Source organism: Alcanivorax sp. (genome assembly GCF_051117345.1).
Lineage (GTDB): Bacteria > Pseudomonadota > Gammaproteobacteria > Pseudomonadales > Alcanivoracaceae > Alcanivorax.
The window spans coordinates 1-57,671 of record NZ_JBNPEC010000007.1; the positions used below are offsets into that span (position 1 = coordinate 1).

Annotated in this window: 50 protein-coding genes and 1 pseudogene (1 of these 51 running past the window's edge); 27 read left to right on the forward strand and 24 right to left on the reverse strand. The window is 59.4% G+C overall.

Annotated features, from left to right (window positions below):
* Nucleotides 1-404, forward strand: a pseudogene (locus ACFE0K_RS00420) (saccharopine dehydrogenase); the annotation flags it as partial.
* Between the two features lie 116 nt (nt 405-520).
* Nucleotides 521-2,647: an IgaA/UmoB family intracellular growth attenuator gene (locus tag ACFE0K_RS00425; protein ID WP_434534175.1), complete on the forward strand. Its 2,127-nt coding sequence runs from the start codon at nt 521-523 to the stop codon at nt 2,645-2,647.
* A gap of 53 nt (nt 2,648-2,700) precedes the next feature.
* On the opposite strand, the gene ACFE0K_RS00430 is transcribed toward ACFE0K_RS00425, so the two are convergent.
* The 4 genes from ACFE0K_RS00430 to ACFE0K_RS00445 all read right to left on the reverse strand — a co-directional run bounded on the left by ACFE0K_RS00430 (nt 2,701) and on the right by ACFE0K_RS00445 (nt 9,195).
* Nucleotides 2,701-3,060 (reverse strand): DUF4189 domain-containing protein, encoded by a 360-nt coding sequence (locus ACFE0K_RS00430; protein WP_434534176.1) that lies wholly within the window; start codon nt 3,058-3,060, stop codon nt 2,701-2,703.
* Nucleotides 3,061-3,325: 265 nt separating this feature from the next.
* The gene (locus ACFE0K_RS00435) at nt 3,326-4,735 is read right to left on the reverse strand and encodes an efflux transporter outer membrane subunit (RefSeq protein WP_434534177.1); all 1,410 of its coding nucleotides are present in this window, start codon (nt 4,733-4,735) and stop codon (nt 3,326-3,328) included.
* Nucleotides 4,728-7,922: an efflux RND transporter permease subunit gene (locus ACFE0K_RS00440; RefSeq protein WP_434534178.1), complete on the reverse strand. Its 3,195-nt coding sequence runs from the start codon at nt 7,920-7,922 to the stop codon at nt 4,728-4,730. The genes ACFE0K_RS00435 and ACFE0K_RS00440 overlap by 8 nt, the downstream gene beginning before the upstream one ends.
* Nucleotides 7,923-8,010: 88 nt before the next feature.
* The gene (locus ACFE0K_RS00445; protein WP_434534179.1) at nt 8,011-9,195 is read right to left on the reverse strand and encodes an efflux RND transporter periplasmic adaptor subunit; all 1,185 of its coding nucleotides are present in this window, start codon (nt 9,193-9,195) and stop codon (nt 8,011-8,013) included.
* Between the two features lie 688 nt (nt 9,196-9,883).
* Between ACFE0K_RS00445 and ACFE0K_RS00450 the strand changes: the two genes are divergently transcribed.
* Nucleotides 9,884-10,834 (forward strand): AraC family transcriptional regulator, encoded by a 951-nt coding sequence (locus ACFE0K_RS00450; RefSeq protein ID WP_434534180.1) that lies wholly within the window; start codon nt 9,884-9,886, stop codon nt 10,832-10,834.
* Between the two features lie 138 nt (nt 10,835-10,972).
* Here the strand turns inward: ACFE0K_RS00450 and ACFE0K_RS00455 are convergent, their stop codons facing one another.
* Nucleotides 10,973-11,785, reverse strand: coding sequence for a helix-turn-helix domain-containing protein (locus ACFE0K_RS00455; protein WP_434534181.1), 813 nt, complete (start codon nt 11,783-11,785; stop codon nt 10,973-10,975).
* 107 nt (nt 11,786-11,892) lie between these two features.
* On the opposite strand from ACFE0K_RS00455, the gene ACFE0K_RS00460 reads away from it, so the two are divergent.
* The 3 genes from ACFE0K_RS00460 to ACFE0K_RS00470 are packed head-to-tail and all read left to right on the forward strand — an operon-like array spanning nt 11,893 to nt 14,050.
* Complete coding sequence (locus ACFE0K_RS00460) at nt 11,893-12,744, forward strand: CPBP family intramembrane glutamic endopeptidase (RefSeq protein WP_434534182.1); 852 nt, start codon at nt 11,893-11,895, stop codon at nt 12,742-12,744.
* Nucleotides 12,744-13,685, forward strand: a complete 942-nt coding sequence (locus ACFE0K_RS00465) for an alpha/beta fold hydrolase (RefSeq protein WP_434534221.1) — start codon at nt 12,744-12,746, stop codon at nt 13,683-13,685. The genes ACFE0K_RS00460 and ACFE0K_RS00465 overlap by 1 nt, the downstream gene beginning before the upstream one ends.
* A gap of 5 nt (nt 13,686-13,690) precedes the next feature.
* On the forward strand, nt 13,691-14,050 hold the full coding sequence (locus ACFE0K_RS00470; RefSeq protein WP_434534183.1) for a hypothetical protein: 360 nt from the start codon (nt 13,691-13,693) through the stop codon (nt 14,048-14,050).
* A 106-nt stretch (nt 14,051-14,156) separates the two neighbouring features.
* On the opposite strand, the gene ACFE0K_RS00475 is transcribed toward ACFE0K_RS00470, so the two are convergent.
* On the reverse strand, nt 14,157-14,918 hold the full coding sequence (locus ACFE0K_RS00475) for an ABC transporter permease (protein WP_434534222.1): 762 nt from the start codon (nt 14,916-14,918) through the stop codon (nt 14,157-14,159).
* 5 nt (nt 14,919-14,923) lie between these two features.
* Entirely contained in the window at nt 14,924-15,886 is a 963-nt protein-coding gene (locus tag ACFE0K_RS00480; RefSeq protein WP_434534184.1) for an ABC transporter ATP-binding protein, read from the reverse strand.
* Nucleotides 15,887-16,087: 201 nt separating this feature from the next.
* On the opposite strand from ACFE0K_RS00480, the gene soxR reads away from it, so the two are divergent.
* Both soxR and ACFE0K_RS00490 read left to right on the forward strand, forming a co-directional pair.
* Entirely contained in the window at nt 16,088-16,537 is a 450-nt protein-coding gene (gene soxR, locus ACFE0K_RS00485) for a redox-sensitive transcriptional activator SoxR (RefSeq protein ID WP_434534185.1), read from the forward strand.
* 122 nt (nt 16,538-16,659) lie between these two features.
* On the forward strand, nt 16,660-17,679 hold the full coding sequence (locus ACFE0K_RS00490; RefSeq protein WP_434534186.1) for an isocitrate dehydrogenase: 1,020 nt from the start codon (nt 16,660-16,662) through the stop codon (nt 17,677-17,679).
* 113 nt (nt 17,680-17,792) lie between these two features.
* Here ACFE0K_RS00490 and hemH read toward each other — a convergent pair whose 3' ends face one another.
* The 3 genes from hemH to ACFE0K_RS00505 all read right to left on the reverse strand — a co-directional run bounded on the left by hemH (nt 17,793) and on the right by ACFE0K_RS00505 (nt 20,271).
* Nucleotides 17,793-18,884: a ferrochelatase gene (gene hemH / locus ACFE0K_RS00495; protein WP_434534187.1), complete on the reverse strand. Its 1,092-nt coding sequence runs from the start codon at nt 18,882-18,884 to the stop codon at nt 17,793-17,795.
* 112 nt (nt 18,885-18,996) lie between these two features.
* Nucleotides 18,997-19,404 (reverse strand): acyl-CoA thioesterase, encoded by a 408-nt coding sequence (locus ACFE0K_RS00500; protein ID WP_434534188.1) that lies wholly within the window; start codon nt 19,402-19,404, stop codon nt 18,997-18,999.
* A 96-nt stretch (nt 19,405-19,500) separates the two neighbouring features.
* Complete coding sequence (locus ACFE0K_RS00505; RefSeq protein WP_434534189.1) at nt 19,501-20,271, reverse strand: hypothetical protein; 771 nt, start codon at nt 20,269-20,271, stop codon at nt 19,501-19,503.
* 130 nt (nt 20,272-20,401) lie between these two features.
* Between ACFE0K_RS00505 and ACFE0K_RS00510 the strand changes: the two genes are divergently transcribed.
* Entirely contained in the window at nt 20,402-20,704 is a 303-nt protein-coding gene (locus ACFE0K_RS00510) for a DUF1244 domain-containing protein (RefSeq protein ID WP_434534190.1), read from the forward strand.
* 185 nt (nt 20,705-20,889) lie between these two features.
* Here ACFE0K_RS00510 and ACFE0K_RS00515 read toward each other — a convergent pair whose 3' ends face one another.
* From ACFE0K_RS00515 to ACFE0K_RS00525, 3 genes are all read right to left on the reverse strand, one after another.
* Entirely contained in the window at nt 20,890-22,818 is a 1,929-nt protein-coding gene (locus tag ACFE0K_RS00515) for a choice-of-anchor I family protein (protein WP_434534191.1), read from the reverse strand.
* A 188-nt stretch (nt 22,819-23,006) separates the two neighbouring features.
* Complete coding sequence (locus tag ACFE0K_RS00520) at nt 23,007-24,560, reverse strand: NAD(P)-binding domain-containing protein (protein ID WP_434534192.1); 1,554 nt, start codon at nt 24,558-24,560, stop codon at nt 23,007-23,009.
* Between the two features lie 72 nt (nt 24,561-24,632).
* A complete protein-coding gene (locus ACFE0K_RS00525; RefSeq protein WP_434534193.1) occupies nt 24,633-25,559 on the reverse strand; it encodes a ferritin-like domain-containing protein in 927 nt (308 codons plus the stop codon).
* A 148-nt stretch (nt 25,560-25,707) separates the two neighbouring features.
* On the opposite strand from ACFE0K_RS00525, the gene ACFE0K_RS00530 reads away from it, so the two are divergent.
* Nucleotides 25,708-26,319 (forward strand): TetR/AcrR family transcriptional regulator, encoded by a 612-nt coding sequence (locus ACFE0K_RS00530; RefSeq protein WP_434534194.1) that lies wholly within the window; start codon nt 25,708-25,710, stop codon nt 26,317-26,319.
* Between the two features lie 244 nt (nt 26,320-26,563).
* Here the strand turns inward: ACFE0K_RS00530 and ACFE0K_RS00535 are convergent, their stop codons facing one another.
* From ACFE0K_RS00535 to ACFE0K_RS00545, 3 genes are read right to left on the reverse strand one after another with little or no spacing between them, the layout of a single operon-like run.
* Nucleotides 26,564-28,075 carry a flavin-containing monooxygenase gene (locus ACFE0K_RS00535; RefSeq protein WP_434534195.1) on the reverse strand — a complete coding sequence of 504 codons (1,512 nt, stop codon included), beginning with the start codon at nt 28,073-28,075 and terminating at the stop codon, nt 26,564-26,566.
* Nucleotides 28,076-28,090: 15 nt separating this feature from the next.
* Complete coding sequence (locus ACFE0K_RS00540; RefSeq protein WP_272962610.1) at nt 28,091-28,930, reverse strand: SDR family NAD(P)-dependent oxidoreductase; 840 nt, start codon at nt 28,928-28,930, stop codon at nt 28,091-28,093.
* Between the two features lie 38 nt (nt 28,931-28,968).
* On the reverse strand, nt 28,969-29,898 hold the full coding sequence (locus ACFE0K_RS00545; RefSeq protein ID WP_434534196.1) for a metal-dependent hydrolase: 930 nt from the start codon (nt 29,896-29,898) through the stop codon (nt 28,969-28,971).
* Between the two features lie 495 nt (nt 29,899-30,393).
* Here ACFE0K_RS00545 and ACFE0K_RS00550 point away from each other — a divergent pair, with 495 nt between their 5' ends.
* The 3 genes from ACFE0K_RS00550 to ACFE0K_RS00560 all read left to right on the forward strand — a co-directional run bounded on the left by ACFE0K_RS00550 (nt 30,394) and on the right by ACFE0K_RS00560 (nt 33,394).
* Nucleotides 30,394-30,885 (forward strand): DUF4282 domain-containing protein, encoded by a 492-nt coding sequence (locus ACFE0K_RS00550; protein ID WP_434534197.1) that lies wholly within the window; start codon nt 30,394-30,396, stop codon nt 30,883-30,885.
* Nucleotides 30,886-30,999: 114 nt separating this feature from the next.
* Nucleotides 31,000-31,965 (forward strand): NAD(P)H-dependent flavin oxidoreductase, encoded by a 966-nt coding sequence (locus ACFE0K_RS00555; RefSeq protein ID WP_434534198.1) that lies wholly within the window; start codon nt 31,000-31,002, stop codon nt 31,963-31,965.
* 220 nt (nt 31,966-32,185) lie between these two features.
* On the forward strand, nt 32,186-33,394 hold the full coding sequence (locus tag ACFE0K_RS00560) for a hypothetical protein (protein ID WP_434534199.1): 1,209 nt from the start codon (nt 32,186-32,188) through the stop codon (nt 33,392-33,394).
* 155 nt (nt 33,395-33,549) lie between these two features.
* Here the strand turns inward: ACFE0K_RS00560 and ACFE0K_RS00565 are convergent, their stop codons facing one another.
* The gene (locus ACFE0K_RS00565; protein ID WP_434534200.1) at nt 33,550-35,058 is read right to left on the reverse strand and encodes a flavin-containing monooxygenase; all 1,509 of its coding nucleotides are present in this window, start codon (nt 35,056-35,058) and stop codon (nt 33,550-33,552) included.
* A gap of 437 nt (nt 35,059-35,495) precedes the next feature.
* On the opposite strand from ACFE0K_RS00565, the gene ACFE0K_RS00570 reads away from it, so the two are divergent.
* Nucleotides 35,496-35,738, forward strand: a complete 243-nt coding sequence (locus ACFE0K_RS00570) for a hypothetical protein (RefSeq protein ID WP_434534201.1) — start codon at nt 35,496-35,498, stop codon at nt 35,736-35,738.
* A 159-nt stretch (nt 35,739-35,897) separates the two neighbouring features.
* Here ACFE0K_RS00570 and ACFE0K_RS00575 read toward each other — a convergent pair whose 3' ends face one another.
* From ACFE0K_RS00575 to nudE, 3 genes are all read right to left on the reverse strand, one after another.
* On the reverse strand, nt 35,898-36,782 hold the full coding sequence (locus ACFE0K_RS00575; RefSeq protein WP_434534202.1) for an alpha/beta hydrolase: 885 nt from the start codon (nt 36,780-36,782) through the stop codon (nt 35,898-35,900).
* A 110-nt stretch (nt 36,783-36,892) separates the two neighbouring features.
* On the reverse strand, nt 36,893-37,708 hold the full coding sequence (gene cysQ / locus ACFE0K_RS00580) for a 3'(2'),5'-bisphosphate nucleotidase CysQ (RefSeq protein WP_434534203.1): 816 nt from the start codon (nt 37,706-37,708) through the stop codon (nt 36,893-36,895).
* Nucleotides 37,709-37,880: 172 nt separating this feature from the next.
* On the reverse strand, nt 37,881-38,429 hold the full coding sequence (gene nudE / locus ACFE0K_RS00585) for an ADP compounds hydrolase NudE (protein ID WP_290525812.1): 549 nt from the start codon (nt 38,427-38,429) through the stop codon (nt 37,881-37,883).
* 65 nt (nt 38,430-38,494) lie between these two features.
* Between nudE and yrfG the strand changes: the two genes are divergently transcribed.
* The 10 genes from yrfG to ACFE0K_RS00635 all read left to right on the forward strand — a co-directional run bounded on the left by yrfG (nt 38,495) and on the right by ACFE0K_RS00635 (nt 50,076).
* Nucleotides 38,495-39,148 carry a GMP/IMP nucleotidase gene (yrfG, locus tag ACFE0K_RS00590; RefSeq protein WP_434534204.1) on the forward strand — a complete coding sequence of 218 codons (654 nt, stop codon included), beginning with the start codon at nt 38,495-38,497 and terminating at the stop codon, nt 39,146-39,148.
* A 10-nt stretch (nt 39,149-39,158) separates the two neighbouring features.
* Nucleotides 39,159-39,548: an RNA-binding S4 domain-containing protein gene (locus ACFE0K_RS00595; protein WP_434534205.1), complete on the forward strand. Its 390-nt coding sequence runs from the start codon at nt 39,159-39,161 to the stop codon at nt 39,546-39,548.
* A gap of 59 nt (nt 39,549-39,607) precedes the next feature.
* Entirely contained in the window at nt 39,608-40,465 is an 858-nt protein-coding gene (gene hslO, locus ACFE0K_RS00600) for an Hsp33 family molecular chaperone HslO (RefSeq protein WP_434534206.1), read from the forward strand.
* Between the two features lie 387 nt (nt 40,466-40,852).
* The gene (locus ACFE0K_RS00605) at nt 40,853-42,397 is read left to right on the forward strand and encodes a phosphoenolpyruvate carboxykinase (RefSeq protein ID WP_434534207.1); all 1,545 of its coding nucleotides are present in this window, start codon (nt 40,853-40,855) and stop codon (nt 42,395-42,397) included.
* A gap of 264 nt (nt 42,398-42,661) precedes the next feature.
* Entirely contained in the window at nt 42,662-43,954 is a 1,293-nt protein-coding gene (locus ACFE0K_RS00610; protein WP_434534208.1) for an NAD(P)/FAD-dependent oxidoreductase, read from the forward strand.
* Nucleotides 43,955-44,085: 131 nt separating this feature from the next.
* Nucleotides 44,086-44,994: a YihY/virulence factor BrkB family protein gene (locus ACFE0K_RS00615; protein WP_434534209.1), complete on the forward strand. Its 909-nt coding sequence runs from the start codon at nt 44,086-44,088 to the stop codon at nt 44,992-44,994.
* Nucleotides 44,995-45,059: 65 nt separating this feature from the next.
* Nucleotides 45,060-45,464 carry a 3D domain-containing protein gene (locus tag ACFE0K_RS00620; protein ID WP_434534210.1) on the forward strand — a complete coding sequence of 135 codons (405 nt, stop codon included), beginning with the start codon at nt 45,060-45,062 and terminating at the stop codon, nt 45,462-45,464.
* Nucleotides 45,465-45,560: 96 nt separating this feature from the next.
* Nucleotides 45,561-46,772: a lytic murein transglycosylase gene (locus tag ACFE0K_RS00625; protein WP_434534211.1), complete on the forward strand. Its 1,212-nt coding sequence runs from the start codon at nt 45,561-45,563 to the stop codon at nt 46,770-46,772.
* A gap of 63 nt (nt 46,773-46,835) precedes the next feature.
* A complete protein-coding gene (locus ACFE0K_RS00630) occupies nt 46,836-47,957 on the forward strand; it encodes a PQQ-dependent sugar dehydrogenase (RefSeq protein ID WP_434534212.1) in 1,122 nt (373 codons plus the stop codon).
* Between the two features lie 151 nt (nt 47,958-48,108).
* Nucleotides 48,109-50,076 carry a CocE/NonD family hydrolase gene (locus ACFE0K_RS00635; protein WP_434534213.1) on the forward strand — a complete coding sequence of 656 codons (1,968 nt, stop codon included), beginning with the start codon at nt 48,109-48,111 and terminating at the stop codon, nt 50,074-50,076.
* Between the two features lie 50 nt (nt 50,077-50,126).
* Here the strand turns inward: ACFE0K_RS00635 and ACFE0K_RS00640 are convergent, their stop codons facing one another.
* A complete protein-coding gene (locus ACFE0K_RS00640) occupies nt 50,127-50,477 on the reverse strand; it encodes a VOC family protein (protein ID WP_434534214.1) in 351 nt (116 codons plus the stop codon).
* Between the two features lie 159 nt (nt 50,478-50,636).
* On the opposite strand from ACFE0K_RS00640, the gene ACFE0K_RS00645 reads away from it, so the two are divergent.
* Complete coding sequence (locus tag ACFE0K_RS00645; protein WP_434534215.1) at nt 50,637-51,833, forward strand: MFS transporter; 1,197 nt, start codon at nt 50,637-50,639, stop codon at nt 51,831-51,833.
* On the opposite strand, the gene ACFE0K_RS00650 is transcribed toward ACFE0K_RS00645, so the two are convergent.
* The 3 genes from ACFE0K_RS00650 to ompR all read right to left on the reverse strand — a co-directional run bounded on the left by ACFE0K_RS00650 (nt 51,830) and on the right by ompR (nt 54,992).
* Complete coding sequence (locus ACFE0K_RS00650) at nt 51,830-52,384, reverse strand: outer membrane beta-barrel protein (protein WP_434534216.1); 555 nt, start codon at nt 52,382-52,384, stop codon at nt 51,830-51,832. The genes ACFE0K_RS00645 and ACFE0K_RS00650 overlap by 4 nt on opposite strands.
* 484 nt (nt 52,385-52,868) lie before the next feature.
* Nucleotides 52,869-54,185: an ATP-binding protein gene (locus ACFE0K_RS00655; protein ID WP_434534217.1), complete on the reverse strand. Its 1,317-nt coding sequence runs from the start codon at nt 54,183-54,185 to the stop codon at nt 52,869-52,871.
* A 96-nt stretch (nt 54,186-54,281) separates the two neighbouring features.
* A complete protein-coding gene (gene ompR / locus ACFE0K_RS00660; RefSeq protein ID WP_272962591.1) occupies nt 54,282-54,992 on the reverse strand; it encodes an osmolarity response regulator transcription factor OmpR in 711 nt (236 codons plus the stop codon).
* Between the two features lie 189 nt (nt 54,993-55,181).
* On the opposite strand from ompR, the gene ACFE0K_RS00665 reads away from it, so the two are divergent.
* Together ACFE0K_RS00665 and ACFE0K_RS00670 are read left to right on the forward strand one after the other, a co-directional pair.
* Complete coding sequence (locus tag ACFE0K_RS00665; protein ID WP_434534218.1) at nt 55,182-56,486, forward strand: efflux RND transporter periplasmic adaptor subunit; 1,305 nt, start codon at nt 55,182-55,184, stop codon at nt 56,484-56,486.
* On the forward strand, nt 56,479-57,671 hold the 5' portion of the coding sequence (locus ACFE0K_RS00670; protein ID WP_434534219.1) for an efflux RND transporter permease subunit. Its footprint extends 2,419 nt past the window's final position; 1,193 of the gene's 3,612 nt are visible here — the first part of the coding sequence; its start codon is at nt 56,479-56,481; its stop codon lies off the right edge, out of view. Before ACFE0K_RS00665 ends, ACFE0K_RS00670 begins: the two co-directional genes overlap by 8 nt.

A 57,671-nucleotide genomic window follows, 5' to 3' on the forward strand; every position in this document is an offset into this window, starting at 1 on the left:
GGCAGGGCATGGGCGGGATTAAGAAAGCCCGGGGGATAGGAACCGGCAGCGGCCGGTTCTTTACGGACGGCGCCATCAAGCACACCCGCTGGTTGCTGAACAAGTTCGTGGGGCCGAAGCCCGGCGAGGGCCCCAGCCCGGAAGGCCAGAAAGGCGGCGTCGACGACATCAGCTTTGTAGGGGTTACCGACAGCGACGACAGCATCCGGGTGAAAGTGACCGGCGATGCGGACCCGGGCTACGGCTCCACCGCCAAGCTGCTCGGCCAGGCTGCAGCCTGCCTGGCGCAGGATGTGCCGGCGGATGCCGCTGGCGGTTTCTGGACCACCGCGTCCCTGCTCGGCGATTCGCTGCTCAAGCGTCTGCAGGAAAAAGCCGGCATGACCTTCACCGTGATCGACTGACATCACAAAACGGGCTGTGACGTCAGTCACAGCCCACAGCAATTTCCGCCATTGGCGGATGCCACAGTTATGGCCAATCCGTATCCTTCCCGGTTTTCACACAGGAAGGGACTGCCATGGAAGCGCTGGCCATACTGAAAATCCTCCTCATACTCGTTCTTCTCGGCTCTACGATTTACAGCGTCATCGTCTATCAGAGTCGCAAGAAAGCCTCATTGAAAACCCTCGCCACCTTTCGCCAGGAAACAACACCGCAACGGAATCTGGATGCCGCCGAGCATCGCCTGCTCGGCAAGATCATTGCCCAGGCGGAAAGCAAAACCCTGGGCGAACTCACCAGCAACGAGGTCTACCCGCTCAGTGGCCCCTACCTGCGCCATGGCCTGGAAACCAATGGCAATACGGTCTGGCATGACACCATCGGTGGCGTGGAAGTATTGCTGCCCTACGATGCGGACTATTTTCTCCGCGAACACAATGACGCCCTGGTAGTACTGGCCGAGAAGCAGGCCATCGTGATTGCGCTCAACGATGACTTCTCCCTTGCCGAAGGAGAAGAGCGAGAACAGCGCCGTGAACAGAAACAAAACCAGTGGGAAAGCGGCGAATACGGTGAGCTGTCACGGGTGTTTAATGCCGATGACAACGAGACAGAAGACGACCGGAGCGATTCACTGACCATCCGCGAGCAGCGACAGGAAAGCGACGCGGAAATGGAAGCCCGACATGGTCGCGGCGCGGCCTTGCTACCCGCTTTTCTCTGGACGATTGTGTTCGTCTGCCTCGCTATTTCCCTGGCCGCCGATACCACCCTGGTGCTGACGATCTGCCTGTCGGTCAGCCTGCTGGCCGCCCTGTTCGCCCTCTATCAATTCTTTCGTCATCCCTCCCCCGGCGAACCGTTGAAGGTCAACCAGGTCTACGGGCAGATTCGTCTGACTCCGGTGGGCGTGGACGAACACAACAACGTGCAGATATCCGTCACGCTCAACGAAAGTATCGGCTTCAACCTGCCGGACCACTGGCGCCCCTTTATTACCTACGAAGACGGCCAGAACCAGGAGATGGCCATCCGGGTCGACGATTACAGCGTCGTCAGTTACGGCAACCGGATGTCGCTGGATCAGGAAGTACGCCGCTTTCCTCCGGTCTACTGGGGACGTCATCTGACCCTCGCCATCGTCGGCGCCATTGCCCTGCTGTTTCCGCTCAGCGATGCCAGCCAGACCGTCGATGATGTGCTGTTTACCGGCCACTGGCTTGGCGGCACCGGGATGGTCACGTTTCAGGACCCCGGGGCGCTACTGAAGCAACCGCCCTCCCCCGGCACCCTGATCAGCCTCAACGGTAACGGCCATTGTGCCGTGGACACAGACAGTCACTATCCCGCATTCAACTGCCGGCATCTCTACTGGGGCGCCGACGCTCCGCAAGCCAACCCTCAGGCACCACCGCCAGTGATCAAGCAGCTACAGGACCGGGACTTGTTGCTGACCGAGAAAGACCGCTACCTGTCATTGATCGCCACCATGCAGGGCTGGAACACCTATCGTGATGGCAGCCCGGTCATGTTCAGCAATCTGCCCGCCATTATCGACGCACTGGATGCGGCCTGCGGGCCGGACGATGTCAGCCCGGACATCAGCCACCAATGCCAGCGCACCCAGCGTTTCATACTGGAGCGTTTGGCATTCACCCTGGATAGCAACCCGGAGCAGTGGCCTGCTCTCAGGGAACAGGTTATGGCACGCCAGGATAGCGACGAACCCGTCACCGCCGTCACCAGTGAAACCCTGGCCCGCTCACTGAGAAAACGCATTCACCAGCTGGTCGACACTCTCAACGCCGAGCGCAGTATCCCGATCGCGCAAGAGATTGCCGGCAGCCAGCAAGGGGGAGTGCTGATCCAGGTAGAGCAAGGTAGGCTGCCTCCCGCCCTGGAAACGCTGAGTGGCTATGACAGGTACGCCATGCTCGGCGGCCTGCTCACCATGATCGACAACCCGGAGGGAGAACCCTTTCAGCTGGAGGGGATGGTAACGGCATACCAGAATGACGACGGCTCCAGCCCGGTACTCAGCCTGGATCTGACCCGCAACAGAGACACGGCAAAGGAATCGCTGATCAATGTGTTGTGGCTATTGCTGGCCAGCGGTCTTCTGCTCGGCCATGGCTTGCTGGCCGTGATCCGCTTCCTGCAGAGCCGCAAAAGAGACGAGGCCATTAGTGCCTTCTACGCGTGATGAGTAGAAGGCGCTAAAAACAAGTGTGGCGGGCCCTGATGGCCCGCCAGCGGTTAGTTCGAGTTACATCCCCAGGCGCGCACCATGCACTGTTGGCCACCCTGGCTGCGACAGTACTGCAATGCAGTATTTTGTGCCTGGCCACCATTGTAGGCGGTGCCCCACCCATAGGCCGTGCTGCCCCGCGCCTGGTCTGCGGCATAGGCCGCGCAACCAGACGAAAAAGTCTGCACCACCCGGCAGCCATAGCCACATTCGCTCAAGGCACGACTCTGCGCTTCGGACATGCTGCCGTAATCATAACTGAAGCCGTATTGATCCCCCTGATTACTGTCGATGGCCAGGGCACCGTTCGCTCCGGCAACCGATGCCATCGCCATGGATAACAGCAAAACCAGACTCTGAATTTTCATGATGACCCTCTCATTGTATGAAATCCGTTTGCCCACGCTCGACACGATAAACGTGATCATGGGTCAGGCCAGCAGATATCCCGATACCAGCGCCCCCATGTAAGACCAGAGTAAGCGCCGACAGCAACGGCCACATCCCCTAAATGAGGTATAAGCGATCGACCGAAGGAAACAGAGAGGTAGGGTGGATTAGCCCGCAGGGCGTAATCCACCACTTGTGGCAGGCTGGTGGATTACGCCTTTCAGGCTAATCCACCCTACGGTTCTACTGCTCGGCTTTGGGGGTCGGGGCGCCGGCCAAGGCCCGATACACGTCCACCATGGCCAGCACCACATCGGTCTGACTGCGTACCCGGGCATCGCGGGTGGCGGTCAGTTCCTGCTCGGCGGCGAGCACCTCGAAGTAACCGATAAAACCACGTTCATAGCGGGTGCGGGCCAGCTCGGCGGCCTGCTCGGCATCCTCTGCCGCCTGCTCCAGATGCGCGGCCCGCTCACGGGCTCGCTGGTAACGGACCAGACGGGTCTCGGTGTCTTCCAGGGCAGACAACACCGCCTGTTGGTAGTCCGCCAGGGCGGCGCGGCTATCCGCGTCGGCGGCATCAATGCGCGCCTTGACCTTGCCGTGATCCAGGAAGGTCCAGTCGATGCCCAGCGCTACCCGCCGGGTGTCGGCGGGGCCGGTGAACAGGTCACTGCTGTCCGCTGCCACCGACCCCAGCAACCCACTGAGGGTAAAGCGCGGGAACAGGTCTGCCGTGGCCACGCCGATGCGCGCGGTGGCCGCTGCCAGTCGCCGTTCCGCCGCGGCAATATCCGGGCGACGGCGCAGCACATCACCGGGACTGTCCACCGGAATCACCGGCAACGTCTCCGGCAAACCGCTATCGGGCGCCAGCGTGGCAATCAGTGCTGCTGGCGTCTGGCCGGTGAGCACAGCGATGCGATGCATGGCGCCACGGATACCGGCGCGCAGGGTAGGCAGCTCTGCCCGCGTGCGTTGCAGCTGGGAACGGGCACGAACCCGGTCGAACTCGGTACCGCGCCCGGCATCCACCCGCGCCGACACAATGGCCAGCGTTTCTTCCTGCAAGGCCACGTTCTGCTCGGCCACCTGTAACTGCTGCTGGAGGCCACGCAACTCAAAGTAGCTACTGGCGAGTTGCCCCACCAACGCCACTTGCAGCGCCCCCAGATCCGCACCGGCGGCTTGCAGCTGGGCCCGTTGCGACTGGGTGGCCCGACGCAGGCGACCGAACAGATCCAGCTCCCAGTTGGCGGCGATGCCGGCCTGGTAAAGCTCCACCCGTTCCGGGCCGGCACCGGGCGGGGTTCGCTCCACATCCGCCAGGTGCTGCTCGGCACCGCTGGCGCTGGCGGTAATGCTGGGCCACTGCTCCCGCTTGGCGCCGTACAGCAACGCCGCGGCCCGGTCGTAGCGCGCCAGACCGGCCTGCAGGCTGTGGTTGGCAGCCAGGGTCTGCTCAATCAGCTGCCCCAGCAGCGGATCCTCAAAACCAGCCCAGAACTGCTGCTCGGCCTGCTCACGGGAAGCTGTGGTTTCGCCAGCGGCATGGAACACTGCCGGCTCCGGGGTGGGCGGCGTTTCATAATCCGGCCCCACCGCGCAGGCACTCAGCAACAGGGTGGCGGTGGCAATCGACAACTTACGCATGGTTTTCTCCTTCTCTCTGACCATGGGGGTCGCCGTCCATGGTGGATTCGTGCTGGCTCACCGGTCGCTTGCCGCCGGCCAGTTTGCGCAACGCCACATAGAACACCGGGGTCAGGAACAACCCGAACATCGTCACCCCGAGCATGCCGAAGAACAGCGCTACACCCAGCGCCTGACGCACTTCCGCCCCGGCACCGCTACCCAGCACCAGTGGCACCACGGCGGCGGTAAAGGTGATGGAGGTCATGATGATGGGGCGCAGCCGCAAACGGCAGGCTTCCAGCGCTGCATCCACCACGCCCATGCCCTGCAGTTCCAGCTCGCGGGCAAACTCCACGATCAGAATGGCGTTCTTGCAGGCCAGCGCGATCAGCACCACCAGACCCACCTGCACGAAGATGTTGTTGTCACCCTCGAAGTACCACACGCCGAGCAGTGCCGAGAGCATGCACATGGGCACGATCAGAATCACTGCCAGCGGCAGGGTCCAGCTTTCGTACAGGGCGGCCAACACCAGGAACACCAACAGGATTGATAACGGGAACACCAGCAGCGCCGCATTGCCCTGGGTGGCCTGCTGGTAACTCAGGTCGGTCCATTCGAACGTCATGCCAGCGGGCAGCACCTCCTCGGCGATGTTGCTTAGCACCTCCATGGCCTGGGCCGAGGACAGCATGCCGGGGTCCGCCTCGCCGGCCAGGTCCGCCGCCGGATAGCCGTTGTAACGCAGCACCGGGTCCGGGCCGAAATCCTCGCTGATGGTCACCATGGAACCGATGGGCACCATCTCGCCATGGATGTTGCGGGTCTTCAGGTTGGCGATGTCGGTGACGCTGTCACGGAACGGCGCATCCGCCTGGGCGATCACCTGCCAGGTGCGACCGAAACGGTTGAAGTCGTTCACGTAGGTGGAGCCAAGATAGGTCTGCAGGGTATCGAACAGCCCGGTGAGCGGGACGCCCTGGGCCTTGGCTCGTTCGCGATCCACTTCCGCATTGAGCTGCGGCACATTGGCCTGGTAGCTGGTGATGGGAAAGCCCATGCCCGGCGTCTGTGCTATCGCATTCTGGAACGCATTCACCGCGTTCTGCAGTTCTCCGTAGCCCAGGTTGCCACGATCTTCGATGAACATCTGGTAGCCATTGCCATTGCCCAGACCGAGAATCGGTGGCGGCATAAAGGAGAAGGCAAAACCTTCCTTGAGACCGGCGATGCGGCCGTTGATCTCTTCATTGATCTCGGCAGCGCTGCGACTGCGTTGATCAAACGGCGCCAGCGGGAAGAATACCAGGCCGGTATTGGAGGTGTTGGTGAACTGCAGGGCATTGAGCCCCGGGAAGGCCACCGCATGGGATACACCCTCGGTCTCCATACCGATATCCACCACCCGCTGCAGCAACTGATCCGTCCGTTCCAGGGAGGCTCCCTCCGGCAGTTTTACGCCGGCGATCAAGTACATCTTGTCCTGAGTGGGAATAAAGCCCGGCGGCACCACCTTGAACATCAACCCGGTGCCTGCCAGCAACAGCGCATAGATCACGAACACCATACCGCGGTGGCGCAGGGAGCGGCCGACGCCACCCTGATAACGCTCGGAGCTGGCATTGAAGAAGCGGTTGAACGGCCGGAACAACCAGCCGAACAGGGCATCGATGATTTTGGTAAGGCGATCCTTCGGTGCGCTATGAGGCTTGAGCAACATGGCCGCCAACGCCGGCGACAGGGTCAGCGAGTTGATGGTGGAGATCACCGTGGAAATGGCGATGGTCACCGCGAATTGCCGATAGAACTGTCCGGTAACACCATCCAGAAATGCCATGGGCACAAACACCGCACACAGAACCAGGCCGATGGCCACGATGGGCCCGGACACTTCCTTCATGGCCTGGTGGGCGGCGGCCAGGGGCGTCAGCCCTTCCTCGATATTCCGCTCCACGTTTTCCACCACCACGATGGCGTCGTCCACCACAATGCCGATGGCCAGTACCAGGCCGAACAACGTCAAAGTATTGATGGAATAGCCGAGCAGATAGAGCGCGCCGAACGTCCCTACGATGGAAATCGGCACCGCCAGCAGGGGAATAATGGACGCCCGCCAGGTCTGCAAAAACAGGGTCACTACCAGCACCACCAGCAGCACCGCTTCCAGCAGGGTCTTGATCACCGACTTGATGGAATCGCTGACAAAGATGGTGGTGTCATAGACGGTTTCGTATTCCACCCCGGCCGGGAACCGGGTGGCAATTTCGTCCATGGTGCTGACCACCTGATCACGGATTTCCAGGGCGTTGGCACCGGGGGCCTGGAAGATACCGATGGCCACCGCATCCTTGCTATCCAGTTGCGCACGCAGGGTGTAATCCCCAGCGCCCAGCTCCAGGCGGGCCACATCCGAGAGCCGCACGATCTCGCCGTCAGCACCGCTCTTGATGACGATGTCACCGAACTCTTCCACCGTGCGCAGCCGCCCCTGGGCATTGATCAGGGTCAGAAAATCACTGCTCGGCATGGGCTCGGCGCCCAGCTGGCCGGCGGAGACCTGCACGTTCTGCTCGCGCATGGCACCCACCACATCCCCGGCGGTCAGGCTGCGGGCGGCAATCTTGTCCGGGTCCAGCCAGGCACGCATGGCGTAGTCACCACCACCAAAGACCTGGGCATCGCCCACACCACGAATCCGCGCCAGCGCATCACGCACATGCAGGCGGGCATAGTTGCGCAGGTAAAGCGTATCGTAGAGGCCGTCCGGGGAGGTCAGGTGCACCACCATCAGGAAGGTGGGCGACTGCTTCTGGGTAGTTACCCCTTGCCGCCGCACATCCTCGGGCAGGCGCGCCAGCGCCTGGCTGACCCGATTTTGCACCCGCACGGTAGCATCGTCCGCATCGATATCCGGGCGGAAGGTCACCGTCATCTGCAGTACGCCATCGGAACCGGCCACGGACTTGAGGTACATCATGCCCTCGACGCCGTTGATGGATTCTTCCAGCGGCGTGGCCACGGTTTCGGCAATCACCTTGGGGTTGGCACCGGGATATACCGTGCGCACCACCACCGACGGCGGCACCACTTCCGGGTATTCACTCACCGGCAGGCTGGGCAGCGAGATCAGGCCCACCGCAAAAATGATGATCGACAACACCGCGGCAAAAATCGGTCTGTCGACGAAGAAACGCGAGAAATTCATGGCAAAAGACTCCTGTCAGCAGTGGCATGGCACTGCTGCGCGTTGTCGTTCCCTTGGTAACGCCGGGCGACTGCCCGGCGTTGATTAATTACGGCTGGGCCACCGCGATGGCGGACTGCTCGTCGTTGCTGGCGCGCATGGCCACCTGATTCGGCTGCACCGGCATGCCATCGCCAAACACTTTCTGGATACCGTTGACGATCACCCTGTCGCCGTTCTCCAGCCCCTTATGGATCACCAGCAGATCGTCCACCGACCGGCCCGGTGTCACCTGACGGCGCGCCACCTGATTGTTGTCATCCACCACGTAGACGAAACGACGATCCTGGTCGGTCATTACCGCCTTGCGGCTGACCAGCAGGGCGCGATCCAGTTTTGCCACCGGCATTTCCACCCGGGCGAACTGGCCCGGTTTAAAAATGCCAGCCGTGTTGTCCAGCACCGCCCGGTACTGCAAGGTGCCGGTTCCGCTGTTGAGACGGTTGTCGATAAAATCCAGCGTGCCACGGTGCGGATACCCGGTTTCCCCGGACAGGCCGATCCGCACCGAGGCGGACTTCCCCGCGCCGGGCACCTGCAGGCTCTCGAACGCGGATTGCTCATCGGCTTCGAAATACACATGCATGGGATTCACCGACACCAGCGTGGTCAGCAGGGTCTGGTCTGCGTTAGCCAGGTTGCCACGGGTGACCATGGCGCGACCGGTGCGACCATCCACCGGCGCGGTAACGCGGGTGTACTGCAGATCCAGTTCAGCGGTATCCACCGACGCCCGTGCTGCATTCACCAGCGCCTTGGCGCTGAGCAGGGCAGCACTGCGCTGGTCATATTCCTCACGGGAAATGGCGCGGCTTTCCAGCAGGGTTTTCGCCCGGCCCGCTTCGCTGCTTGCCAGTTCCAGCTGGCTTCTGGCCTGCTCCAGTTCCGCCCGGGCCGCCTGCAGGCGAGCCCGGTAAGGGCGCGGATCGATCTGGAACAGCAGGTCTCCAGCCTTCACCAGTTCCCCTTCCTCGAACGCCACCTGGTCGATATAGCCACTGACCCGCGGCCGCAGCTCCACGGTTTCCGGTGCCACCACGCGACCGGTAAAGGATTCCCACAGGGTTACCGGCTCGGCAATCACCTGGGCCACATCCACTTCCGGCGGCGGCATCTGCTGCCCACCTTCGCTGCGGGCATCACAACCGGCCAGAAACACCGCTGCCATCAACGCGACCAACAGCCCCCAGTAGACACCGGCACCGCTGGCACTTTCTCCACTCAGACTTTCCATTTCCGCAACTCCTGTTATCACCACCCAGCTCTGCCGAATTATCGAATACGCGCGACAATATTCGACAGAGTGCAAAAAAATATCGGGTTGATTCGTTCTCAGACGAACAGAATCCTCCCAACAGATCAGCGACTTTATTTCCTCAAGCTAAGTTGAGGTCAACAAACATCGACCCCGGCTTCTTGCTATCCCCGCCATAGGTTTTCTCTCTGGCCGCAGCTGATGACGTACGCCAATCAAAGTGCCGCAGGGCTGAGAAAACGATTACCTGACAGGTCAAACAAGATACGGGGCGGTGGCGCGATGACGGTAGCGGGTTACTGCGTGAAGATTGCCTGATTCTGTAGGCAGGCCACAAAGCGGCCGAAACGAGGGAGCAATTAGCCAATATGAATTTGCGCTTTCATTGTAATTTCAGGCAAGTGACAGCAGCGAAAGGAAAAAGCAGTGTCTCCCCCAGCATTCCCCAAAAGACTGCACAAAGCCGATTCCGGCATACGCACCGGGTACGCAAGCAAGTCTTACGGGCAAGTCAGGCGGCAGGATCCCGACTTGTCATATCCCGCAGCGCAGCCACGGCGGGTTGCCGGTTTCTGCGCAGTGATTGCCTGATCCTGCAGAAAGTGACTCAATGGGCACACGGGCCGGCAGCGCTCTGCGTATACTGCCGGCAACAGGAGGACAGGCCATGACCGTGACAACCCCGGAGTTACCCCGCAATCTCAGCGCCGGCCCCCAGCAGCAACTGGCCGACATCGTCGGCCGCTGGGCTGACGGCAGCGGCATGAGCCCCACTGCCATCGGCGGCGTGGAGCTGTACCGTTCCGACGGGCTGACGGCGTGCGGTTCAACGGTCTATGAACCCTCGCTGATTTTTATTCTGCAGGGCACCAAGACCATTCAGCTCGGCGACCGCGAAATTGTCTACGGCCCCATGAGCTACCTGGCCAGTTCCGTGCATCTGCCAGTACAGGGGCAGATCGTCGATGCCTGCAAGGATCGCCCCTATCTGGCTGCCAAGATTACCGTGGACCCGCAGGAAGTGACCGATCTGGTACTGGAACTGGGCGACAAGGTGGCCAGCTTCGACCCGGACAGCCCCTGCCCGGAAATCAGTTGCGGCCTGTGTATGTCCTACATGGACGAACGCATGCAGGGCGCCCTGTATCGACTGTTGAGCCTGCTGGATTCCCCGGACGATATTCAGGTGCTGGCACCGCTGGCACGCCGGGAAATCATCTACCGGGCACTGATTGGCGAGATGGGCCCGCGCATGCGCAAGTTCGTGGCTGCGGACTCCCAGGCCAACCGGATTTCCCGGGTGATCTCCACCCTGCGCGGCCGTTACACCGAACCATTGCGAGTGAAGGAACTGGCAGAAGAAGCCAACATGAGCGAGTCCACCCTGTTTCACAGCTTCAAGCAGGTCACCCGCATGTCGCCACTGCAGTTCCAGAAAAAACTGCGCCTCTACGAAGCCCGGCGCCTGATGCTCACCGAAGGCCTGGAAGCGGCCACCGCCAGCTACCGGGTAGGCTACGAAAGCCCCTCCCATTTCAGCCGCGAATACAGCCGCATGTTCGGCGCCCCACCGAAAGCGGATGTGTTGAAGTTGCGGGGAGAGCAGATAAGCGCGTAGGGGCAATTGATAATTGAGAATGGATAACTACGCGGCAAACGTTTTCTTGGATGCAACGATAGAGGCCGCGCCCAGTGGTTGGGCGCGGCCTCTATCGTCTGGATCTAGAAAATAGTATCCCGCTAGCCAGGAAGCTCATTACTGTATTGATTGATGGCTTTTTTCGTCTAGCGGCAGGAACGTCACTTGCCGGAAACTGGCTTCTGACAAATCCAGCTCCGTGCCGGTAGTTGCCAGTAATACGGCGAAGCGAAGCAATCCCGTATCACCCTGCATCTGTAACTCATAAGACTGGGGCAACCCGGCATCGGATAGCCCGGTTTTTTGCTGCAACATATTCCTCCAGTCGTCGGGCATCAGCGGCGACTCCAACAGCTCCTTGAGTAGCTCGTGTAGCGCATCATCATGCGGCTGCACCAGCTGTTCGCGCAAAAGCCTGAAAATTGTCTGGCGACCTATCAACGAGCCATTGGCGACGTAAGAGCACAACCCCTCCTTGTGATAAAAGAGTCTAGCCAGATTACGGGGTTTACCTTTTGCCATGTCAGACCAGACGGTTACCGGGTCGACAAACTGTCCGATCAACCGCTCGAACCCCGCATTGTGGTCAACCATATCCCAGGCTCTGTCCACCACCACACAGGGCACCGGATTAATGGCATCCAGCAGTGCCTTCAATGCCGCACGCAGTCCTTCTTCATCCTGGCGGATACCTGTTTCAAGCTGTGGGAGGGGCGCATGGCCGGCAGCCAGCAACATACGATTTGTTTCCAGGCGGGCGACCCCTAAATACTCGGACAGGCACAAGACCATCGCGCGTGTCGGGTGCGCCTTCCCGGTTTCCAGAAAGCTCAGGTAGCGCTGGGAAACGCCGGAGAATTCCGCCAGCTTGAACTGACTCAAAGCACGAGCCTTACGCCAGGTACGCAAAAGATCACCGTATCCATTCATCTCAGGCATCCTATCGTGCTTACACCGATTTTCTATGACCAACCAGGTAATAGGCCTGGCCGAAAGACCGCTCTATTGTGCACCGAAACCTGACAGGAATCGGCAAAATGCGTGCTTTCCAACCTGGATACCTGATCACCATCATGATGACAACGTTTGCAGCGCAAATCCTCTTTTGCCTGCTTGTGGCTCGGGAAGGCGGGATCACCCAGGTCCCCTTTCTCGTATTCGGTCTATGCCAGATTATTCCCGGCATTATTGTCCTGACCGCTACCGGGAGTTACCGCCGTCAGCTGCTGGGCTTATTCAAGAAACCGGCCTTTAAACTGGTGATCGCCTTGAGCCTGCTGGCAACCTTTGCGGTGCTATCCGCTATTACCCTGGCCTACATCAACGGTAACACTCGCCCACTGGAGGGCTTTACCGGGCACTATGCACTCAAAGACTGGCTCCCTGCCCCCTTCCTTGGCCTTCCCAATTACTTCCTGTATCTGCTGTGCCTGGCGCCGTTGTTGCATCTTTTCAATGCGACCACAGAAGAAATCATGTGGCGTGGCTATTTGCTTGATGCCCTGCGAAACCGCCTTTCAACCGGCGTCTCCATCTTCGCGAGCGGTCTTATTTGGGGTGCCTGGCATATTCCCATGGTCGTTATGCTTGATTGGGTGTTCCCTGATCAGCCTGTGGTTGGCAGCCTGATGTTCACCGCCTCTCTCGCCTGTTGGGGCAGCATCATGGCCTGGTCCCGTGTAGCGGCCAGAAGCCTGTGGCCAGCCATCATGATGCACGCATTTTTCAATGCATTAACCATCGGCCTGTATAACCCGCTAGCCCAACCCAACGCCTTCCTTATCAGCAACCACTGGGGCGTTGCCGGGATACTCATCGCTCTGTCTACCCTGCTGTTGATACACCTCTTCTATCCACGCAAGCAGGCCAGCATACAAGGTGCATCGTGATGTTATTTCTTTATCTCATTCTTGGCGTTCTATTACTGACAGCGGCATTTTTGATGAACAGGGATTTGCCCAGAGAGACAATCATTGAACGCCACCGTTCGCCGGAAAGCCGATTTATCAAACTGCCCAACGGAGCCCATGTGCATTATCAGGACCAGGGTAATCCGGATGGCCCCACCATCATCCTGATTCATGGATTCATGGCCTCATTGTTTGATTTTGATAAGTGGCAACCTTTTCTTGGGAAGGAGTTCCGCGTTGTGCGCCTGGACATGCCAGGCATGGGCCTTACCGGTTCCTATCCAGAGATTGATCATTCACTGTCAGGCCGCGCCAAATTCCTCAAGGAATTTCTGGACGCAATCCATGTAGAACACGTTCATGTAGTGGGGCACTCTCTGGGAGGGGCAACGGCCTGGATATTCGCGCTGATGTACCCGCAATCCACCGCCTCGCTAACACTCATTGCTGCTGCCGGCTTTAATCAGTCTGCAGAACCGCGTCTCAAACCACTGGGCTTCCGTTTAGCGGAAACACCCGTCATTCGATTCATTGTCAGATGCACAGGCTCCAGATCATTGGTGAGGCAGGCCTTGTCGCAACTGGTCGACAACCAGAATGTGATACACGAACAATGGATAGACAGGGCGTTTGAAATGAGCCGCATGGCAGATAACAGGGCCAGCATTCTCGCACTTCGTCCTTTCAAACCACCCTATGACGCCCTGGCCAAGCTGGGCAGCATAGCCGTTCCCACCTTGATCATGTGGGGGCAGAATGACTATCTTATTCCAGTACGGCACGCCCATCTTTTCAAGAATGAAATCAAGAACGCGGAACTCGTGACCTATCCCGGAGTGGGGCATTATCCGCAAATTGAGCAGCCGGAAGACTCCGCCAGGACATTAAGTCATTTTTTTGCCAACACGCCGGAGTCCTGACCGATATGTTCTACCAGGCAATCTTTATGGGCATTGTTATTGGAAGCATCGGCGAACTCCTGGCGTCCCGGCTTTCACTCTGGAAATATAAATCCCCATGGCTGGCCATTGGCAATATCGTGGTCATGTTCGGGATTTTCTGTGGCGGTATCGCGCTTATCTTCGACAGTCATATCGCCCGTTTTACAGCAGGCTTCACGTTCGGTCTGATTTATGAGGTACTGAACAGCAGCGTCCTCCATGCCTGGAGTTTTTCCTCTGGCAGGTTGCGCTCGATCAACATCAGCACGCTGGTGATTGTGCTCGCCGTAGCGTGGGGAACAGTGCCATTACTGATCAGCCACATCATTGAAATCACCGTCTGATCTCGTGGATTCACAGCCACCGCCAAGACATTAATCACGCCCATCCGTTGGGCGTGATTAATGTCGTTTGGATTTAAAAAACAGTATTGCGCGATCTTTAACTACTTTAACTTTTGAGTCGATACCCGGTTTTGAATATCCACCACACCAGCCCGATACAAATGGCCAGGAAGAACAGGGTCATCCCGATGCTGATGCCGATGTGTACGTCAGCACTGCCGAAGAAGCTGTAGCGGAAACCACTGATCAGGTAGACCACAGGGTTGAAGAGGGTCACGGTTTGCCAGAACGGTGGCAACATGTCGATGGAGTAGAAACTGCCGCCCAGGAAGGTCAGCGGGGTGATGATCATCAGCGGAATAATCTGCAACTTCTCAAAGGTATCTGCCCAGATACCAATGATAAAACCAAACAGACTGAAGGTAATCGCGGTGAGCAGCAGAAAACTGATCATCATGAACGGGTGCTGCACCTCGTAGTCCACAAACAGCCTGGCGGTAATAAGGATCAGTATTCCCAGGATGGTGGATTTGGTAGCGGCTGCCCCCACATAACCAATGACGATCTCCACATAGGAAACCGGTGCCGACAACACTTCATAAATGGTGCCGGAAAAGGTGGGCATATAGATGCCGAACGAGGCATTGGAAATGCTCTGTGTCATCAGCGACAGCATGATCAGGCCGGGAATAATGAAGGCCCCATAGCTGACCCCATCGATTTCCACCATGCGCGAACCGATGGCTGAACCGAACACCACAAAATACAGGGAGGTGGAGATTACCGGCGACGCCACGCTCTGCATCAGGGTGCGCCAGGTCCGCGCCATTTCAAATTTGTAGATGGCACGAATGGAGTACATGTTCAATTTCATCAGACCTCTCCGGCTGAACTAGCGTTGGCAGCGGCAGGCTGGCCGTTGTGGACCAGATCCACAAAAATATCTTCCAGTGAGCTTTGCCGGGAATGCAGATCCTTGAACTCGATACCGGCAGCATTCAGTGCCCGCAGCAACTCGGCGATGCCGGTGGTTTCCTGGTTGGCATCGTAGGTGTAGACCAGCCCGTAACCGTCTTCCGACAGCGCCAGGGCGTCGTCATCCAGCGTGGCCGGCAGGCTTTGCAGTGGCTCGGCCAGGTGGACGGTGAGCTGCTTGCGGCCCAGCTTCTGCATCAGACGGGCCTTGTCATCCACCAGGATAATCTCGCCTTCACGGATAATACCCACCCGGTCGGCCATTTCTTCGGCTTCTTCAATGTAGTGGGTGGTAAGAATGATGGTGACACCCTGCTCACGGAGCTGGCGCACCATTTCCCACATTTCCCGGCGCAGCTCCACATCCACCCCGGCAGTGGGCTCATCCAGAAACAGGATCTTGGGTTCGTGGGACAGGGCCTTGGCAATCATCACGCGCCGTTTCATGCCGCCGGACAGCATCATGATCTTGTTGTCCCGCTTGTCCCACAGAGACAGCACCTTCAGCACTTTTTCGATATGGGCATCGTTGCGGGGTTTGCCGAACAGGCCGCGACTGAAGCTCACGGTATCCCAGACGGTCTCGAAGGCATCAGTGGACAGCTCCTGGGGCACCAACCCGATGGCGCTGCGCGCTTCCCGGTAGTCACGAACGATGTCGTAACCGTCCGCCAGCACGGTGCCACTGGAAGGATTGACGATGCCACAGACGATGCTTATCAGGGTGGTCTTGCCGGCCCCGTTGGGGCCCAGCAGAGCAAAGATCTCTCCGGCGTGAATATCCAGATTGATGTTCTTCAAGGCCTGAAAGCCACCCTGATAGATCTTGTTCAGGTCTTTCACGGAAATGACAGCACTCACCAGTTTCTCCTTCATTGGACCTGCCAGGGAGCCTCTGAATAGAGCCTTGCGTACTCAGCATGCAAGGCTTTATTCAGAGGCTCCCTCAGGCCGACACATTATGCCCGAAATAGCACCCTCTCGCTGGCATCAACGACCAGAATTTGACAGCATAAGACCTCAAGTTAGATTAAGGTCAACCGACATAGCAAAGGAATCCCCATGACGCTGACCTGTGCAGACGACATCTTCAAGGCCCTCACCGTGGGAGAGGTCGCCGAACGCAGCGGCGTAGCCGTTTCCGCCCTGCATTTCTATGAGAAGAAGGGCCTGATCCAGAGCTCGCGCAGCGCCGGCAATCAGCGCCGCTACCATCGTGATGTATTACGCCGAGTCGCCGTCATCAAGGTAGCCCAGCGCATCGGTATCCCGCTGGTGGAAATTGCCGAGGCCCTGGCCGAACTACCCGATGGCCGCAGCCCCACTGCCCGCGACTGGAAGCGCATGTCGGCAAAATGGCGCGGGCACCTGGACGAGCGCATCAATGACCTGACTGTGCTGCGCGACCAGCTCAATGAGTGTATCGGCTGCGGCTGCCTGTCCATCAAGGCCTGCCGGCTGCGCAATCCCTTTGACACCCTGTCCGAGAAAGGCCCGGGGCCACATTTCTAGGGGCTTTTGCGCTTTCAGAGCCGCCGCCGGCAGCCCTTCCGACCTTGGTCGGCATTCATTTTGCCATCTGCAGCGGGCACAATGTGATTCCTGCAAGACCCTTTCCGCAATCAGGAGGCAGTATGAACAAGAACACCGTAACCGTTATTCCCGGCGACGGAATCGGACCGGATATCGTGGATGCCACGGTACGGGTACTGAAAGCTCTGGATTGCGGACTCGAATTCGAATACGCCATTGCCGGCCAGACAGCGCTGGATAAAGGACTGGAGCTGGTACCGGAAGAAACGCTGGCCGTGCTCCGACGCAACCGCCTGGCCCTGAAAGGCCCCATCACCACACCGGTAGGCGGCGGTTTCACCTCGGTAAACGTGACCCTGCGCAAGACTTTCGACCTGTTCGCCAATGTGCGCCCGGCCCTGTCCATTCCCGGGGTGAAATCCCGTTATGACAACGTGGACATCATGACCGTGCGTGAAAACATCGAAGGCATCTATTCCGGCCTGGGCCAGACCGTCAGCGACGATGGCGAAACCGCCGAGCTGCGCAGCCGTATCACCCGCACCGAATCCGAGCGCCTGCTGCGCTTTGCCTATGAAACAGCCGTAAAACAGGGCCGCAAGAAGGTCACTGTGGTGCACAAGGCCAACATCATGAAGTCCACCTCGGGCCTGTTTCTCGACGTGGCCCGCAAGGTGCGCGAAGACTATCCGCAGCTTGAGCATGAAGAAATGATCGTGGACGCCTGCGCCATGCAGCTGGCCATGAATCCGCACCGCTTCGATGTGATCGTCACCACCAACCTGTTCGGCGACATCCTTTCCGACCTGTGTGCCGGCCTGATCGGCGGCCTGGGTGTAGCCCCCGGCGCCAACATCGGCGAGCATGGCGGCCTGTTCGAAGCGGTCCACGGCAGCGCCCCGGACATTGCCGGCCAGGGCATCGCCAACCCCACCGCCATCATGCTGGCCGGCGCCCTAATGCTCGATTACATCGAAATGCACGACAAGGCCAAACAACTGCGCCGCACCGTGCGCCAGGTAGTGGGCGAAGGCGAGGTGGTCACACCGGACCTGGGTGGGCGCGCCAGCACCAGCGAGTTTACCGATGAGCTGGTGCGGAGGCTGGAGCAAAACAGTTAACAGTGAATGGTGAACAGTTCGCGGGGCAGGTTTTCCTGTCCTGAAATGCAAGAGGCCGCGCCCATGTATGGGTGCGGCCTCTTACGTTATGGGACAAAGAAAATTGAGGTGAACTAGCGGTCAGCGCCTTGTTGGCGAGCTCGTTGTTGGCGTTCGTTCAGTCCCACCGCATCATTTTCCGGGAGCTCCCAGCCCTGCAGGTTCTCTTCAATTAGCTGGGTAAGGGCGTCCAGGTGGTCGGGTTCTGCATTCAGTGCCGGGATGTAGCCGAACGCTTCCCCACCGGCTTCCTCGAAGTAGCCGCGGTTTTCCACGTCGATTTCTTCCAGGGTTTCCAGGCAGTCGGAGGAAAAGCCCGGGCAAAACACCTGCACCGATTTCACGCCCTGCTCCGGCAGCGCCATGAGGGTGTGGTCGGTATAGGGCTTGAGCCATTCCTCACGGCCGAAGCGGGACTGGAAGGTGGTGAGCCAGTCGTCATCACCCAGACCGAGACGCTCCGCCAGCAGGCGCGAGGTCTTGTGGCATTCGCAGAAGTAGGGGTCGCCATTGAGCAGGTATTTTTTCGGTATCCCGTGGTAGCTGAAAATCAGCTTGTCCGCTGTGCCGTGTTCAGCGCGGAATGCTTCGATGTGATTGGCCATGGCCTCGATGTAGGGCGGGTAATCCGGGTAGTGGCTGATAAAGCGCAGGTCCGGTAGCCAGCGGCGTTGCATGAAGTCCCTGGCAATGGCGTCGAAGGTAGAGGCATTGGTGGACGCCGAGTACTGCGGATACAGGGGTAGCACCACCAGCTTGCGCACGCCCGCCTCTTCCATGGCCTGTAACTGGCTGGCAATGGAAGGATTGCCGTAGCGCATGGCGAAGCGTACTTCGATGTCGTCACCGAACTTGTGCTGCAGACGCTCGCGTATGCCGGCGCACTGCGCCTGGGTGTGCACCATCAGCGGGGAACCCGCATCGGTCCAGACACTTTTATAGGCATGGGCAGAACGCGGTGGGCGGATCACCAGAATCACCATGTGAAGGATGAAAAACCAGATCAGCCGGGGGACTTCCACCACCCGCGGGTCAGACAGGAATTCGCGGAGATAGCGCCGCAGGGCCCCGGTCTCCGGTGCATCCGGCGTACCCAGATTGGTGACCAGCACGCCCAGTTTCTGCGCCTGGCGGTGATCAAAATTATTCTGCCCCTGATAAGCCATCCATTCCTCGCTGCCGTTATGTTGGGGAGATCAGTGTGGCCGATAGTGTAGCGCTGCGGCGTCAAGGTGACATGCGTGTCATGACTATCAGTCTGATGATCGGAACCGGAAATTACAGGGTCTCTGCCAGCGGCCCCTGATGCTCGCTCAGTACCTGACGAAATTCATCGGGGATCGGTGCCGAGGCCTGCTTGTCGTGCTCGAAGTAGACCTGCACGGCCTTGCCCCGGGCCACCAGTTTGCCGTTCTGCCAGGCCTGTTGGGCCACCACGAAGGAGCTGTTGCCGATTTTCTCGATGCCGGTACGCAGCTGCACATCACTGCCGTAATAAATCTGACCGACGAAATCCACTTCCACCCGGGCCAGAATCAGTGGCAGGGAGGCCGGATCATTCACGCCACCAAACAGCTGAAACAGGGGCGCCCGCCCGGTTTCGAACCAGCCGGTGACCACGGTGTTGTTCACATGACCAAAGGCATCGGTTTCGTAAAAGCGGGGCGTGACGGTGAGTTCAAACATGGGAACGCTCTCATGGGGACTGCGGGGACGACATGATACCCGAGACGCCCCCCGGCCTGAATCTTTCAGCAGCACCCAGGCCGGCAAGCCGCCATCTTATTCTCCGCGCAGACTGGCCAGGGCCTTTTTGCGCCGAGCCACTTCTTCGCCGAGACTGTCGCGGGATGCCTCTTGCCCTTCCGCACGCTCAATCAGGGGTTCCACCTCCTGGCCGGCCTTCTCCATGGGCTCACCCAGTCCACCGACGGCTTCGGCATTTTCTTCCAGCACTGCCAGTTCGGCCCGCGCAGCCATTAACTGAACCTGGATCTGGCGCAGGGTGTGATCTGCCTCGGCCATGGCGGACAGGCTGTCATCCAGTTTGCCCTGCAGCTCCTCTTCCAGATCGGCAAACTCATCGCTGTCCTCAGCAATGACCTGCCAGCCTTCAAAGCGGCGCTCGAAATCGTCCGCCACCATGCCGCGGGGCAGGGCCTGCTCATCCAGCGTGGTCACCATGTTTTCTTCACCATTACCGCTGATGACCTGTACAGAAGCGGTCAGCTCCCGTTCTTCACCTGCCTTCATCGCCGTGCGGGTAACCACGCGCCGGCCGATGTCATCCACATAGCGCACCTCACGCAGCGGGCTCTGTAGAGCCAGCACCGCCTCTACCTTGTAGGTGGTAATTTCCTCGGGGCCGGTCTTGTTGTTTCGCTGGTCTGCGATATCCAGATCACCCACCTGCCAGTAACCCAGGTCCCGGGTTTGCAACGCCTGGTCGATGGCGGCCGCCAGACGCTTTTCTTCACTGTTCATACCGCAGCTGACCAACCATGCTGCCGCCAAAAACAGACCGATAACCGCTACGCCTCGTTTCAATGACATCGCCCTTCCTCCTTGCGCGTTTCAATATGGGAATCCCAATCTGCCCTATAGTATGCACGGTAAGAGCCCGGCGTCGACGTCCGCCATTTACAGCCCGTATCATGATTGCCCCCATTTGCAGGAGAAGCCCATGACCACGCTGGATACAGCGACACGCACCGAACTGGAAGCTGCCGCCTTTCGCCGCTTGCTGCAGCATCTGGACGAACACAAGGAAGTGCAAAATATTGATCTGATGATACTGGCGGACTTCTGCCGTAACTGCCTGTCAAAATGGCTGGTTGCCGCTGCGGATGAGCGCCAGGTGGCACTGGATTATGACGCCGCCAGGGAATGGGTATATGGCATGCCTTTCGCCGACTGGAAAGCGCAATACCAGACACCGGCGACCCCGGAACAACTGGCAGCATTCGAAGCCAGGCAGAAGAAATAGCTCGTTCTGGCGTTTTCCAGGCTTCACCGTGGGAACAAGATTTTCACGCGGTTCAGGATTTATCCTGGCAGCCTTGCTCACAGCACGAAGGTTCAGCGTCTGACGCCTGATACCGACTTCCCGCCAGTTTACGATGCACCATAAAAAAGGCGGCCCACAGGCCGCCTCGATATGGCTAACGAGAATTACTCCTCGTCGAATAGCATTTCCACCTGGTAGACAGCGGTGGTACCACTGACTTCGTTACCCACCACCAGCAACGGCATACCATTGGGTGAATCGGAAGCGGAGATGAACACCAGTCCTTCCGGTCCCAGATCTCCCACTACGGCGCCCACATCGCTTTCTGCCAGCAGGCCATCATCGATCAGGTCTTCGATGTCCTCGCCATCTCCTCCGCCACCCCAGAAGTTACGGCTGTTCAGGTAATCCAGCCGCTGGGGCTGCTGAGGATCGGTAATGTCATAGACCAGGATGCCGCCCATGCGCTCCAGCGCCAGGAACAGGAAGGTCTTGTCGCCGATGGCGCCGATGGCCAGGCCTTCCGGCTCCGGTCCCTTGGCATCACTGCGGCTGTCCATGGCATTGATTTCATCATGGCCGCTATTAAAGTAATCCTGACAGGCAATACTACGGTTGGTGCCCAGCCGGCATTCGTCGCTGGCCAGGAACTGTTCGATTTGATCACCGCTGTCGAATACCAGGTTGCCATCTTCATCGCGGATGGAGAAGGAGCGGCCACCATAGCTGTACAGAGTGTCATACATGATTCGGGTACCGGCCGGGTCTACCGCACCTGCATCGCTGTACATGACCGGATCACCCGCTGCATCGGTCTTGTAGCCCATCGTCCAGGTAATGTTGAGGCGGCCCAGCACATCGTCTTCGCGGCAATCACCGGGATCCCCGGCAGTGGCACCGCAGTAGGCGAACACCGTCGGGTCCAACAGCGCACCAGCGCTCAGCTCGCGAAGCTGGGGAGGCAGATCATCGCCGCAACGGCGATCAAAGCCACTGGCATGGACAAGATGCTTGACGCGGAATTCTTCCACGAATCCCTGACTGGCATCCCCGGTACAACCCTCGCCCTCTTCACCCCAGTAAGCATCGTTATCCTCACCCCAGGCGCGGGCGTCGCCTTCGTTGGCAGTGACCAGGTAGGTACTGCCGCCAGCACTGTAGGCATGAATGGCGTCAGGCAGGTACAGACCCACGACACCGTCCCAGGTCTGGATGTTGATCTCTTCATCGTCATCGCTGGCATCAATGCCGAAGTCTTCCACGCTGCGATCGATTTCTCCAAGCGGCAGGATATCGGTAACGGTAGCCGTCTCGATATTGACCTTGGCCAGGGCATTATTTTCTTGCAGGGTCACCCAGGCGGTTTTGCCGTCCGCAGACATGGCGATGTATTCCGGCTCCAGATCCATGGACACATCAGCGCCGGGGCCATAGATGCGCACGCCCATGCCGCGTAATACATCGGCATCAAAAGCGCTGAAATCCGCGTTATTTACCTGGGGAGCCTGTGGATTGCTGATATCGATAATGCTGATGGAGCCCGGCGGATCAATCTGATAATCATCGCTAGGCTCACCCTCATTGGCGGTGAGTACCTTGCTGCCATCCGGGGTAAAGATGATCATATCCGGCTGGGCGCCAACTTCTACACTGCCCAGCAGGCCCAGGTCATCCGCCCGGTACAGGGCGGCGAAGCCGTTGGCCGTTTTCGGGTCAGCTTCTACGGCAATGGCGACCAGCCCTTTCTTTACCGCCACGCTGTTCACTTTTGCACCCGGCGCAATCTCACCAACACTCAACGAACCGATTTTCTCTGGGTGTTGCGGGTCGCTGAGGTCCAGCACGTCCAGTACGCCCTGTTCTGCATTGACCACAAACAGGCGCTGGCTGGCGCTATCAAAAGCAGGAATTTCCGCCGCAGAGGCATCGAAGCTGCCTGATTCGTAGCGGCTCAGAAAAGACAAGCGCAGGCTATCCGGTGTTTTCACTTGCTCGCCACCGGCAGTAGCATTGTTATCGTTGCTGTCACCGCCACAGGCGGTCAAGGCGGTCGCCAGCACTACGCCGGCCCCCAGGCTATACCAGGATGTCATTGTGAACTCCCCAACGGTTCGTATTCTTGAATGATCCTTGGGGTTATAGCCGGACGGGGTGAAGCGACTGAGTCAAAAGCGTGATGCTTTTATGGCAGAAGCAGGAAGGTGCCCCAGAACATGCCCCTCGCCGCAAAAAAAAACGCGGCCAGGAGCCGCGTTCACCGGAAGAAACCAGACCGAGGAGGTCAGACGGTTTCGTAATCGCGCTCTTCAAATTCTGCCATCTGGGCCGCGTACTGGGTAGCGAAACCCGGGTACATGGTGGCGTTGAAGCCATCCTCAGTCAGATACCAGCTTTTGCAGCCGGAATTCCAGTTGGTCCGGGCCAGGCGCTTTTGTATGGCCTTGTTGTGGCGGCGCTGTACGTCCTCTTTCACGTCCAGCATTTTCAGATCATCCTTGAGAATTTTTTCGACCCCTTTCACCGCGTAGTCGAGCTGGGATTCCATGTACACCAGCGCCGAGTTATGGCCGGGCCCCGAGTTGGGCCCGAAGGTCATGAACAGGTTCGGGTACCCGGACACATTGATGCTCTTGTAGGCCTGAGCTCCGCCCTGCCATTCTTGCCCCAGCACTCGACCGCCACGGCCTTTCACCGGGAATGGAGTGCCGGAGTGACTGACGTCAAAACCGGTGGCAAAGACAATGCAGTCCACCTGGTGCTCGATGCCCTCCACGGTGCGGACACCCTGTTCGCTGATGCGGGCAATAGGCCAGGTAATCAGCTTGGCATTGTCTTTTTGCAGGGCCGGGTAGTAGTCGTTGGACACCAGCACCCGCTTGCAGCCAATGGTGAAATCCGGAGTCAGCTGGCGACGCAGCCAACGGTCTTTCACCTGGCGACGCAGGTGCAGGCGCGCCACCCGTTCGGCAATGCGCGTCAGCGGGGACTTCCAGATAACCGCCAACGCCATGCTCTCATGGGTCCAGTAGAGCAGATTACGCATGGCCTGCTGGCTGGCTGGCAGTTTTTCAAACAGCTTCTTGTTCCATGCCGGGGTGGCAAAATCCGGGCGCGGCAGCACCCAGCCCGGCGTACGCTGAAACACTTTCACGTGGCCCGCCTGTTTGACCAGTTCGGGAATAATCTGGATGCCGCTGGCACCGGTACCGATCACGGCCACTTTCTTGCCGGTAAAATCGTACTCGTGATCCCAGCGGGCACTGTGAATCTTGTGGCCTCTGAAATCCTCGATACCGGTAATGGCCGGGAAGCTGCAATTGGACAACGGTCCCTGAGCCATCACCGCGGCTCGACCGGCAAACTGTTCCCCCTTGTCGGTCGTCGCTGTCCAGATCCCTTTCTTTTCATCAAAGGACAGGTCTTCCACGTTCTTCTCGAAACGAATGTACGACTCCAGCTCAAACTCGGCCACCAGATGGTGGATATAGCCGAGAATTTCCTCGCTGCCCGAGAAGCTCCGTGACCAGTTCGGGTTGGGCGCAAACGAATACGAATACAGATTGGAGGGAATATCGCAGGCGGCCCCAGGATATTGATTGTCTCGCCAGGTGCCGCCCACTGCATTGGCACGCTCCAGAATCACGATATCCTTAATGCCTGCCTGCTTCAGACGAATGGCCATCCCCAGGCCGGCAAATCCCGCCCCCACGATCAACACCGCTGCCGGTTTTACGGCGGGTGTTTTCTTTACCGCCGCGCGCTTTCCCGTGGGGGGTCGCTTGCGGGTCGCCGCCTTGCGTGGGGCCTTTTTCGGGGAGGCAGAGGATGTAGTCATAACAGAATCTCTTCAGCAATCAGGTGGCCACACCATGGACACAATGCACATGGCGCGCCGTCATGAGTTATCTCAGGCAGTGGGCTGGTAAGTCAGCTCTTTGACCCAGGAAGGCACTGCAGGCAGCGCCCGGCGCGGAATCAGGCCGGTCAGTTTCACCATGCCATCCACGGGCACGTGATAGGCACGATTACGCCGGTTCACCACAAGCTTGGCGTGCTGGCGAATCACCTGGAACCAGGGGTTACGACGGCCATCTTCGGTACGACCACCAATTTTCTCGAACTTGGCCATGGCCGCATACAGCCGCTCTTCCGGCAGCCCCATGGTAATAATGTTGTCGCGCATTTTATTGAGCAGCGGCACATAGGAGGCGATGCCCAGCATCAGGCGCGGATCCAGCAACGGTGCCAGCATTTTGGTGGCACCAATAAAGGTTTTCCCGCGGCCTTGCATTTCCATCACGCTGAAGCCCACGCCCAGATGACGGGACTCATCGTCGTTGATCTTTTCGAACGCCTGGTGGCAAACCGGGTCTTTGACGGTCTCCAGCAGGAAGGTACACAGGGCTCCGTCCAGAGCAATTTCCAGCATCGGCACAACCGTGCCCAGCACATACACCGGCATTTCATCGCTGTAACGATCCAGCCATTCAATCACCAGCCGCAAATTGATGTTTGGCTCGGGAATCTCATCCCCTTCAAGCATGCCCCAGCGCTTCATCAGTGCCATTTCGGCATTGGCATGGCGCTGCTCTTCGGCATGAAAGTAGGTATAGATCTGGCGCAGGGTATCGGTGGGGGCTTTCTTGGCCATGGCGGCAAATGCCCGGGCGCCCACGTGCTCAATCCACATCAGGTCGGCCATGAAATCTTTCAGCTTGGGCCACTGCTCTTCGGTAATCAGTTCGGCACCCGGGGCGTCCCAGTCGATATCCGACAGGGCCCACTGGGTGCTTTTGATTTTGGTCAGCATTTTGTCCAGATCGATGGAAGCCATGATGCACTCCTTACGGATTATTCTGCGAGTTGAGACGAGGGGCCCGATATGCCCGGCGCACCGTCACTGGTGACAAAATTATTTACTGTCACATTGGTTGATGTAACAATAAAGCGAATGCTCGTTCGGATTCAACTCGGATAACCCCATGGCTCGCAAACCCAAACAACAACGCTCCAAAGCCACCGTGGACGCCATTGTCCAGGCTGCCCTGATCTCCATCGCCAACCATGGCCCAAGCGCTATCACTGCGAGACAAATCGCAGAAAAAGCGGGCATTGGCGTGGGTTCACTGTATGAGTATTTTGAAGACAAGGACGCCATCATCGATGCGGCCAGCAAGCGTTTTGTCAGTGACACCGTGGACCTGATCAAACCGCTGATTCCGGAACTGGTGCGTCTGGATATCCGCGAGGCTATCGAGAAATTATTGTTCAGCTTTCGCGACTTTCTGGAAGAGGACAATCAGCTCTACCTACGCTGCGCCCGCCACGCCTTCAGCATGGACATGGTGATCTACCAGTCACCGATTAACAGCGCCCTTATGGAACTGTTCACCCAGTACCTGATGCACCACCCGGAGTTACTGAAGCTACCCAATATCCCCACCGTGGCTTATTTCTATATCAACGGCGGCATTTTCACCGTGGTCAGACATCTGTCCGAGGACAACCCGATACAAAGCTTCGAGGAGCTGGCGACGGTGTTCGGGGATATTCTCGCCAGCTACGTGGAGAAGAAGGCGGAATTGGCAGGCTGACAAGCCCTGCTGTAGGAGCCCCTCTCGAGGGGCGAAGCGGGTCAGGTAGCTGTCCCATTTTGGGAAGACCTGTCGAGCTCTGAGATTCCTGATCGCCCTGCGGTCGATTTCCGCGCAAGCGCGGTTCGCCCCTCGAGAGGGGCTCCTACAGCGGCTTCGTAGAGATGCCAAGCCTCGGGAACTTTCCACCCTTTCACTATCCAACGAGCGTAGCTCGTAGCTCGTAGCTCGTAGCTCGCAACCGTCAGGCGGCCTTCTTTTTCTCCGCGCTCTGGTAGACCACGTCGTAGTCTCCTACCTTGAAATCGCTCAGGCGCCTCTTCAGCTCCTTCAACGACCAGGGCCAGGCGGCGAAGTTTCGGCCGTTCTGATCCAGGTAGTAGCTCTTGCAGCCACCGCTGTTGAACACCGTGGTTTTCAGGTGCTTCTGGACTTTGTCATTGTGGGCCTTCAACACCGGGGGCTTGATGGCAAAGCGGGTAATCCCCTTCTGCTTCACCTTCTTCAGACCATCAATGATGTAGTCCAGTTGGGCTTCGGCCAGGCCGATAAAGGAATCATACACCAGCACGTTAGGGCCCAATACCAGGAAGGCGTTCGGCACGTCTTTCATGGTGGCGCCCAGATAGGCTTCCGGCGAGGTATCTTTCCACAGGTCGGAAAGGCGATCCCCGTTGGCGTCGATAACCTTGCGGCCAATGGGTGGGTGGGATACCTCGAAGCCGGTCCCCCAAATGATCACGTCCACCTCGTGGCGCTCACCGTTGGCGGCGATCACGGTATTGCCTTCCACTTCCACCAGGCCATGGGGAATCAGGTTGGCGTTATCTGCCTGCAGAGCCGGGTAATAATTGTTGGCAAACAGGATGCGCTTGCAGCCCAGGGTAAAGTCCGGGGTCACCGCCTTGCGCAGGGTCTTGTCTTTCACCTGCACGCGCAGCAACTGCTTGGCCGCCGTGCTCACCGGCTTCAGGGCTGCCGGGTTACGCAGCCCGAAGTTGATCACATTCAGGGAAGTGGCCACCGCCTTGCGCCAGCTTTTCTGGATGATCGGCAGCTTGTTGATCAGCTGCTTGCTGGTGTCACCCAGATCCATGTCCGGCTTGGGCAGCACCCAGGGGGCGGTACGCTGGAATACGTGCAGCTCTTTGACCTTGGGCTGGATCTGCGGCACAAACTGGATCGCCGAGGCGCCGGTACCGATCACCGCCACCCGCTTGCCGGTCAGATCATAGTCATGGTTCCACTTGGCGGAGTGGAACATCTCACCCTTGAAGCTATCCAGACCCGGCAACGACGGAATCTGGGCTTCGGTGATCGGCCCGGTGGCAAAGACAACCGTGCGCGCCAGGGTCTGGCCTTTATTGGTATCCAGCACCCACAGGTGGCGACTTTCGTCCCACTCGGCATGCTCCAGTTCGGTACCGAAGTCGATCAGCTCATTGATGCCGAAATCTTCACTAACCTCTTCCAGGTAGCTGAGAATTTCCGGCTGACGAGCGAACAGATGGCTCCACTTGCTGCTCAGGGCAAAGGAAAACGAGTACAGGGAAGAAGGCACATCACAGCCGCACCCCGGGTAGGTATTTTCCCGCCAGGTACCGCCGACGCGGGTGGCTTTCTCGATGATCTTAAAATCGTGATAGCCCTCTTTTTTCATCTTGATCGCAGCGCATAGACCGGAAATGCCGGCGCCGACGATAAAGGTGTCGTAAATCCTGGCCTCAGGGGTTTTGCGTTTCTTTGCTGCTGCCATGATGAAATTCCTCGATCAATTCTTAACAAACCGGTAAGAGAACCCAAGCAGGTTCGCGTACAAATTGGGAGTGGCCCGCTTCATCATCCAGAACAACTTGGCGTCCACCTGGGGCGTGGTGTACAGCTCACCCTTGTCGAGACGATTCAGGGTCAGCTTGGCCACGGAATCACTGGTGGTCATGGCGTAGTTCATCAGCGCATGATCGGCCAGCTTGGAATAACGCGCCGGAATACGGCCATCCTTGATGATGTTGGTGGGCACCAGCGTCGGACACAGCACGTTGACGTTGATATTGTCGCGCTTGAGTTCCGCGTACAGAGTTTCGGACAACGCCCGCACCCCGGCCTTGGTCACGTTATAGGCACTCATTTCCGGCGCGGCGGTATAGGACGCGGCAGAGGCCACGTTAATAATGGCGCCACGGCCCTGCTTCTTGAACCCGGGTACAAAGTAGTGGCAACCATGCACCACGCCCCACAGATTCACGTCCATGGCCCATTTCCAGTCTTCCAGGCTCAGTTCTTCGAACTTGCCACCAATACCCACACCGGCATTGTTGATGACCATGGTGACCGGATGGCCCAGCAGTTTTTCAGACTGCTCGGACAGCTTCTTCACCTGGGCCGCCTTGCCCACATCACAGGCCACCGCAAACGCCTTACCGCCGGCCTTCTCGATCAGCGCCACGGTTTCCTCGGCACTTTCCAACTTCAGATCCGCGCAGACAACCGCACTGTTTCGTCTGGCCAGCTCCAGGGCAAAACTGCGACCAATACCACTGCCGGCACCGGTGACAACAGCGTAGCCGTTATAGCTCGGCTTGCTGGAACGAAACTTGAGAATATTCAGCATTACTTTCTACCTTTTCAGGTTGAGTATTCAGTGTTCGTTCAGGCACGCTTGCCCGGCACGAATTCCTTGGTCAGATACGGCGTCAACAACCCGGTTTTCGGGTGCAGCAGCTTTTCCTTGTAGTACTCCAGATAGGCGCTGGTATCGTGATCGCTGGGGTGAAAGTCCCGGCGGGTGTAATCCAGAATATGTTTGATGGTGCTACCGAAGACACCCTCTTCAGGTCCGGCCAGTACCGCCAGGCTACGCTTCACATCTTTCCAGTAACGGGGGCTCAGCAAGTTACGCGGTTTGCGCATCACCGGAATCAGCGACGCCGCAACCGGAACAAGGAAAACGATGGTGAATGCCGCCAAGCCAAAACCACGCATACGCAGGGCATAGTCACCGGACAATTCCTGGAACACGTCGTAGGCAACATCCTTATGCTCCGACTCTTCCAGCATGTGCCACATCCACAGGGCCCGCTGCTTCTCGTCCAGGGATTCATAGAAGATGTCTTCGTTCTTCATCATGTATTCCGCCAGCACCGCGGTGAAATGCTCAATGCCTGCCATCAATGACAGCTGCATGCGGTTGGACAGTTTCTTGAAGCCGTGGTCAAACACCTTGTCGGCAAGATAGCGATACAGGCCTACCGGATAACGGTGCTGGGCCAGCACATCGTTGAACTCGTTGTGCATCTTGGAGTGGATGGCTTCCTGACCGATCAGGGCAGTTACCAGACGCTTGAGCTCGGGATCCTTCACAAACTGACGGTGGTAACGAGCGGTATCGATCACCAGATCTTCGCCAAAGGTCAGAAAGATAGACAGGGCTTCGAAATACGCCGACGCCAGCTCCGTGTTTCTGAAGAAGGTATCGTCCAGTTGCTTGGCATCGAACTGAAAATCCATGTGGCGAATCGGCATCTCAGGCCGTTTCTGAGCAGTTTTCGACACGTATTGATGAATCGTTGCAGTCGTCATTAGGTCACCTGTCCGATGAGGGCAAAGCCGATAATGTTGCGCGCCATGGAGGTTAGTTGGGCGCGCACTACTGTTACATTGACGAGTGACACAATAAAGCGAATGCTTGTTCGGATTCAATTCGGTTCAACTTTGCTCAGCCACCCCTGCCTTCCCATTTATTCATGCCGATCTTCAGGTATCACAGCGGAGCCCATTACATCGGCAGAAAAAACAATAAGGTGCTGTATTATATGGAAAAAATATGATCCCGGGGAGGCATTCCAAAACATGTCTGCCTGTTTCGCGACAAGCCTCTTTTCCACAGCCCAGACACGCCATTCCCCATTCATCGCCAAAACCGAGCACCGCGTTCGGATTTAGACCTCACAATAGGACACGATTTGCTTAGAGTCCGCCCTCTATCACCCAGCGGGGGACGCTTTACCTTATAACAGAGCATTACAATCTATGGGTAGGAAAAGCCCGGACACCCGGCAACAATGAAACAAATCAATGACTATCGGGGTGCCCATGCTCAACAAGGAAAAGCTGAATCAATCAAAAGTCCTGCAAATGGTGGACTGGCAGTTCAATCGCTACCTGTCCATGCAGTTGCTGCCATTGCTCTATCTGCTGATGATTATCGGCGCGGTATTGCTGGTGGGCTTTATTGTGGCCGCCAGCTTTTCCAGTTCGCTATGGCTGGGGCTGGCCACCGCCACCCTGTCGCCGCTGATTCTGCTGGTGATGGTCGCCATTGTCCGGGCCGCCCTGGAGTATCTGGTCATGGCCCACCGCACCATGAATATCGTGGAGAGCATGAATGCCCTGCCTGATCAGGTGGCCAAGGTGGAAGGCCGGGTCCAGGAACTCTGCACCCAGGTAGAGGACATTCACGGCACCGTGGTCCAGCTGCGCCCCCTGTTACGCTCCGCCGGCCTGCCCGGCCGTCTGCTGGATTCCCTGCGCAAGGGGGAAGGCAAGGAAAACGGTGGCGACAAATAAGCCCACCTGACACGCGACGCTTTCAGCCATCGCAATTGCCGGCTTTTTAAGGTGTAATTCCTCTCCTGCGGACGCCTGCCAGGGCGTCCACACCCGTTTTCGCAAGGAGTCACCATGTCGTTACCCGCGTCCCTGCAAGACCGGCTGCGCCTGCCAGCCGTCGCTTCCCCCATGTTTATTGTCTCCAACCCGGATCTGGTCATTGCCCAGTGCAAAGCTGGCATCGTCGGTTCCTTCCCGGCACTGAACGCCCGCCCGGCGGAAGAGCTTGAGGTGTGGCTGAAGCGGATAACCGAAGAGCTGGATGCCTGGAACCAAGCCAACCCGGACCAGCCGGCAGCGCCGTTTGCAGTCAACCAGATCGTGCACAAGTCCAACAACCGGCTACAGCACGATCTGGAACTGTGCGTGAAGTACAAGGTGCCCATCGTGATCACTTCTCTGGGCGCCCGCGTGGACGTGAACGAGGCGATTCACAGCTACGGCGGCCTGGTATTCCACGACATCATCAACAACTTCTTCGCCAAGAAGGCCATCGAGAAAGGCGCCGACGGCCTGATCGCCGTGGCCGCCGGAGCAGGCGGGCACGCTGGAACCCAGTCACCATTTGCGCTGGTGCAGGAAATCCGCGAATGGTTTGACGGCCCTGTGCTGCTTTCCGGCTCCATCGCCAAGGGTGACGCCATTCTCGCCGCCCAGGCCATGGGCGCAGACCTGGCCTATATCGGCTCGGCCTTTATTGCCACTGACGAAGCCAACGCGGACGAACGCTACAAGCAGTCCATCGTCGACAGCAGCGCCAGCGACATTATCTATTCCAACCTGTTCACCGGGGTCCATGGCAACTACCTGCGCAGCTCCATCGAAGCCGCCGGGCTGGACCCGAACGACCTGCCGGAAAGCGACCCGTCGAAGATGGATTTCGGCGATGGCAGCTCGAAAGCCTGGAAAGATATCTGGGGCAGCGGCCAGGGCATCGGCGCCATCAAAAAAGTCGGCCCGGCCAGCGAACTGATCGAGCGACTCAAGCAGGAATACAGCAGCGCCCGCCAGCGGATGGATCAACTGCCCTGGAAATAAAGCGGCAAGCTGCAAGCCCCAAGCTACAACGCGCCAGAAATTGGTATTGCACTGAAACGCATGGGGCCGCGATCAGAACTTGAACGCGGCCTCTTGCTGTTTTCCCAGAACAAACCCAAACCGCGTTGTAGCTTGCTGCTTGGAACTTGTAGCTGCCCACTGCTTCTCCCCACCAACCGCGTTACCATGAAGTCATCTCCCGTGAACGAGGAGAGACTCCATGCGACGGTTCGGTTTCTGCTTGCTCGCCGCCCTGATGATCCCAGACGGCGAAGCGCAAAACTGGCATAGCCCCCACCCCTGGCGAGCGGACGCCGTGGTGAATGGGCGTGCTCGTGACTACAACAACGAATACTTTCTGCATGCCTTCAGCTATCGCCACCTGATCGACCACCCTTCCCCTCTCGAAGAAGGCATTCGTGGCACCGCCGGCAGCCTCACCAGCGACCGCCTTTACATGGACTTTCGCTACCATCAGAGTTTCGCCTTCGACAACCCGGATCAGGCCTTTACTCTGGATATTCAGCGCGCCGAGGACTTTGACGGCAGCTACGACCGTCAACTGGTGGGCTTTCGCCAGACAGTGGCGCAACGCTGGCAGCTTTCCCTGCAGGGGGATGTGTTCAGTGACAAGTCCCTCACCGATGTCTATTTCGGCGCCCGACGGTTGCACGGCGAAGGAAGCTGGTTGCAACTGAGCCTGGTGCTACCCAATGCCTACTTCAACGACAAGACCGACACCGAGAGCGAACTGGTTGACGAACCCCGCACGCTTTTCGCTCAGTGGCACCAACAGCATAGCGCCGGGGTCAGCACCACCCTGTCGGTCAACCACACCCCGGATGCCACACTGAACGACCGTGCCCGGGGTGACCGGGTAACCAGCCAGCAGACACGGATTGCCCTGCGTCACCGCGCACAGCACGGTGACTGGCAGTGGCAGGCGGATCTTCACGGGGAACGGACCCGCCGCCAGCACCAGCTGGATGAACGCATGGCCCAACAGGCATTTCGCCGTGACATGGCCTCACTCACCCTGGCCGTGCGCTACCAGTCCCATCGCTGGCAACCCCTTCTCGGCACCCGCTATTTCTGGCTGGACGAGGACGGCTGGTTTGGCCGTGAGCTCAATGGCAACGGCGAAGTCAGACGGCAGGAACCGATGTTGTTCGGTGGTATATCCCTGCCACTGAGCGATACCCAGAGGCTGGCTCCCACCGTCTACCTCAGCCGCCCGCGAGTAGAGCAGACCGTGAACAGCCAGCAATGGCGAGACCGGGATGACGATGACTTCGTGGGCAAACTGAGTGTGCCCTGGCACATCACGGTGTCAAAACAGAACGGCGCGATACTGAGCATCGTACCGTCCGTGCGACTACACCGCTTTGCGTTTGGCGGGGGGAACGTGCAGCTGCATTGGCCACTTTAAGAGCGACAAGCGACAAGCTGCAACGCGTCAGAAACAGTAGCGTGCCAAAACGCAAGAGGCCGCGCCCAGGGATCGGGCACGGCCTCTTACACTTCATAACCAGAACAAACCCGTACCGCGTTCTAGCTTGCGGCTTGCGGCTTGCGGCTTGCGCTTCAGCCTGTCACGGAACCAAGCACCGACGCCACCAACCCTTTCTTCTTCACCGGCTGGTAATTGCTGAATTCCAGCACGCCATCATCAATGGCGCCATAACGCAGCTTCGGCAGGTCTACCAGATAGTTCTGCACCACCATCCATGGCTGCTTGGAACCCTGGCGCGGCAGACGATCATCCGCACGCATGACATAACCTGACTGCAGGCCAAGGAAGTTCTCATCGGTAATACAATCGTCTTTGTCGCGGGGAATCACCGTCTGGGCACCGGTTTTTTCCATATGATTAAGCAAGCGACAGACATACTCGCAGACCAGGTCTGCTTTCAGGGTCCAGGAAGAATTGGTGTAACCAAACACCAGCGCCATGTTTGGCACATCACGCAGCATCATGCCTTTGTAGACCAACGACTCACGAGGCTCTACGGCCTTGCCATCAATGGTGCCTTCCACCCCGCCAAGCATCTGAACATTCAGGCCCGTGGCGGTAATAATAATGTCTGCCTCCAGCTCCTGACCGGACTTGAGCAGAATACCGTTCTCAGTGAAACGCTCGATATGGTCGGTAACGATATCGGCTTCTCCACGGCGAATGGTTTTGAACAGGTCGCCATTGGGCACCGCACACAGGCGCTGATCCCAGGGGTTATAGCTGGGGCGGAAATGCGTCATGTCCACGTCGTCACCGAGCTGACGCTTGGCGGCTGCAAGCAAGGCGCGCCGCACCAGCTTGGGACGCTGCTTGGACAGCTTGTACACCAGCCTCTGCAAGCCAATATTACGGGCACGAGACAATTTGTAGACCAGCATCTCCGGCAAGAAACGGCGCATACCCACGGAAATCGGGTCCACCTCCGGCACCGTGGCAATATAGGTCGGTGACCGCTGCAGCATGGTCACCTCAGCCCCTTCTTTGGCCATGGCAGGCACCAGGGTCACGGCGGTGGCACCGGAACCGATAACTACCACTTTCTTGCCTTTATACTGCAGGTTTTCCGGCCAGTGCTGCGGGTGGATGACCTGACCTTTGAAGTCGTCTTCACCGGGAAAATCCGGTTTGTAGCCTTCGTCGTAGTTGTAATAACCACTGCAGGAAAACAGGAAGTTGGCGGTAAAGGTTTCCTGCTCACCGGTTTTCTCGTTGGTGGTTTCCACTGTCCATTGATTCTCATCACTGGACCAGTTCGCCTTGACCACCTTGCGCCCGAAGCGGATGTGCTTCTTGACGCCATACTCTTCTGCCGTGTCTTCCACGTACTGGCGAATGGAAGGGCCGTCCGCCAGCACCTTGGGGTCGGTCCAGGGGCGGAAGCTGTAGCCCAGGGTGAACATATCGGAATCGGAACGGATACCCGGGTACGTGAACAGATCCCAGGTACCGCCAATGCGTTCACGACGCTCGATAATGGCGTAACTGCGGTTCGGGCTCTTGCGGGTCAGGTGGCAAGCTGCCCCGATACCGGAAAGGCCGGCACCGACAATCAATACATCAACGTGGTTATTAGACATTTTCTTTTACCTCCAGCCCTTGGGCCGCCTGGTCTCGGCAGTGCAAAACATTGACATCATTCAATGGCACCGTTAACTGGCAGACAGAATAGCCGTACTGGCGGGTATGAGAAAAGGCCAAAACAGGCCGTTAATTGGCCCTGGAGACGGGAAAAATTGCCGCTAGGGACGGCAAGCGTGGCGCAGCCGGCATAAACACTGGGTCTACTTTCCCTGACCGCCTGTCTACCCGCATAGCACCCATGCGGTTGGCGACCGGTTATTGCACGCTGATTTTCATAATAAAGTGGTACGGAAGATCCAATGTCATCGTGCCATCACCGATTTGTGACCTCATACACATTGCTGCCCTGCCCACTTCTGCATACTGCCTGCGCGCCATAGGGGAAAGGCGCTTATGGGGATGGATTACACACTATAATTATAAGGGTACCGGCATGTTCGATCTGACTGCCTTCGGGGATACGTTCGCCTCTCACTCCTGGCTGTGGATACCAATTTCCTGCGCCACCATTATCAGTCTGCTGTTATGGAGCGGCCGCATCCGCCAACCCGGCATGGTCAACCTGTTCGCCGTTGGCCTGATACTGCCCTGCATCAACCTGAGCATGATCGCCACTGGCGCGCTGGTGGCCGCAGATCAACTGACCCTGGATCTGGTGGCCTTGCTGCCGTTCTGAGATCGGCAAGTTACAAGCCTCAAGCTGCAACGTGGATTAACGCCGCTGTTGACCGTAACGCATGAGGCCGCGCCCCATGACCGGAGCGCGGCCTCATGCGTTGAAAACCAGGAACAAGCCCATGGCGCGCAGCAACTTGATACTTGCCACTTGCCCGCGCTACAGCCCCTGAAGAAATTCCAGCTGATCCGCCACACTGATATCCCTGGCCTCGCCCTGATAGATATCGAAATGACCAATCGGATAGCGCTTCACTGTCGCTTTCGCCATGGCAGCAGCGGCCTTCTCTGCGGCTGACGCCGGCGCCACGGTATCGGTCTCACAGATCAGCACCAGCGCCGGGCAGGTCACCTTGGCCGCCTGCGTCACAGGTCGGAACAAGGGCAGCACCAGGCCGATACGCGCCGCCACTTCATTGGGCACACCATCCGGCATCAGCGCGGTATAACCGTCATAGGCATCATCACTGGACATGGCCGCCAACTCGCCGGGTTTGCCGGCAGAGGGCAGCATGCGCGGCCCCAGACCCAGCAGGCTGCTGGTCACATCCCAGAGCCCCAGGCCGGTCATTTTCACAGCCTGGCCGACGCCCGCGTAACGCACCACTTCCAGCACGGAGGCCAGACCATCCATCATCGGACACTGGGCGATGATGCCGGCCACGTCCGGCTCCCGGGCTGCCACCGCAGTGACCAGACCACCGCCAAAGGAGGTTCCCCACAGCACAATGCGCTGGTTATCCACTTCCTGCTGCTTGCGCACACAGGCCAGCGCCGCCTGCCAGTCCGCCACTTCCCGGTTGGGCAGCAGCACCTGCCGGGGCATACCTTCACTTTCACCAAAGTGCCGGTAGTCGAACAGAAACACCGCATAGCCGGCCTTTAAAAAGGCATCCCGAAATGGCTCCAGCCCACAGGCCTTGGTCAGGCCAAAACCGTGGCCCATGACCACGGTCAGGAAAGGGCCGTCGCCCTCGGGCAAATACAGGTCTCCCCGACAGGACTGGCCATCGCTGACAAATCGTAGTTCACGCATTGTGCTCATGGATGACTCCTTGGTTGTTTTTTCCACAGAGGGCACGGAGAACACTGAGCTAGCACCCATTACCGGTCTGTTTTCTCTGCGAACTCCGCGCCCTCTGTGGTGAATACGCCTTAACCGGAAATCGCCGGGGCGATAAAGCGCCACTCTTCAATGCTCTGACCCAACACCAGGAAATGAGGGTTGAGAATGTCTTCCTTGTTGTACTGCAGCGGTTCAAAAGCGGTGTTCACCACCACGCCGCCGGCGGCGGCTACCACCGCGTGGGCGGCAGCGGTATCCCATTCGCTGGTGGGCGCCAGACGCGGATAAATGTCTGCGCTGCCTTCGGCCACCAGACACAATTTCAGGGACGACCCCATGGAGGCCCGCTCCACCTCACCCACTTCCTCGCGGATAAAGGTTTCCAGCTTTTCCACCGCTTCGCCACCATGGCTGCGGCTGGCCACCATCACCACCGGCGTGGTACGGGCACGGCACTGGATTGGTTTGCGCTCACCGCCTTCCTCTTTATAGGCACCCACACCACGGCCACCCAGGTAGGTCACTGCCGTTACCGGCACATGCACCACGCCCAGCACCGGGGTATCCCCTTCCACCAGGGCAATGTTCACGGTGAACTCGCCGTTGCGCTTGATAAATTCCTTGGTGCCATCCAGCGGGTCGACCAGCCAGAAACGGGGCCAGTCCTTGCGGTCCGCGTAGGCAATGCCACCGGATTCTTCGGAAAACACCGGGATCTCCGGCGTCAGCGCCTGCAGCCGCGCTTCGATAATCTTGTGCGCGGCCATATCCGCTTCGGTAATCGGCGACTTGTCGTCCTTGGTTTCCACCCCCAGGTCATCACGCTCATAAACGGTGAGGATGGCCTGACCTGCCTCACGGGCAATCTCGGCGAGCGGTTCCAGCAGGGTATTAAAGTCGGTCATTTCAGATTTCCTATCGTTCAAAATTAGCTCCTGTAGGAGCCGGCTTGCTGGCGATCATGCGAGATACAAGTGTCGAAAACCGGTTTTGCCTTTCGCAACTCGTTACTAGTACCTCGTCACTCTTTCGCTTGCAGGCAAGCTCCTACAGCAGATGTGTAATGGCGCTCCGGGGTCAGCCCCGTTGTTCCAGCAGCCGCTTGGCCATCAGCAGCGCCGCGATCACCCGGGCTTCAGTCACGTCGTCCCGCTCGATCAAGCGATCCAGGTCGGACAATTTCCAGGTGAGCACTTCCAGTTCTTCCGGTTCATCCCCGGGCAGGGACTCCTCGTACAGGTCTTCAGCCAACACCACCTTGATGCGGTGCCCCATATAACCCGGCGACAAGGTCATGTCCTTCATCAAAGTCAGACGGCGTGCACCATAACCGGCTTCTTCCTTTAACTCCCGGTTCGCCGCATCGCGCCAGTCCTCGCCGTGTTCGTAGGCACCCTTGGGCAAGGTCAGCTCGTAGCTTTCCGTGCCAGCGCCATACTCGCGGATCATTACCACGGTGTCGTCATCCAGCAGCGGCACCATCATTACCGCCGCGATGGGCGGGGTGCGCAGGCGCTCATAGGTGCGCTCCACCCCGTTGCGAAAACGCAGGTGCAGCTCTTCAATTCCGAACAGGCGGCTTTTTGCAACCAGTCGGGTGTCGAGAATCTCCGGTTTCTCATCCATAATTAGCGTCAGATCTCGCGGCAACCATTTAAGGCCGAAGACTAACCCGAATACGCAGGAAATTCATGATTGACTGGCAATCCGTCGACACCGTGCTCCTGGACATGGACGGCACCCTGCTCGACCTGGCGTTCGATAACTGGTTCTGGCAGAAACATGTCCCCGAGTGCTACGCCCGCCAGCAGGGGCTGGACCGGGCCGAGGCCGACCGCATTATCCACGACTGGATAACCAGCCACCTGGGCACCCTGAACTGGTACTGCCTGGATTTCTGGACCGCGGAACTCGGCCTGGAAATCGCCCGCCTGAAGCGGGAAGCCGGCGACCGCATTGCCATACGGCCCGGCGCGGACACCTTCCTGCAAGCACTGAAGGAATCCGACAAGCAGGTCATCATGGTCACCAACGCTCATCGCGACGCCCTGGACTTAAAGGTGGAGCGTACCGGCATCGACCGCTATTTCGATGAAATCGTCTCCAGCCACGATTATGGCCACGCCAAGGAAGCCCAGTCCTTCTGGCAGCACCTGCAACGTCACCTGCCCTTCGACCCGGCCCGCGCTCTGCTGGTGGATGACTCCCTGCCAGTACTTCACAGCGCTCAGCTTTACGGCATCGGCCAGCCGGTCAGTATCCTGCACCCGGATTCCGGCCTGCCAAAGCGGGACCATACGGATCCTTTCCCGGCCATCGACGATTTTCTGCGGGTACTGCCATGAGAAAGATGCCATGAGCGAGACCGTTCGTATCGACTCCTGGCTGTGGGCGACGCGTTTCTTCAAGACCCGCAGCCTGGCCAAGGCCGCCATCGAAGGCGGCAAGGTGCAGATTGATGGTAGCAAGGCCAAACCCAGCAAGAATGTGCAGCCCGGGCAGACCATTACCATCACCAAGGGCACGGAACATTTCGAGGTAATAGTAGAAGGACTAAGCAGCAAGCGCGGCCCCGCCAGCGTGGCCCAGACCCTCTACCAGGAAACCGAACAAAGCCGTAGCCGCCGGGAACAGAGCAGCGAACAACGCAAGCTGGCCCGGGCCGCTGCCGCCGCACCGGACCACAAGCCCAGCAAGAAGGAGCGCCGGGATATCCAGCGCTTCAAGAGAGACAACCTGGAATAACCGCTATCGCGCCCCCATAAAGGCATCGCCAAGACAGCAACAGCCCTCAGGACACAACCATGCAAGATCACAAACAACGCTTTCTGTTCCCCGACTCCGATATCCGCGGCGAACTGGTGCAGGTGGAAAGCAGCGTCACCCGTATTATTGAAGGGCATAACTACCCGCTGGCAGTACAGGGGCTTATCGGCGAGGCGGTGGCCGCCGTGGCACTGCTGGCCAGCACCCTGAAATTCAAGGGCCGCCTGGCATTGCAGGCCCAGGGTAAGGGCCCGGTATCCCTGCTGCTGGCCGAGTGCACCAACGAGGGCGAGTTGCGCGCCATGGCCCGCCACAGCGACGGCCAGGACTGGAGCCATGGCGACATCCAGACCCTGATTGGCGACGGCAACATGGTCATCACCATCATCCCGGAGCAGGGCCGCCAGTATCAGGGCATCGTGCCCCTGGCCGGCGACTCCCTGGCCCAATGCCTGGAAGCCTACTTCCACCAGTCCGAACAACTCCCCACCCGCCTGTGGCTGGCAAGCGGCAACAACCGGGCCGCCGGCCTGCTACTGCAACGACTGCCCAACCAACTGACCAGCAGCGATGCCAACACGCAGATGTGGGAGCACCTGGAAGCCCTGGCCGGCACCCTGAAAATGGAGGAGTTACTCAACCTGGACGATCAGACCATCCTCCACCGGCTGTTCCACGACACCCCACCACAGCTTCCCGACGCCCAGGCCCTGCAGTTCGGCTGCACCTGCTCCCGGGACCGCAATCGCAATGCCCTGATCTCCCTGGGAAGCAACGAATTGCAGACCCTGCTCGACGAAGACGGCGAAGTCACCCTGACCTGCGACTTCTGCCGCAGCCGGGAACGTTTTGATGCGGTGGATCTGGCGGCGATGATTAATTCAATTAACAGTTAACAGTTAACAGTTAATAGTTAATAGTGAACAGCGGCGCGGAACAGGTTCTTTGGGTCCTGAAACGCAAGAGGCCGCGCCCATAGCCTGGGCGCGGCCTCTTGCGTTTCAGGCAACCCCGGGCCGGATCGCGCAACTATTCACTGTTAACTATTAACTGTTCACTGACTGTCGCGCCGTGACCGCCCGGTCCAAGGGGGAATCGCCACTGATTTCCTTTTCTGGCATAATCGCGCGCCTGTGCTGACTGGAGGTTTTGTCCCCCGGTCCCCTTTGGTCTTGCCCGGTGGCAGTAACGGGCACGAGACCGGCACTGTTATCCGCAATGCGAACCAGAGTTTCGGCGCCCATACACGCTGAAACGGCACGGCCACAAGCCCAGGAATGACCATGACCGACCCGATTGTTTATAACGACCTCAGCCCGGCCCAGCTGGTAGAGCTGGCTGTTCAGCGCAACGAAGGCCGCCTGTCCGACACCGGCGCCCTGGTAGTGGAAACCGGTCATCGCACCGGCCGCTCCCCCATGGACCGCTACATCGTCGAAGAGCCCAGCACCAGCGAGCACATCCACTGGGGCGCTATCAACCGTGCCTTCCCCGCCGACAAGTTCGATGCCCTGTGGGATCGTGTCAGCGTGGCCGTTGCCGACGCTGATGCCTTTGTGTCCCACTTGCACGTAGGTGCCGATGCGGACCATTACCTGGCCGTGAAAGTGACCGCGCAGACCGCGTGGCACAACCTGTTCGCCAACACCATGTTCATCCGCCCGGAAAAGTACAATCCGCGCAGCAAGGAAGAATGGCAAATCCTGCACGCCCCGCACTTCCAGTGCGAGCCGGAGCGTGACGGCACCAATTCCGATGGCTGCGTGATTCTCAACTTTGCCCAGCGCAAAGTGCTGATCGCCGGCATGCGTTACGCCGGTGAAATGAAGAAAGCCATGTTCTCCGTGCAGAACTTCCTGCTGCCGGAAAAAGACGTGCTGCCCATGCACTGCTCCGCCAACGTGGGCGAAGATGGCGACGTGGCCCTGTTCTTCGGCCTGTCCGGCACCGGTAAAACCACCCTGTCCGCCGACCCGAACCGTTACCTGATCGGTGACGACGAGCACGGCTGGGGCAAGGATGTGGTGTTCAACATCGAAGGCGGCTGCTACGCCAAGTGCATCGACCTGAGCCAGAAGAACGAGCCGGTAATCTGGGATGCCATCAAGTTCGGCGCGGTACTGGAAAACGTCATCATCAATGACGAAAGCCGCAGCGCCGACTACAACGACGTCTCCCTGACCCAGAACACCCGCGCCGCCTACCCGCTGGAAAACATCGACAAGAAAGTCGAAGCCAACCGTGCCGGCGAGCCCAAGCACATCATCTTCCTGACCTGCGATCTGACCGGCGTTCTTCCGCCAGTCTCCAAGTTGTCCAAGGAAGCGGCGGCCTACCACTTCCTGAGCGGCTACACCGCGCTGGTCGGCTCCACCGAAATGGGTTCCGGTGGTGGCATCAAGAGCACCTTCTCCACCTGCTTCGGCGCCCCCTTCTTCCCCCGTCGCGCTGGCGAATATGCCGAGCTGCTGATCAAGCGGATGGAAGACTTCGGCTCCACCGTGTTCCTGGTGAACACCGGCTGGACCGGTGGCCCCTTCGGCGAAGGCGAGCGTTTCAGCATCCCCACTACCCGTGGCGTGGTGAACGCGATCCTCTCCGGCGATCTGGACAACGCGGAAACCGAGCACCTGGATATCATCAACCTGGACGTACCGAAAGCCGTTCCCGGTGTGGACAGCCAGCTGCTGCAGCCCAAGAACACCTGGGCCAACCCGGAAAACTACGAAGCCCGTGCCCGCGATCTGGCAGAGCAGTTCGAAAAGAACTTTGCCGAGAAATATGCGGACGTATCCGAAGATATCCGCGCCGCCGGCCCCAAGGCCTGATCCGCAAGGATCACTGAAAAAGCCCGCCACCGGCGGGCTTTTTCATTGCCGCCCGGCGGGCAGACCCGCCCACCCGGGAAGGCAAAAGGAAACACCTGGTCTGGACTTGTTTACCGCACACGCTAGACTGCACCTCCGGAGTGGCGGCAACCGTCATCGCTCCCTGCCCCACAAGGGCTCTGCCTCATTAACCCGGACCTGTTCACCGCCAAGGTGGATATGATTGACTGGCACCCCATGCGGGTTAGCCCAACAGGAGCCCCAATGAGCAAACCCAGAATTGTTGTCGTCGGCGGTGGTGCCGGCGGTCTGCCACTGGTCACCCGCCTGGGTCGCAAGCTTGGCAAATACGGCCACGCGGACGTAACCCTGGTGGATTCCTCCAGCATCCATGTGTGGAAACCGCGCTTTCACGAAGTGGCCACCGGTGCCATCGACGCCGATCTGGATGCGGTGGACTATCGCGCCCACGCCCAGCTAAACCATTACCGCTTCGAACCGGGCACCATGACCCAGGTGAACGTGGCGGCGCAGACCCTGACTCTTGCTCCGCTCCATGACAACCACGGCTCGGAAGTGCTGCCGGAGCGGCAACTTCACTACGATTACCTGGTGCTGGCCACCGGCAGCCAGAGCAACGACTTCGGCACCCCCGGCGTCCGCGAAAACTGCCTGTTCATGGACAGCCGCGCCCAGGCGGAACGCTTTCGCGAGCGCTTTCTGAATGCCTGTCTGCACGCCAACTACGAAGGCAAGCCGGTGTCCGTGGCCATTGTCGGCGGCGGCGCCACCGGCGTGGAGCTGGCGGCGGAACTCCATCATGCCGTGTCCATGCTCAATTTCTACGGCCACGACAAGCTGGACCGCAACCACCTGCAGGTGGACGTGATTGAAGCCGCACCGCGTATTCTGCCGGTACTGAGCGAGCGGGTTTCCGCCACCGCCACCAAGCGGCTGGAAGATTTGGGTGTGAAAGTGCGCACCGGTGTCATGGTCGCCGAAGCCACCCCCGAGGCTCTGGTACCCAAGGAAGGCGATCCCATCAAGGCCGATCTGCTGGTGTGGGCCGCCGGAGTGAAGTGCCCGGACTGGCTGGGCCAGATCGACGGCCTGACCACCAATCGCATCAATCAGGTGGAAGTGGAACCGACCCTGCAGGCCAAGGGCCACAAGAACATCTTCATCATCGGCGATGCGGCCTTCCTGATCCCGGAAGGCGAAGAGCGGCCCATCCCGCCACGGGCCCAGTCTGCCCAGCAGATGGCCCAGCACACCGCCCGCAGCCTGCAGCAGCTGATCATGAAACGTGAACCACGGCCGTTCCAGTACAAGGACCACGGCTCGCTGGTCTCACTGTCCAACTACAGCTCGGTGGGCATGCTGATGGGCAACCTGAAAGGCGGCAACTTCTTCGTGGAAGGCTGGCTGGCGCGGATGATGTACATCAGCCTGTACCGCATGCATCAGGCCGCCCTGTACGGTTGGCCCCGCACGATCATGCTGCTGATCGCCGGCCGCTTCAACAAGCTGGTGCGGCCGAGATTGAAGCTGCATTAAGACAACACTACGTAGCCCCTGTAGGAGCGCCTCTCGAGGCGCTCCTACAGCTACCATGTAGAGACAACCGGTAGTTAGCGACCACCGCAACCGATACACTCCCTGCTACCCCATGGACGACGGTGGCAACGATGAAAGATACCTTTCTCTATTGGTTCGGCATTCTCAAAAACACAATACGCCTGTGGCTGGAAGGTAATGCCGCCAGTTATGCCGGGTCGTTGGCGTTCTTTACGCTTTTCTCCATTGCCCCTGTCATCATCCTCGCCGTAAAGGTGATCTCGCTGGTGATGAGCAGCGAAGCCGCCATGGCGGAAATTCTCGGCCAGCTGGAAGCCACGGTGGGGCCCGCCGCCACCGAAGAAATCCGCAATGCCATCATGAATACCCGCGCCCCCAGTCAAGGGATTCTCGCCGGCATACTCAGCCTGACGGTGATGATCATCGGTGCGACCACTGTATTCGCCCAAATGCAGCGCTCCATGAATGCCATCTGGGAAGTGGTACCACGCCCCTCACGCAATACGGTGATCGCACTCATCAAAAGTCGCCTGTTGTCGCTGACCGTGGTGGTATCGCTGGGCTTTGTGCTATTGGTCTCCCTGCTGCTGAATGTGGCCGTACAGACCCTGCTGGTCTACGCGGAAAACTGGATCCCCTTCCATGCCAGTGTGGCCCTGGCACTGGAAGTGCTGGTCTCCATCATTGTCATCGCCCTGCTGTTCGGCATGATCTTCCGCCTGCTTCCCGACGTGGTACTGAGCTGGAAGGACGTGGCCCCCGCCGCCCTGATCACCGCCATCCTGTTTGCCATTGGCCGCGCCCTGATCGGCTTTTACCTGTCGCATACGGCCACCGCTTCCACCTATGGTGCTGCCGGCTCGCTGGTGATTCTGCTGATGTGGGTGTACTACTCTTCCATGATCCTGCTGCTCGGGGCCGCTTTCAGCCGCGCCCACAGTGAAGCCAGGGGGCGCGTTATCCGTGCCCGCTCCACCGCCGTGCGAGTCCGTCGGGAATTTCACGAAACGCCGGCCTAGCAACGTTCATGTCCCCTTCACGACCGGATTGACACGGTAAGGTGTCATTCTACGAAGGGGATCCCATGACATTAAAAGCACCGTTTTCCGTAATCAGTCTCTCTCTGCTGGCCCTGTTCCTGTCCGCCTGTAGCGACAGTGACAACACCATCAGCCAGGAAGTCACCGCCACGGCGTACACCCTGTCCGAAGCGGAAACCAAGAAAGGCAATGTGGGCCTCGCCGCCTGGGGCGATCAACTGGAGCCCGGCATGAAAGCCATCGCCGTGTCCCGCGATCTCATTCCCAAAGGACTCACCCATCGCACGGAAGTGGAAGTAGAAGGCATGGGCACCTATGTGGTGCTCGACAAGATGAACAAGCGCTGGACCGACAAAATCGACATCTTGATGGCGGACCGGGCCGAGGCTCGAGAGTGGGGCAAACAAACCGTCACCATTCACTGGGGAGCGCCGCAGGAAACACCCTGAACGATCCGGCAATTTTGCAATTCTCCCGATGAAACCCTGGCGGGGCCGTCGTAAACTGCCTGACATTGATGCCCCCGCCACGGTTTCGGAGTCCCCATGGCCACCCGCTTTTTATTGATTGCCCTGTTCCTGTGTTTCAGCCACCCCGCCCTGGCTCTGGATCAGGAAAGTTTTGCCATGTGTATCAGCAAACTGCGCCAGGCGGGACTGGAAGCCGGCTTGCCTGCCCAGGTGATCAGCCAGCATCTGGATGATGTGAAACTGAATGAAAAAGTGGTGGAACTGGACCGTAGCCAGCCGGAGTTCACCAGTAGTTTCGCCGATTACTTCAACCGTCGGGTCAGCGAGCAACGGATTGAAAAGGGTCGCGAAAAATACCGCAGCCATCGTCAATTGCTCGACACCCTGACCCGGGAATACGGTATCCCCGGCCATTACCTGGTGGCCTTCTGGGGACTGGAAACCAACTATGGTGGTTACCTGGGCAACATCCCTACCCTCGACGCCCTGGCCACGCTGACCTGCGAAGGCCGGCGCGGTGATTATTTTCAGGGTGAACTGTTCAATGCCCTGCGCATTCTGCAGGCCGGTGATGTGAAGGCGTCACAGATGAAAGGCTCCTGGGCCGGGGCCATGGGGCAGACCCAGTTCATGCCAGCCGTGTTTCTCAAACACGCCCAGGATCACAACGGCGACGGTCGCCGCGACCTGTGGGGCAGCAGCGAAGACGCCCTGGCGTCCGGCGCGCATTTCCTGCAGGCACTAGGCTGGGAACGGGAAGCACGTTGGGGCCGGGAAATCAGCCTGCCCAAGAATTTCGACTACCAGCTTACTGGTTTTGGCAACAAACGCGCTCTCGCCGACTGGGCCGAACTGGGGCTGACATTGCCCAATGGCCAACCCCTGCCCTCCGCGGACATGGAGGCAGCCGTGATCGTGCCGTCCGGCCATCAGGGCCCGGCCTTTCTGGCCTATCACAATTTCCGGGTGATCATGGGCTGGAACCGCTCCGAGTCCTACGCCATTACCGTGGGCCGCTTGGCAGACCGCATTGCCGGCGCCGGCCCCCTGTCCAAAACGCCGCCACAGGCACCACGCCTCAACCGCGAACAGGTCACCCGTCTGCAGCAGATCCTCAATGAAAAGGGCTTTGACGCTGGCGAGGAAGATGGCCTGATGGGCCCGGGCACCCGCAAGGCCATCGCCCGCTATCAGCAGGCCAACGATCTGGTAGCCGATGGTTTCCCGGGGGAGGAAGTGCTTACTCGTATCGGCATTTTGCAGCCGGCCGACCAAGCACCGGGCTGACAGCCATTAACCCTTCACGCCGGGCATGGCATGCTCAACCCTGTCTGAACATGGGAGTCCGTCATGCGATCACTGATCACCGTCACACTCACCGCCCTGAGCCTGTGTGCCTGTGCCGACAACGCCGCCACCCTGACCCCGCAAAGCAATGACAGCGTTGCGGCCAAAACTCTCACCGATGGCCTGCACCATCCCTGGTCCCTGGCGTTTCTGCCCGATGACGAATGGTTGATCACAGAGCGCCGCGGCACCCTGCGCCGGCTGGTGGATGGCAGCCTGCAGGAGGACCCGGTCAGCGGCGTGCCGGAGGTGGTGGCCAGGGGCCAGGGCGGGCTGTTCGATGTAATGCCGCACCCGGATTTTGCCGACAACCGGCGCCTTTACCTGAGCTATGCCAAACCCTGTGGTGACGATGGTGGCACCACGGCGGTGGGCTACGGCACTTACCGGGATGGCGCCCTGAGCGACTTCCGCGATATCTACGTGGCGGAAAAAGCCTGCACCAACACCGCCAAACACTTCGGCGGGCGCATCCTGTTTGATAACGACGGCTATCTGTTTGTCACCGTGGGCGACCGCGGTGAGCGCGAGCGCGCCCAGAACACCGCAGACCCGGCCGGTAGCGTGCTGCGTCTGCACGACGATGGCCGCATTCCCAAGGACAATCCGCTGGACGGTCAGTCTGGCAAGGCAGCGGCCATCTGGAGCTGGGGCCACCGCAACCCGCAAGGGCTGGCCTTGCATCCCGACACAGGCAAACCCTGGCTCAATGAGCACGGCCCCCGCGGCGGGGACGAAATCAATGCGGTTACAGCGGGTACCAACTACGGCTGGCCAGAGATCACCTATGGCCGGGAATATTATGGTCCCGGTATTGGCGACACCAAGCAGGAAGGCCTGGCCCAGCCGCTGCTCCACTGGACCCCGTCCATCGCCCCCTCCGGCATGGCCTTCGTGACCAGCGATCGCTACCCGGACTGGCAGGGCGACACCGTCCACGGTGCCCTGAAGCTGACCCATCTGAACAAGGTGGCCTTTGATGGCCGCAAACCGCTGTCTGAAGTTCGCCTGCTGGAAGACAGGGGCGATCGCATCCGTGATGTTCGCCAGGGCCCGGATGGCTATCTGTACCTGCTCACCGACAGCAGCAATGGCGCCCTGCTGCGCGTCAAACCCTCTCTCTGATCCACCGCCCCGGCGCCTGCCGGGGCCTTACAGTCCGACACAAAACCCGCCGGCTCATTCACTTTCTTGTACCAGTGTACCAACAGACCCGTCCCGATCCCGCTTCTATCCTCATAGGCTAAAACATGTATAACAATTCGGGGATAGCACCATGCCTTCATCCTTTCTGCGGCCCGGGCCATGGCTCCTGGCCTTCCTGCTTTGCATAGCACTGCCCTTGAGCGGCTGTGGTGGTGGCGGAGGCAGTGCGGCCACCGTACCCAACAACAGCGACTCCCCGGAAGCCAACGCCGGTAACGATACCAATGGCAACACCGGGGACGACGGTGGGTCTGCGGAAGGCACAACTCCGCTGAACCTGAGCTGGGGTGAACCCTATCAACGCGACGAGCAATACCCGAACACCGTCGACCTGCCCCAACAGCTGATTACCATGCGCGACGGCATTCGCCTGTCCGCCACCGTGACCCTGCCGGCGGATGAAAACGGCAATGCCATCGACGGTCAGTTTCCGGTGATTGCCACCTTCACCGGCTACAACCAGGCGCTCGGCGCCATCGGCGCTGCCGACCCGGCCCTGGTAAAGCGCGGCTACGCCTACATCATCGTCGACCTGCGCGGCACCGGTGCCGCGGAAGGCAGCTGGCAGGCGTTCAGCCAGATTGATCAGGATGACATGGGTGAACTGCTCGATTACATCAAGACGCAGCCGTGGAGCAACGGCAGCATCGGGATGAACGGCGCTTCCTATATGGGCATTACCGGCCTGCTCGCCGGTGCCCGGGAAGACCCGGCAGTGAAAGCCATTTTTGCCATTGTCCCCATGGGGGATGCCTACCGGGATATCGTTTTTACCGGTGGCCAGATCAATGCCGGCTTCATCCCCCTGTGGGTCACTCTGGTTACCGGGCTGGGCATCATTCCTACCCCAGTCGGGCTGGATAACAATGAACCGGGGTATTACCTCAACACCACACTGCAACACCTGCAGGGCGCCCTGACAGAATTCCAGGTGCCGGTAGTGGCTGGCGCCCTGATCGGCGATGAAAACAAATACGACACCGAATTCTGGCGTATCCGCTCACCGCTGGAGCAGATCGACAAGATCACCGCGCCGACCTTTGTGGTGGGCGGTCTCAACGATATTTTTCAGCGCGGCGAGCCCTTGATCTACGAGGGCCTGAAAGATCACACCACCGCCAAGCTGCTGATTGGCCCCTGGGAACATCTGGACGGATCTTCCGGCGCCGGACTGCCCGCCGACGGGGTGCCGTCGCTGTCGACTATTCGTCTCGCCTGGTTTGATCAGTACCTGAAAGGCATGGACACCGGCGCCGGCGATTACCCGCCTGTCACCCAGTACTACACCGGCGAGGAACGCTACGTCACTGCCGCCGACTGGCCACACCCGGAAGCAAAAGCAGACACCTTTTTCCTCCACGGCCAGCCCGGCGCCCCGCTGTTCGGCAGCATTTCACCGAGCGCCCCCGTCACCAACACGCAGACCAGCCTGCTGCAGACCCCGGTTAACGGGCTGTGCTCCGCCAGTGCCAGCCAGTGGACCGCCGGCGTGCTGGGCATGATCCTGCCGCCCTGCAGCGCACAGGACAACGTGGTGAATTTGCTGGAAGCGGTATACACCAGCGAGCCGCTGGAAGAAGACATGGTTATCAACGGGCCGATCACCGGGCAGATCTGGGCCTCCACCACCGCCCTGGATACCAACGTCACCGTCAGAATCAGCGTGGTAGGCGAAAACGGCATTGCCAGACCACTCACCCATGGCATTCAGATGGCCTCCATGAGCGCCTTCGATGCCAGCAAATCCCGCTTCATGAATGGCAAATTGATTCAGCCCTGGCACCCCTTTACGGAAGCCTCCCAGCGAACCATCACGCCACTGCAACCGTTCCGGGCCGATGTGGAAGTGTTCCCCACCAGCGCCCGGATCAAGGCCGGGGAAAAGCTGCGCATCAGCGTCGGCAGCAGTGATCTGCCACACGGCCTGAGCCCGATCCCGGATCTGCTCACCAGCCTGCTCGGCGCCATGACCGTCTACAGCACCCCGGCCATGCCGTCGCGGGTGAATATTCCGCTGGTACCCGCCAGCGCACTCTGAGTGCATCGCCTTCCTGCCGTCGCCACAACGACGGCAGGAAGTGCCACGCATCATAGATGCTGGAGAATATTCAGCAGCCGACCAAAGGGGTCGCGCACGTAGAATCGTCGCACTCCCCAGGGCTCACTCACCGGACCATATTCCACGGCCACACCGGCCTGGTGGATTCGTTCCAGCGCCGCATCCAGGTCATCTACCTCAATGGACAGGTCCGGTACCGCCGTCCCTGAGCCACCTTCCGACCCGACACTCACCTGCACTCTCATGGTTTCCGCTGACCCATAAGTACGAAACCAGCCGTGGTCCATGATCCGTTCCAGCCCCAGGATGTCACCATAAAAGGCCTCGGCCTTTTCCGGATCCGGGGTGGCCAGGTTGGCCATGATGCGCTTCACTTTCATGCCCCCTCCTTGTTTGCTTGCTGGGCACCACCGAACAGGCCCGGCACCCTCATCTGGCACTCTATTGCATTTCCTTCCATGCTAGAATGAACTCTATTCAATTCCGGCAATCCCATTCCCCCCCGTCACCGCTAGCGCACCCCATGCGCAGGAGCCCCTATGTCCACCGACTCCGCTCGTCTGCTTCGTCTTTCCCTGGCCCTCGCTCTGGGTGGTTTCGGTATCGGCAGCGGCGAGTTCGTCATCATGGGACTGATGCAACGGGTGGCCACCGACCTGCAGGTGCCGGTGCCGGATGTGGGCTATGCCATCAGCAGCTATGCTCTGGGGGTGGTAGTGGGCGCGCCGCTGATTTCCGCCCTGGCCGCCCGGGTGCCACGGCGAGGCCTGCTGATTATCCTGATGCTGGTGTTTGCGGTGGGCAACATGGCCAGCGCTCTGGCCACGGACTTCTGGACCTTCGTGGGTCTGCGCTTTCTGGCCGGGCTGCCCCATGGTGCCTACTTCGGCGTGGCCGCCCTGGTGGCAGCCTCCGCGGTGCCCTATCACATGCGTGCCCGGGCGGTGGCCCGGGTGATGAGCGGGCTGACCATTGCCATCGTGGTGGGCGCGCCGCTGGCCACCTGGGCCGGCAACCTGTTTGGCTGGGAGGTGGCCTTTATCGGCGTCGGCGTGATCGCCCTGTGCACCGCCCTGCTGATACGCCTGTGGGTGCCAGCACAAGCCCCGGACCCGAACGCCAGCCCCCGCCGCGAACTGTCTGCCCTGGTCAAACAGCGGGTGCTGTTCACCCTGGGCGTGGCCAGTATCGGTTTCGGCGGCATGTTTGCCGTATTCAGTTATGTCATGCCCACTCTCACCGAGCAGGCCGGCATGGCGGAACGCTGGGGGCCGCTGGTGCTGATGGTGTTCGGCATCGGCACCATCATCGGCAACTTTGCCGGTGCCCGTGCTGCCGACGGCAATCTGCTGCGGGCTATTCCGTTGATTCTGATCTGGTGCGCCCTGATTCAGGCAGGCTTCTTTTTTGCGGCGAACTGGACCGTGGCAGGCATCCTTTTCGTGGGGCTGGTGGGCACCAGCATGGCACTGGGGCCGGCCCTGCAGACCCGTCTGATGGATGTGGCTGAAGACGCCCAGACCATGGCCGCCTCCATGAACCATGCGGCCTTCAACCTGGCCAATGCCTTAGGTGCCTGGCTGGCTGGCATCACCGTCAAACAGGGCCTGGCCTGGTCCAGCACCGGCCTGGTGGGCGCGGCACTGGCTATTGGCGGGTTGCTGATCTTTCTGTCCGGGCGGGCGCTGGAAAAGCGCAGCCCGAAGGCTGCGCCTGCCTCACCCGGCGGGGATTAGAAGCGCTGCAGGAAACCGATGTTGATGGTGGTCAGATCGAAGTCATCATCATCGTCAAGCTGCACCCATTCGGCGGTAAGAGCCGTCTCCTCACTGAGATTGACTTCCACCCCGGCACCGTAGGAGGGATCACTGGCAGTACGCTCTTCGGTGTCACGCGCCGTCCCGAAGAAAGTGCTGACTTCCGTGGTGACTTCTGCAGTGGCAGTGGAATGACCCAACAAAATATAAGGCGCCACCGGCAGACTCCGGTCCAGACCCACCTTCAGATAGGCACCCACCAGCCATTCAGGATCCAGCGATATCGTGGCTGCGCCATCACTGATATCGTCATCATCGAAGCCATAGCCGAGTCGACCTTCCAGTGCCACAAAGGGATTGAACTGCATACCGAAACGAGTCTGCAGAGCAGATGGTTCAAGATCATCTCCCCCTGTTTCCTGATTCAACATGTTGTACTGCACGCCGAAATAACCATCCTGTTGATACACATCCGACGCAAAACCAGGGGCGGCAATAACCAGCAAAGGCAACAGCAATGTTTTTTTCATGGTCTCTCCTTGGTTAATTTTTTTCGCACATCAAGGGTATCGTTCTGACAGCGGATTGTCATAGGGCACCTGTCGTTATTGCGAAACGAAAAAAAGGCCGCACAACGGTGCGGCCCAACGACCTGTTTCTGCTACTGCAGCGACAGGCTATCGGCATTCATAACACGGGTTTTCCCGGTCAGGAATCAGCGATCAGGTAGAAGAAAACACGGTCAGCGCATGAACATCATGCTGGTGCGGGGGATAAATCATGGTGGGCTCTCCCAAGTCCATTTGGCAAGATTTTCGGGGCAGCATTGTTGTTTCCCGAAAGCGTATCTTTTTCATTATTTCTGCCGTTTTTTGTTTTAGCAGTACTACCGGTGATGTGTTCAATAGAATGCGCTGCTGAGCAAAAACAGACTTTGCGCCAGCGCACATTCCCGACCCGAAAATGTGGTTTTTTGTTATCAGAAGGTTCCTTAAGGTGTCTCTGACTAAACCCTCAACGTACGCCGGCGGAGAGTGATTCCGGCTGTACAAACTTTCCGGTAACCGGGAATTGGACTTCTACCAGCAGGCCGCCATGCTCATGGTTCGCCAGGCGAATCTCGCCGTGGTGCATATCCGCGATGCGCTTGACGATAGCAAGCCCCAGGCCACTACCACTGAGGGTGCGGGCTTTCTCACCGCGCGAAAATGGCTGCAACAACAGGGGAATATCCTCTTCGCGAACGCCCTTGCCATGATCCCGCACTGTCAGCCGCACCACGTTGTCGGTGACCGCGGTGCGCACCTCCACCGGCGGCGCACCGTACTTGAGCGCATTACCGATCAGGTTGGCGAGCATGCGTTTCACGGTGAGCCGCTTGAGCATCAGGCGCGGCAGATCCTGCAGCTCAAAACGGATTTTTTCCGCAGGGTATTTTCCGGCCACTTCCTGTATCAGGTCGTTGAGGTTTTCCAGATCCGGCTGTTCATCGGCGCCGTCGCGAATAAAGGAAATGAACTGATCAAGAATGGCATCCATGTCCTCGATGTCTTCGATAATGCCGTGGGCCAGTTCTTCGTCCTGCATGAATTCCGCCGACAGACGCAACCGCGTCAGCGGCGTACGCAAGTCATGGGATACCCCCGCCAGTAACAGGGCGCGATCCCGCTGGGCCTGTTGCAGGTCGCTGGTCATGCGGTTGAAGGCCGCGTTCACCGCCTGAATCTCCTCGGGGCCGATACTGGTATCCAGCACCGGCACCGCTTCACCTCGACCCACTTTCAAGGCCACCCGGGCCAAACGGCGCAATGGCAGGTTAAGCCCCCTGGCAATCAGCAAACCACCGATAATGGCCAGCAACGGCACCGTCACCCCCCAGCCGAGCAGCAGGTAGCGGTCATAGTCGCGGAAGAATTCCATCGGCACCCGCAACCACTGCTTCTGAAAAGAAGGCGCACTGACCCACAGCACCGGCTGGCGACTGTCCTCCAGCCTTACCGTGACCGGTTCGCGCAGGCGTTCCTGCACCTCTTCCCGGAACCGGCTGACCACCGGCTGGGATAACAGCACGGTCCCCTGATGCAGGTTGTCCGGGGTGGCCACTTCAATACCGGTGGCGCCGGCCAGTCGCTGGGCCAGGCGGGCGTCTTCCTCACCGGAGGAGGAAAACGCCAGCTCCGCCTGCAGCACCGTCAGGCGAGCGTATTCACGAATACCGGGCAGGTAGGCGTTGCGGGCGAAGAACCACAGGGTCAACGCCTGGCTGATACCGATGACTAGCCCCACCACAATGGCGGAACGGACAAAGGCAGTGCGGGGATAGAGTTTCATGGATAAATCGCCAGAGGCCTGACGCTGGACGCCAGACGAAGAAAAGACTCCCTGACTTTAAGCGTCGGGCGTCCAGCGTCAAGCGTGCGGCGTTCTTCAGTCAGGCACAAACACATAGCCCACGCCCCACACGGTCTGGATATAGCGAGGCTTGGAGGGGTCGTCTTCCAGCAGGCGGCGCAGGCGCGACACCTGTACATCAATGGAACGTTCCATGGCAGACCATTCGCGGCCGCGGGCCAGGCTCATCAGCTTGTCGCGCGTCAACGGCTCGCGCGGATTCTGTATCAGCGCCTTGAGCACGGCGAATTCGCCGGTGGTCAGATTCTGCGGGTCACCGTCGCGGAGCAGAGTACGGTTGCCCAGATCCAGCTCCCACGGGCCGAAGCTCACCTCGCCTTCTTCCTTGCTCGGCGCCCCCGGCAGTTCACGCACATGGCGACGCAGCACCGCCCGGATGCGTGCATCAAGCTCGCGGGGGTTGAACGGCTTGGGCAGGTAATCATCGGCTCCGGCATCCAGCCCTTCAATACGCTCCGCGTCATCGCCCTTGGCGGTGAGCATGATGATCGGCATCCGGTTTTCTGCCTCACGAAGCCGGCGACAGATGGACAAGCCATCCTCACCGGGCAGCATCAGGTCCAGCACCATCAGCGAATAGAGCTCCCGGGACAGGGCCCGGTCCATCTGTTCCGCATCACCCACTGCCTTCACGGCATAGCCTGCCTCTTCGAGAAAACGCTGCAGCAGACTGCGCAGACGGGCGTCATCATCGACGACAAGAATTTTGTCCTGTTGTTCTGTCACGGTGCCTCCACTAATCGCAGACTCTGATTTACGCGTTGTGGACCGAACGTGCAAGATAATGGCCTGAGCAGATTGTATAAAAACATTGCAGTCTGCGAATCTATGCATGGCAACAGTCATAGGCACAACAACAAGAAATCGCTACAGTACGCGACAAATGAGAATGGCTATCAATAAAGGACCCCTCCCTTGCGAGACCGCCTGAAACAGCTTCCGCCCGTGGCCCTGGTCATCCTGGGGACGATCCTGGCCATTGTGCTGCTGGCCGTATTCAAACCGTCGGCGCCCACCCGCGATGTCAGTGAGCGCCACGACCGGGTGCGTTTTGTACTGGCCGACCCCGGCGCCCATTCGCCCCAGATTCAGCTATTCGGACGAGTGCAGTCACCCCGTGCCGCCAATCTGACCGCCGTGGTCACCGCCAACGTGGCAACGATTCCGGTGCGGGCCGGCAGCAAGGTCAGCGCCGGCCAGTTGCTGATCCAGCTGGACGACACCGAGGCGGCCCTGGCCAGGGACCGGGCCAGGGCCACCCGCGATGAAGCCGCCGCCCAGTTGCAGACCACCCGGCTGCGCTACCAGAGCGACAAGAAGAATCTGGCGCTGGAAAAGAAGCTGGCGCAGCTTAGCGAGGATAATCTGCAGCGGCTGCAATCCCTGCGTGGCAAGCAACTGGTCTCCCAGACCCAACTGGATCAGGCGGAAGAGGCCAAGGCGCGAGCCGAACTGTCATTGAGCCAGCGCCAGCTCAGCGTCAGCGATTTCGAGAACGAGCTGGCGCGCATGGAGGCCCGCCTGGCCAGTGCCGAAGCCCAACTTCAGCAGGCCCAACTGGATCTGACCCGCACCCGCGTGGAAGCCCCCTTCGATGGCACGGTGACGCAAATTCCGGTGGCACCCGGGGAGCGGGTGCGCCCCGGCGAACCCTTGATCAGTCTGTTTGCCGACGCCGAGCTGGAAGTGCGCGCGCAAATTCCCGAACGTTACCTGGCCGCCGTGCGCGACGGCCTGGATCAGGGTGAACTGGCCGCCAGCACCGAGCTGGAAGGCCACACCCTGGCGCTGAATCTGAAACGGCTGGCCGGGGAAGCCAGCGATGCCCGTGGCGGCATTGATGGGCTGTTCGAATTTGTCGACGGCGTTCCCGCCGCGGCCCTGGGCCGCCCGCTGACCATTACCCTGACATTGCCGGCCCGGGAGAACCTGATCGCCGTACCCGCCACTGCCCTGCACGGCCTCAACCGGCTCTACATCATTGATGACGCCAACCGCCTGCAGCGGGTGGCGGCGGACATCGTCGGCGAAGCCATGGCGCAGGCGCAGTCACAACTGCTGCTTCAGGTCCCGGACCTGCAAGGCGGCGAACGCATCATGACCACCCAGCTGCCCCAGGCCATCGTCGGCCTGCCAGTGGACCCGCAACCGGTACCGGGCAGCAACGCCGATACCGACGACGCCAATATCGCTCCGGCAGAGGAGTCCACGGGTGAGTGAGTCGCGGGGTCTGATCGCCAGCTTCACCCAGCACAAGGTTGCCTCCAATCTGCTCATGCTGCTGATGGTGATGCTCGGGCTGCTCGGCCTCAACCGGCTCAACACCCAGCTGTTCCCGAATTTCGATTTTGACTACATCACCGTCACCATCCCCTGGCGCGGCGCCAGCCCCGAGGATGTGCAGCGCTCCATTACCATCCCCGTGGAGCAGGCCATCAAGACCCTGCCCAACACCAAGAAACTGATCGCCCGCTCCCAGCAGGGCGCCTCCGCCATCTTTATCGAGCTGGAAGACGGCACCGACCTGGGGCTGGCCCTGGACGAAGTCCGTCAGCGTATCGACTCCATCCGCAACCTGCCCCAGGACGCGGAGCGCCCGGTAATCCAGAAGATCACCAACTATTCCCTGGTCACCTCCATCATGGTGTCCACGCAAAACGGTTCCCTGGAGGAGCTGCGCCCGCTGGTGCGTAACATGGAGGACGAGATCCTTGCCCTGGGGGCCGGCAAGGTGGAATTCCTCGGCCTGCCGGAAGAGGAAATGGCCATCCAGGTGCCCGCCGCCGCCCTCCATGATCTGCGCATGAGTCTTGGCGAGATCGGCAATCGGGTACGCAGTTTCAGCCAGGACATTCCCGCCGGCACCGTGGGCCGGGATGACGCCGCCAAGCAATTACGCGCTCTGGGCCAGCGCCGTGACGAACGGGCCTTCGCCGATCTCCCCCTGATCACCACCGCCGACGGCCAGCAGCTGAGCCTGGGCGATGTGGCCACCATCGAACGACGCCCCCGGGATGACCAGCCCACCCTCACCTACCAGGGCAACCCGGCCATCGAACTGCAGGTGATGCGCGGCGAAGACGGCGACATGCTGGAGCTGGCCGACAAGGTGCGCAGCTGGGGGGCCGACTACCGCACCACCCTCCCGGAAGGCGTACAGATGACCTTCTATTTCGAGGCCTGGAAGCTGGTTCAGGAGCGCATTTCCACCCTGCTGTGGAATGGCATCACCGGTCTGTTGCTGGTCATCGCCACACTCTACTTCTTCCTCAATGCCCGGGTAGCCTGGTGGGTCACCGTGGGCATCCCGGTGTCGTTCATGGCCACCCTGGGGCTGGTCTGGCTGTTTGGCGGCACCATCAACATGATCAGCCTGTTCGGCCTGATTCTGGCCCTGGGGATCAT

Bases quoted from the DNA above. Each gene is read 5' to 3' on its own strand.
- ACFE0K_RS00425 (WP_434534175.1), top strand. From the start codon at position 521: ATGGAAGCGCTGGCCATACTGAAAATCCTCCTCATACTCGTTCTTCTC.
- ACFE0K_RS00430 (WP_434534176.1), bottom strand. From the start codon at position 3,060: ATGAAAATTCAGAGTCTGGTTTTGCTGTTATCCATGGCGATGGCATCG.
- ACFE0K_RS00435 (WP_434534177.1), bottom strand. From the start codon at position 4,735: ATGCGTAAGTTGTCGATTGCCACCGCCACCCTGTTGCTGAGTGCCTGC.
- ACFE0K_RS00440 (WP_434534178.1), bottom strand. From the start codon at position 7,922: ATGAATTTCTCGCGTTTCTTCGTCGACAGACCGATTTTTGCCGCGGTG.
- ACFE0K_RS00445 (WP_434534179.1), bottom strand. From the start codon at position 9,195: ATGGAAAGTCTGAGTGGAGAAAGTGCCAGCGGTGCCGGTGTCTACTGG.
- ACFE0K_RS00450 (WP_434534180.1), top strand. From the start codon at position 9,884: ATGACCGTGACAACCCCGGAGTTACCCCGCAATCTCAGCGCCGGCCCC.
- ACFE0K_RS00455 (WP_434534181.1), bottom strand. From the start codon at position 11,785: ATGAATGGATACGGTGATCTTTTGCGTACCTGGCGTAAGGCTCGTGCT.
- ACFE0K_RS00460 (WP_434534182.1), top strand. From the start codon at position 11,893: ATGCGTGCTTTCCAACCTGGATACCTGATCACCATCATGATGACAACG.
- ACFE0K_RS00465 (WP_434534221.1), top strand. From the start codon at position 12,744: ATGTTATTTCTTTATCTCATTCTTGGCGTTCTATTACTGACAGCGGCA.
- ACFE0K_RS00470 (WP_434534183.1), top strand. From the start codon at position 13,691: ATGTTCTACCAGGCAATCTTTATGGGCATTGTTATTGGAAGCATCGGC.
- soxR (WP_434534185.1), top strand. From the start codon at position 16,088: ATGACGCTGACCTGTGCAGACGACATCTTCAAGGCCCTCACCGTGGGA.
- ACFE0K_RS00490 (WP_434534186.1), top strand. From the start codon at position 16,660: ATGAACAAGAACACCGTAACCGTTATTCCCGGCGACGGAATCGGACCG.
- hemH (WP_434534187.1), bottom strand. From the start codon at position 18,884: ATGGCTTATCAGGGGCAGAATAATTTTGATCACCGCCAGGCGCAGAAA.
- ACFE0K_RS00500 (WP_434534188.1), bottom strand. From the start codon at position 19,404: ATGTTTGAACTCACCGTCACGCCCCGCTTTTACGAAACCGATGCCTTT.
- ACFE0K_RS00505 (WP_434534189.1), bottom strand. From the start codon at position 20,271: ATGTCATTGAAACGAGGCGTAGCGGTTATCGGTCTGTTTTTGGCGGCA.
- ACFE0K_RS00510 (WP_434534190.1), top strand. From the start codon at position 20,402: ATGACCACGCTGGATACAGCGACACGCACCGAACTGGAAGCTGCCGCC.
- ACFE0K_RS00515 (WP_434534191.1), bottom strand. From the start codon at position 22,818: ATGACATCCTGGTATAGCCTGGGGGCCGGCGTAGTGCTGGCGACCGCC.
- ACFE0K_RS00520 (WP_434534192.1), bottom strand. From the start codon at position 24,560: ATGACTACATCCTCTGCCTCCCCGAAAAAGGCCCCACGCAAGGCGGCG.
- ACFE0K_RS00525 (WP_434534193.1), bottom strand. From the start codon at position 25,559: ATGGCTTCCATCGATCTGGACAAAATGCTGACCAAAATCAAAAGCACC.
- ACFE0K_RS00530 (WP_434534194.1), top strand. From the start codon at position 25,708: ATGGCTCGCAAACCCAAACAACAACGCTCCAAAGCCACCGTGGACGCC.
- ACFE0K_RS00535 (WP_434534195.1), bottom strand. From the start codon at position 28,075: ATGGCAGCAGCAAAGAAACGCAAAACCCCTGAGGCCAGGATTTACGAC.
- ACFE0K_RS00540 (WP_272962610.1), bottom strand. From the start codon at position 28,930: ATGCTGAATATTCTCAAGTTTCGTTCCAGCAAGCCGAGCTATAACGGC.
- ACFE0K_RS00545 (WP_434534196.1), bottom strand. From the start codon at position 29,898: ATGACGACTGCAACGATTCATCAATACGTGTCGAAAACTGCTCAGAAA.
- ACFE0K_RS00550 (WP_434534197.1), top strand. From the start codon at position 30,394: ATGACTATCGGGGTGCCCATGCTCAACAAGGAAAAGCTGAATCAATCA.
- ACFE0K_RS00555 (WP_434534198.1), top strand. From the start codon at position 31,000: ATGTCGTTACCCGCGTCCCTGCAAGACCGGCTGCGCCTGCCAGCCGTC.
- ACFE0K_RS00560 (WP_434534199.1), top strand. From the start codon at position 32,186: ATGCGACGGTTCGGTTTCTGCTTGCTCGCCGCCCTGATGATCCCAGAC.
- ACFE0K_RS00565 (WP_434534200.1), bottom strand. From the start codon at position 35,058: ATGTCTAATAACCACGTTGATGTATTGATTGTCGGTGCCGGCCTTTCC.
- ACFE0K_RS00570 (WP_434534201.1), top strand. From the start codon at position 35,496: ATGTTCGATCTGACTGCCTTCGGGGATACGTTCGCCTCTCACTCCTGG.
- ACFE0K_RS00575 (WP_434534202.1), bottom strand. From the start codon at position 36,782: ATGAGCACAATGCGTGAACTACGATTTGTCAGCGATGGCCAGTCCTGT.
- cysQ (WP_434534203.1), bottom strand. From the start codon at position 37,708: ATGACCGACTTTAATACCCTGCTGGAACCGCTCGCCGAGATTGCCCGT.
- nudE (WP_290525812.1), bottom strand. From the start codon at position 38,429: ATGGATGAGAAACCGGAGATTCTCGACACCCGACTGGTTGCAAAAAGC.
- yrfG (WP_434534204.1), top strand. From the start codon at position 38,495: ATGATTGACTGGCAATCCGTCGACACCGTGCTCCTGGACATGGACGGC.
- ACFE0K_RS00595 (WP_434534205.1), top strand. From the start codon at position 39,159: ATGAGCGAGACCGTTCGTATCGACTCCTGGCTGTGGGCGACGCGTTTC.
- hslO (WP_434534206.1), top strand. From the start codon at position 39,608: ATGCAAGATCACAAACAACGCTTTCTGTTCCCCGACTCCGATATCCGC.
- ACFE0K_RS00605 (WP_434534207.1), top strand. From the start codon at position 40,853: ATGACCGACCCGATTGTTTATAACGACCTCAGCCCGGCCCAGCTGGTA.
- ACFE0K_RS00610 (WP_434534208.1), top strand. From the start codon at position 42,662: ATGAGCAAACCCAGAATTGTTGTCGTCGGCGGTGGTGCCGGCGGTCTG.
- ACFE0K_RS00615 (WP_434534209.1), top strand. From the start codon at position 44,086: ATGAAAGATACCTTTCTCTATTGGTTCGGCATTCTCAAAAACACAATA.
- ACFE0K_RS00620 (WP_434534210.1), top strand. From the start codon at position 45,060: ATGACATTAAAAGCACCGTTTTCCGTAATCAGTCTCTCTCTGCTGGCC.
- ACFE0K_RS00625 (WP_434534211.1), top strand. From the start codon at position 45,561: ATGGCCACCCGCTTTTTATTGATTGCCCTGTTCCTGTGTTTCAGCCAC.
- ACFE0K_RS00630 (WP_434534212.1), top strand. From the start codon at position 46,836: ATGCGATCACTGATCACCGTCACACTCACCGCCCTGAGCCTGTGTGCC.
- ACFE0K_RS00635 (WP_434534213.1), top strand. From the start codon at position 48,109: ATGCCTTCATCCTTTCTGCGGCCCGGGCCATGGCTCCTGGCCTTCCTG.
- ACFE0K_RS00640 (WP_434534214.1), bottom strand. From the start codon at position 50,477: ATGAAAGTGAAGCGCATCATGGCCAACCTGGCCACCCCGGATCCGGAA.
- ACFE0K_RS00645 (WP_434534215.1), top strand. From the start codon at position 50,637: ATGTCCACCGACTCCGCTCGTCTGCTTCGTCTTTCCCTGGCCCTCGCT.
- ACFE0K_RS00650 (WP_434534216.1), bottom strand. From the start codon at position 52,384: ATGAAAAAAACATTGCTGTTGCCTTTGCTGGTTATTGCCGCCCCTGGT.
- ACFE0K_RS00655 (WP_434534217.1), bottom strand. From the start codon at position 54,185: ATGAAACTCTATCCCCGCACTGCCTTTGTCCGTTCCGCCATTGTGGTG.